At 66.3% G+C, this 55481-nt stretch carries 56 protein-coding genes (1 of these 56 cut by a window edge); 42 read left to right on the top strand and 14 right to left on the bottom strand.

Annotated elements, in window-relative coordinates; all coding sequences use genetic code 11:
- The first annotated feature begins 245 nt into the window (after positions 1–245).
- On the top strand, positions 246–1124 hold the full coding sequence (locus F1654_RS04355) for a hypothetical protein (RefSeq protein ID WP_150022252.1): 879 nt from the start codon (positions 246–248) through the stop codon (positions 1122–1124).
- Here F1654_RS04355 and uvrA read toward each other — a convergent pair.
- The 3 genes from uvrA to F1654_RS04340 form a co-directional block, all read right to left on the bottom strand.
- The gene (gene uvrA, locus F1654_RS04350) at positions 1121–4015 is read right to left on the bottom strand and encodes an excinuclease ABC subunit UvrA (RefSeq protein WP_150022251.1); all 2895 of its coding nucleotides are present in this window, start codon (positions 4013–4015) and stop codon (positions 1121–1123) included. The genes F1654_RS04355 and uvrA overlap by 4 nt on opposite strands.
- A gap of 93 nt (positions 4016–4108) precedes the next feature.
- A complete protein-coding gene (locus F1654_RS04345; protein WP_150022250.1) occupies positions 4109–4447 on the bottom strand; it encodes a hypothetical protein in 339 nt (112 codons plus the stop codon).
- Positions 4444–4845 (bottom strand): hypothetical protein, encoded by a 402-nt coding sequence (locus F1654_RS04340; RefSeq protein WP_150022249.1) that lies wholly within the window; start codon positions 4843–4845, stop codon positions 4444–4446. The genes F1654_RS04345 and F1654_RS04340 overlap by 4 nt, the downstream gene beginning before the upstream one ends.
- Before the next feature lie 195 nt (positions 4846–5040).
- On the opposite strand from F1654_RS04340, the gene ssb reads away from it, so the two are divergent.
- The 3 genes from ssb (at position 5041) to F1654_RS04325 (ending at position 7625) form a co-directional block, all read left to right on the top strand.
- Entirely contained in the window at positions 5041–5523 is a 483-nt protein-coding gene (gene ssb / locus F1654_RS04335; protein ID WP_150022248.1) for a single-stranded DNA-binding protein, read from the top strand.
- 54 nt (positions 5524–5577) lie between these two features.
- Positions 5578–6372 carry a class D beta-lactamase gene (locus F1654_RS04330; protein WP_150022247.1) on the top strand — a complete coding sequence of 265 codons (795 nt, stop codon included), beginning with the start codon at positions 5578–5580 and terminating at the stop codon, positions 6370–6372.
- A gap of 80 nt (positions 6373–6452) precedes the next feature.
- Positions 6453–7625 (top strand): acyl-CoA thioester hydrolase/BAAT C-terminal domain-containing protein, encoded by a 1173-nt coding sequence (locus tag F1654_RS04325; RefSeq protein ID WP_150022246.1) that lies wholly within the window; start codon positions 6453–6455, stop codon positions 7623–7625.
- Positions 7626–7638: 13 nt separating this feature from the next.
- Here the strand turns inward: F1654_RS04325 and F1654_RS04320 are convergent, their stop codons facing one another.
- Positions 7639–9378 (bottom strand): patatin-like phospholipase family protein, encoded by a 1740-nt coding sequence (locus F1654_RS04320; protein ID WP_233205122.1) that lies wholly within the window; start codon positions 9376–9378, stop codon positions 7639–7641.
- A 160-nt stretch (positions 9379–9538) separates the two neighbouring features.
- Between F1654_RS04320 and F1654_RS04315 the strand changes: the two genes are divergently transcribed.
- Positions 9539–11455: a calcineurin-like phosphoesterase C-terminal domain-containing protein gene (locus F1654_RS04315; protein WP_199200447.1), complete on the top strand. Its 1917-nt coding sequence runs from the start codon at positions 9539–9541 to the stop codon at positions 11453–11455.
- Between the two features lie 77 nt (positions 11456–11532).
- On the opposite strand, the gene F1654_RS04310 is transcribed toward F1654_RS04315, so the two are convergent.
- The 3 genes from F1654_RS04310 to ald all read right to left on the bottom strand — a co-directional run bounded on the left by F1654_RS04310 (position 11533) and on the right by ald (position 14822).
- Positions 11533–12498 carry an NAD(P)H-dependent flavin oxidoreductase gene (locus F1654_RS04310; RefSeq protein WP_150022243.1) on the bottom strand — a complete coding sequence of 322 codons (966 nt, stop codon included), beginning with the start codon at positions 12496–12498 and terminating at the stop codon, positions 11533–11535.
- A gap of 91 nt (positions 12499–12589) precedes the next feature.
- Complete coding sequence (locus tag F1654_RS04305; protein ID WP_150022242.1) at positions 12590–13420, bottom strand: sulfurtransferase; 831 nt, start codon at positions 13418–13420, stop codon at positions 12590–12592.
- Between the two features lie 283 nt (positions 13421–13703).
- Positions 13704–14822: an alanine dehydrogenase gene (gene ald, locus F1654_RS04300; RefSeq protein WP_150022241.1), complete on the bottom strand. Its 1119-nt coding sequence runs from the start codon at positions 14820–14822 to the stop codon at positions 13704–13706.
- Between the two features lie 200 nt (positions 14823–15022).
- Here ald and F1654_RS04295 point away from each other — a divergent pair, with 200 nt between their 5' ends.
- The 3 genes from F1654_RS04295 (at position 15023) to F1654_RS04285 (ending at position 17561) form a co-directional block, all read left to right on the top strand.
- Positions 15023–15484 (top strand): Lrp/AsnC family transcriptional regulator, encoded by a 462-nt coding sequence (locus F1654_RS04295; RefSeq protein WP_150022240.1) that lies wholly within the window; start codon positions 15023–15025, stop codon positions 15482–15484.
- A gap of 143 nt (positions 15485–15627) precedes the next feature.
- A complete protein-coding gene (locus tag F1654_RS04290; protein ID WP_150022239.1) occupies positions 15628–16995 on the top strand; it encodes a class II 3-deoxy-7-phosphoheptulonate synthase in 1368 nt (455 codons plus the stop codon).
- A gap of 74 nt (positions 16996–17069) precedes the next feature.
- A complete protein-coding gene (locus F1654_RS04285; RefSeq protein ID WP_199200446.1) occupies positions 17070–17561 on the top strand; it encodes a DUF2059 domain-containing protein in 492 nt (163 codons plus the stop codon).
- A 134-nt stretch (positions 17562–17695) separates the two neighbouring features.
- On the opposite strand, the gene F1654_RS04280 is transcribed toward F1654_RS04285, so the two are convergent.
- Positions 17696–17962: an HU family DNA-binding protein gene (locus F1654_RS04280; RefSeq protein ID WP_150022237.1), complete on the bottom strand. Its 267-nt coding sequence runs from the start codon at positions 17960–17962 to the stop codon at positions 17696–17698.
- 211 nt (positions 17963–18173) lie between these two features.
- Here F1654_RS04280 and F1654_RS04275 point away from each other — a divergent pair, with 211 nt between their 5' ends.
- A complete protein-coding gene (locus F1654_RS04275) occupies positions 18174–18365 on the top strand; it encodes a hypothetical protein (RefSeq protein ID WP_150022236.1) in 192 nt (63 codons plus the stop codon).
- Here the strand turns inward: F1654_RS04275 and F1654_RS04270 are convergent.
- Both F1654_RS04270 and F1654_RS04265 read right to left on the bottom strand, forming a co-directional pair.
- Entirely contained in the window at positions 18353–18775 is a 423-nt protein-coding gene (locus F1654_RS04270) for a PaaI family thioesterase (protein WP_150022235.1), read from the bottom strand. The two genes, F1654_RS04275 and F1654_RS04270, sit on opposite strands and share 13 nt — an antisense overlap.
- On the bottom strand, positions 18772–19773 hold the full coding sequence (locus F1654_RS04265) for an NADP-dependent oxidoreductase (RefSeq protein ID WP_150022234.1): 1002 nt from the start codon (positions 19771–19773) through the stop codon (positions 18772–18774). The genes F1654_RS04270 and F1654_RS04265 overlap by 4 nt, the downstream gene beginning before the upstream one ends.
- Before the next feature lie 116 nt (positions 19774–19889).
- Between F1654_RS04265 and F1654_RS04260 the strand changes: the two genes are divergently transcribed.
- The 3 genes from F1654_RS04260 (at position 19890) to F1654_RS04250 (ending at position 22630) form a co-directional block, all read left to right on the top strand.
- Entirely contained in the window at positions 19890–20834 is a 945-nt protein-coding gene (locus F1654_RS04260) for a Gfo/Idh/MocA family protein (RefSeq protein ID WP_150022233.1), read from the top strand.
- 82 nt (positions 20835–20916) lie between these two features.
- Positions 20917–21129, top strand: a complete 213-nt coding sequence (locus F1654_RS04255) for an AMP nucleosidase (protein ID WP_150022232.1) — start codon at positions 20917–20919, stop codon at positions 21127–21129.
- Positions 21130–21139: 10 nt separating this feature from the next.
- Positions 21140–22630, top strand: a complete 1491-nt coding sequence (locus tag F1654_RS04250) for an AMP nucleosidase (RefSeq protein ID WP_150022558.1) — start codon at positions 21140–21142, stop codon at positions 22628–22630.
- On the opposite strand, the gene F1654_RS04245 is transcribed toward F1654_RS04250, so the two are convergent.
- The gene (locus F1654_RS04245) at positions 22627–24693 is read right to left on the bottom strand and encodes a putative bifunctional diguanylate cyclase/phosphodiesterase (protein ID WP_199200445.1); all 2067 of its coding nucleotides are present in this window, start codon (positions 24691–24693) and stop codon (positions 22627–22629) included. The two genes, F1654_RS04250 and F1654_RS04245, sit on opposite strands and share 4 nt — an antisense overlap.
- 234 nt (positions 24694–24927) lie before the next feature.
- On the opposite strand from F1654_RS04245, the gene F1654_RS04240 reads away from it, so the two are divergent.
- On the top strand, positions 24928–26100 hold the full coding sequence (locus tag F1654_RS04240; RefSeq protein ID WP_233205121.1) for a mechanosensitive ion channel family protein: 1173 nt from the start codon (positions 24928–24930) through the stop codon (positions 26098–26100).
- 83 nt (positions 26101–26183) lie between these two features.
- A complete protein-coding gene (locus tag F1654_RS04230; protein ID WP_150022229.1) occupies positions 26184–26501 on the top strand; it encodes a DUF6460 domain-containing protein in 318 nt (105 codons plus the stop codon).
- A 9-nt stretch (positions 26502–26510) separates the two neighbouring features.
- Here the strand turns inward: F1654_RS04230 and F1654_RS04225 are convergent, their stop codons facing one another.
- Genes F1654_RS04225 through F1654_RS04215 form a run of 3 tightly spaced genes read right to left on the bottom strand, consistent with a single transcriptional unit; the run spans position 26511 to position 29952 of the window.
- A complete protein-coding gene (locus F1654_RS04225; protein WP_150022228.1) occupies positions 26511–27764 on the bottom strand; it encodes an ABC transporter permease in 1254 nt (417 codons plus the stop codon).
- The gene (locus F1654_RS04220; protein ID WP_150022227.1) at positions 27761–28444 is read right to left on the bottom strand and encodes an ABC transporter ATP-binding protein; all 684 of its coding nucleotides are present in this window, start codon (positions 28442–28444) and stop codon (positions 27761–27763) included. Before F1654_RS04220 ends, F1654_RS04225 begins: the two co-directional genes overlap by 4 nt.
- Positions 28444–29952, bottom strand: a complete 1509-nt coding sequence (locus F1654_RS04215) for an efflux RND transporter periplasmic adaptor subunit (protein ID WP_233205120.1) — start codon at positions 29950–29952, stop codon at positions 28444–28446. Before F1654_RS04215 ends, F1654_RS04220 begins: the two co-directional genes overlap by 1 nt.
- Before the next feature lie 303 nt (positions 29953–30255).
- Here F1654_RS04215 and F1654_RS04210 point away from each other — a divergent pair, with 303 nt between their 5' ends.
- The 28 genes from F1654_RS04210 to F1654_RS04075 form a co-directional block, all read left to right on the top strand.
- The gene (locus F1654_RS04210; RefSeq protein ID WP_150022225.1) at positions 30256–30621 is read left to right on the top strand and encodes an NADH-quinone oxidoreductase subunit A; all 366 of its coding nucleotides are present in this window, start codon (positions 30256–30258) and stop codon (positions 30619–30621) included.
- A complete protein-coding gene (locus tag F1654_RS04205; RefSeq protein ID WP_150022224.1) occupies positions 30591–31190 on the top strand; it encodes a NuoB/complex I 20 kDa subunit family protein in 600 nt (199 codons plus the stop codon). The genes F1654_RS04210 and F1654_RS04205 overlap by 31 nt, the downstream gene beginning before the upstream one ends.
- A 42-nt stretch (positions 31191–31232) precedes the next feature.
- Complete coding sequence (locus tag F1654_RS04200; protein WP_150022223.1) at positions 31233–31847, top strand: NADH-quinone oxidoreductase subunit C; 615 nt, start codon at positions 31233–31235, stop codon at positions 31845–31847.
- 5 nt (positions 31848–31852) lie between these two features.
- Positions 31853–33043, top strand: coding sequence for an NADH-quinone oxidoreductase subunit D (locus F1654_RS04195; RefSeq protein ID WP_150022222.1), 1191 nt, complete (start codon positions 31853–31855; stop codon positions 33041–33043).
- Entirely contained in the window at positions 33043–33426 is a 384-nt protein-coding gene (locus F1654_RS04190; protein ID WP_150022221.1) for a nuclear transport factor 2 family protein, read from the top strand. The genes F1654_RS04195 and F1654_RS04190 overlap by 1 nt, the downstream gene beginning before the upstream one ends.
- Complete coding sequence (gene nuoE / locus F1654_RS04185; RefSeq protein WP_150022220.1) at positions 33423–34235, top strand: NADH-quinone oxidoreductase subunit NuoE; 813 nt, start codon at positions 33423–33425, stop codon at positions 34233–34235. Before F1654_RS04190 ends, nuoE begins: the two co-directional genes overlap by 4 nt.
- A gap of 3 nt (positions 34236–34238) precedes the next feature.
- Positions 34239–35540, top strand: coding sequence for an NADH-quinone oxidoreductase subunit NuoF (gene nuoF, locus F1654_RS04180; protein ID WP_150022219.1), 1302 nt, complete (start codon positions 34239–34241; stop codon positions 35538–35540).
- Positions 35541–35543: 3 nt separating this feature from the next.
- Positions 35544–35801: a DUF4258 domain-containing protein gene (locus F1654_RS14165; RefSeq protein WP_150022218.1), complete on the top strand. Its 258-nt coding sequence runs from the start codon at positions 35544–35546 to the stop codon at positions 35799–35801.
- On the top strand, positions 35801–35995 hold the full coding sequence (locus F1654_RS04170) for a DUF2283 domain-containing protein (protein ID WP_150022217.1): 195 nt from the start codon (positions 35801–35803) through the stop codon (positions 35993–35995). Before F1654_RS14165 ends, F1654_RS04170 begins: the two co-directional genes overlap by 1 nt.
- Before the next feature lie 5 nt (positions 35996–36000).
- Positions 36001–38121 carry an NADH-quinone oxidoreductase subunit NuoG gene (nuoG, locus tag F1654_RS04165; protein ID WP_150022216.1) on the top strand — a complete coding sequence of 707 codons (2121 nt, stop codon included), beginning with the start codon at positions 36001–36003 and terminating at the stop codon, positions 38119–38121.
- A 6-nt stretch (positions 38122–38127) separates the two neighbouring features.
- Positions 38128–39180, top strand: a complete 1053-nt coding sequence (gene nuoH / locus F1654_RS04160; protein ID WP_150022215.1) for an NADH-quinone oxidoreductase subunit NuoH — start codon at positions 38128–38130, stop codon at positions 39178–39180.
- Positions 39181–39187: 7 nt separating this feature from the next.
- The gene (nuoI, locus tag F1654_RS04155; RefSeq protein ID WP_150022214.1) at positions 39188–39676 is read left to right on the top strand and encodes an NADH-quinone oxidoreductase subunit NuoI; all 489 of its coding nucleotides are present in this window, start codon (positions 39188–39190) and stop codon (positions 39674–39676) included.
- A 108-nt stretch (positions 39677–39784) separates the two neighbouring features.
- Positions 39785–40393 carry an NADH-quinone oxidoreductase subunit J gene (locus tag F1654_RS04150; RefSeq protein ID WP_150022213.1) on the top strand — a complete coding sequence of 203 codons (609 nt, stop codon included), beginning with the start codon at positions 39785–39787 and terminating at the stop codon, positions 40391–40393.
- A complete protein-coding gene (nuoK, locus tag F1654_RS04145; RefSeq protein ID WP_150022212.1) occupies positions 40393–40704 on the top strand; it encodes an NADH-quinone oxidoreductase subunit NuoK in 312 nt (103 codons plus the stop codon). Before F1654_RS04150 ends, nuoK begins: the two co-directional genes overlap by 1 nt.
- Positions 40705–40712: 8 nt before the next feature.
- Positions 40713–42683 (top strand): NADH-quinone oxidoreductase subunit L, encoded by a 1971-nt coding sequence (nuoL, locus tag F1654_RS04140; protein WP_150022211.1) that lies wholly within the window; start codon positions 40713–40715, stop codon positions 42681–42683.
- A gap of 4 nt (positions 42684–42687) precedes the next feature.
- Entirely contained in the window at positions 42688–44220 is a 1533-nt protein-coding gene (locus F1654_RS04135; RefSeq protein ID WP_150022210.1) for an NADH-quinone oxidoreductase subunit M, read from the top strand.
- A gap of 2 nt (positions 44221–44222) precedes the next feature.
- Complete coding sequence (gene nuoN / locus F1654_RS04130; RefSeq protein ID WP_150022209.1) at positions 44223–45665, top strand: NADH-quinone oxidoreductase subunit NuoN; 1443 nt, start codon at positions 44223–44225, stop codon at positions 45663–45665.
- 4 nt (positions 45666–45669) lie between these two features.
- Complete coding sequence (locus F1654_RS04125; RefSeq protein WP_150022208.1) at positions 45670–46401, top strand: biotin--[acetyl-CoA-carboxylase] ligase; 732 nt, start codon at positions 45670–45672, stop codon at positions 46399–46401.
- Positions 46402–46412: 11 nt separating this feature from the next.
- A complete protein-coding gene (locus tag F1654_RS04120; protein ID WP_150022207.1) occupies positions 46413–47183 on the top strand; it encodes a type III pantothenate kinase in 771 nt (256 codons plus the stop codon).
- A gap of 97 nt (positions 47184–47280) precedes the next feature.
- The gene (locus tag F1654_RS04115) at positions 47281–48891 is read left to right on the top strand and encodes a ribonuclease J (RefSeq protein WP_150022557.1); all 1611 of its coding nucleotides are present in this window, start codon (positions 47281–47283) and stop codon (positions 48889–48891) included.
- A gap of 11 nt (positions 48892–48902) precedes the next feature.
- Positions 48903–49346, top strand: a complete 444-nt coding sequence (mce, locus tag F1654_RS04110; protein WP_150022206.1) for a methylmalonyl-CoA epimerase — start codon at positions 48903–48905, stop codon at positions 49344–49346.
- Positions 49343–49699, top strand: a complete 357-nt coding sequence (locus tag F1654_RS04105; RefSeq protein WP_150022205.1) for a DUF1467 family protein — start codon at positions 49343–49345, stop codon at positions 49697–49699. Before mce ends, F1654_RS04105 begins: the two co-directional genes overlap by 4 nt.
- A gap of 234 nt (positions 49700–49933) precedes the next feature.
- Positions 49934–51439 carry an Asp-tRNA(Asn)/Glu-tRNA(Gln) amidotransferase subunit GatB gene (gene gatB / locus F1654_RS04100; RefSeq protein ID WP_150022204.1) on the top strand — a complete coding sequence of 502 codons (1506 nt, stop codon included), beginning with the start codon at positions 49934–49936 and terminating at the stop codon, positions 51437–51439.
- A gap of 71 nt (positions 51440–51510) precedes the next feature.
- Complete coding sequence (locus F1654_RS04095; RefSeq protein WP_233205116.1) at positions 51511–52407, top strand: DnaJ C-terminal domain-containing protein; 897 nt, start codon at positions 51511–51513, stop codon at positions 52405–52407.
- A 100-nt stretch (positions 52408–52507) separates the two neighbouring features.
- A complete protein-coding gene (locus F1654_RS04090; RefSeq protein WP_199200444.1) occupies positions 52508–52819 on the top strand; it encodes a PepSY domain-containing protein in 312 nt (103 codons plus the stop codon).
- Between the two features lie 23 nt (positions 52820–52842).
- Positions 52843–53532, top strand: a complete 690-nt coding sequence (locus F1654_RS04085) for a response regulator transcription factor (RefSeq protein ID WP_150022201.1) — start codon at positions 52843–52845, stop codon at positions 53530–53532.
- Entirely contained in the window at positions 53529–54941 is a 1413-nt protein-coding gene (locus F1654_RS04080; protein ID WP_233205115.1) for an ATP-binding protein, read from the top strand. The genes F1654_RS04085 and F1654_RS04080 overlap by 4 nt, the downstream gene beginning before the upstream one ends.
- A 63-nt stretch (positions 54942–55004) precedes the next feature.
- Positions 55005–55481, top strand: the beginning of a protein-coding gene (locus F1654_RS04075) for a hypothetical protein (RefSeq protein WP_150022200.1). Its footprint extends 855 nt past the window's final position; only the first 477 of its 1332 coding nucleotides appear in the window; it begins with the start codon at positions 55005–55007; its stop codon lies off the right edge, out of view.

Raw genomic sequence — 55481 nt, 5'->3', positions numbered from 1 at the left:
GATCAGCGGATTGTCATAGGCGTAATCCACACTTTTTATTATTCTATATTGTATACACGCATGGCGGGGCGGACTGAAAATATGTCCGGACCACCGGTCTATAGCGCTCCGTTTCCGGCTTGCGCATTGCGCCGCGCGGCGGCCGGGAGCCCCCTCCATGAAGGCAATTATAGGTGGTATATGAGATTAAATCATCTAAAATGCGCTATTGCTGCAATCGGCGCCTAGCGTAAGGAGGCGTGATCATGACGGGCAAAACCGCAGGGGCTTATATCACCGGGCTGTTCAAAAACGGCGCTTATACCGGAGCGCCGGCCGAGGCGGCGATGATCAGCTCGGCCATGACCGACTATATATTCTGGTCGATCCATGTGCACGACAATGGCGATCTCTATTACAATAATGACGCGATTTGCGCCGGAGGTTCGGCGGTTGCCGCCATCGCCGGTCCGATTGGCGATTTCATAGCCAAGGCGAAGGCCAATCACGCGGCCAGCTCGGTCTGGTTCTCCATCGGCGCGGGCGGCGTCCATGATTTCCAGGCGATCGAGACCATTCTGAACAACCCCTCAGGGCCGGCTTACAAGAACCTGTTCGCCAATTTCGCCGCGCTCTACGCGCTGGGCGGTGACGGGTTCGATTTCGATTATGAGGAAAGCATCGCCGATCCCGTGAGCACGATCTCGACGCTGGGCGCGGATTTGTACAAACAGCTGGGCGCGCGCATCACCTACTGCCCGTATTACGGGGAGAGTGTCTGGATCCAGTGCCTGCAGCAGACCCTGATCAAGGCGGGGGTTCAGCCGGTGGAGGCGTTCCGTCTGCAATGCTATTCGGGCGGCTACAGCAATGATCCCAGGGACTGGGTGACGGCGCTGGAGCAGGCTGGTGCGGCCAAAACGGGAGTCAGCGACCCGGCCGCGTTCGTGCGCCCGGGCATGGCGATCGCCGGAGGGTCTTCCACGCCACAGCTTTCACCCAGCCAAATGGCCGCGAGAATCAAGAGCTGGGGCAGCCCGGGCGGCTGGATCTGGAACACCGAAGAGGTGCTCAAGGTTCAACCCTCTACCGGCCATTCCATCGCCGATTACGCCATCGCCATTCTGGGCGCGGCGAAGGATTAACCCGCCAGCTTCTTCTGCCGCGCCCGGTCGCGTTCCAGGATCGGCTTGAGATAGCGCCCCGTCCAGCTGGCCTCCACGGCGGCCACATCCTCGGGCGTGCCGGCGGCGACAAGTTCGCCGCCGCCATCGCCGCCCTCGGGGCCCAGATCAATCACCCAGTCGGCGGTCTTGATGACATCGAGATTATGCTCGATCACCACCACGCTATTGCCCTGCTCGACCAGCTCATGGAGCACTTCGAGCAGCTTGCGCACGTCCTCGAAATGCAGGCCGGTGGTGGGTTCGTCGAGGATATAGAGCGTCTTGCCGGTGGAGCGTTTGGCCAGCTCCTTGGAGAGCTTCACCCGCTGCGCCTCGCCGCCGGACAGGGTGGTGGCGGGCTGGCCGACCTTCACATAGCCCAGCCCCACGCGCTGGAGCGTCTCCATCTTGTCGCGCACCGAGGGCACCGCCTTGAAGAACTCGGCGGCCTCGTCGACGGTCATGTCCAGCACGTCGGCGATGGACTTGCCCTTGAAGGTGACCTCCAGCGTCTCGCGGTTGAAGCGCTTGCCGTGGCACACATCGCACTCGACATAGACGTCGGGCAGGAAGTGCATCTCGATCTTCACCACCCCGTCGCCCTGGCACGCCTCGCAGCGCCCGCCCTTCACGTTGAACGAGAAGCGCCCCGGCTTGTAGCCGCGCGCCTGGGATTCGGGCAGGCCGGCGAACCAGTCGCGGATCGGCGTGAAGGCGCCGGTATAGGTGGCCGGGTTGGAGCGCGGCGTGCGCCCGATGGGGGACTGGTCGATATCGATGATCTTGTCGAGCTGGTCGAGCCCGTCCACGCTGTCATGATCGGCAGGCACGTCCGAGGCGTTGTTGAGACGGCGCGCGGCGGCCTTGTACAGCGTCTCGATGGTAAGCGTTGATTTGCCGCCGCCCGACACCCCGGTGACGCAGGTGAACACGCCCAGCGGGAACACCGCGTCCACGCCCTTGAGATTATTGCCCCGCGCCCCGCGCACAATGATCTGGCGCTTGGGATCGGCCTTCCGGCGGCGCTCGGGCACCGGGACGAGGCGCGCGCCGGACATGTATTGCCCGGTCAGGCTCGCCGGATTGGCCGCGATCTCGGCCGGCTTGCCCTCGGCTACGATGCGCCCGCCATGCACGCCGGCGGCGGGGCCCAGATCGACCACATAGTCCGCCGTCTCGATGGCTTCCTCGTCATGCTCCACCACGATCACGGTATTGCCCAGATCGCGCAGGCCCCGCAGGCTTTCGAGCAGGCGGGAATTGTCGCGCTGGTGCAGGCCGATGGACGGCTCGTCGAGCACATAGAGCACGCCGGTGAGCCCTGAGCCGATCTGGGAGGCCAGGCGGATGCGCTGGCTTTCTCCGCCCGACAGCGTGCCCGAGGCGCGGCTGAGGGACAGGTAATCGAGGCCCACATCCACCAGGAAGCGCAGCCGGTCGCGGATCTCCTTGAGGATACGCCGGGCGATCTCCTGATCCTTGGCGGACAGGGTGGATTCCACCGTGGTGAACCAGTCCAGCGCCTGGCGGATGGAGACATCCACGGCTTCGGAAATGTCGCGCCCGCCCACACGGACGGCCAGGGCTTCCGGCTTCAGGCGCTTGCCGCCGCAGGTTCCGCAGGGCTGGGCGGACTGGAAGCGGGCAAGATCGTCGCGCACCCAACTGGAATCGGTCTCGCGCCAGCGCCGCTCCAGATTGGGGATCACACCTTCAAAGGACTTGGTGGTGGAGAACTGGCGCAGCCCGTCCTCATAGGTGAATTTCACCTTTTCCGACGTGCCGTGCAGCACCACCTGGCGGAAATCCTCGGGCAGGTCGCGCCAGGGCGCGAACATGGACGCGCCATAATGGTCGGCCAGCGCCTGCAGGGTCTGCTGGTAGAGCTTGGAGGTGGCCCGGCTCCAGGGCGCCACCGCGCCGTCATAGAGCGACTTGTCCCGGTCGGGGACCACCATGTGTTCGTCGAATTTCAGGCTCTGGCCCAGACCGTCACAGGCCGGGCAGGCGCCGAACGGATTGTTGAACGAGAACAGTCGCGGCTCGATCTCGGGGATGGTGAAGCCGGAGACCGGGCAGGCGAATTTCTGCGAGAAGATCATCCGCTCGCCGGTGTCGTAGGTCTTCTCCCCCGTTGAGGCCGCGCCTGCGAATTCCGCCATGGCGATGCCGTCGGCCAGGCGCAGGGCGGTTTCCAGCGAGTCCGCCAGGCGCTGTTCCAGGCCCGGCTTGATGACGATGCGGTCCACCACGACATCGATGTCGTGCTTGTATTTCTTGTCGAGCTCGGGGACGTCCTCGAGCGTATGGAAGGCGCCGTCCACCTTCACCCGCTGGAAGCCCTGCTTCATCAGCTCGGCGAATTCCTTGCGGTATTCGCCCTTTCGCCCGCGCACGATGGGGGCCAGCAGGTAGAGCCGCGCGCCCTCTTCCAGCGTCATCAGCCGGTCGACCATCTGGGACACGGTCATGGCCGAGATCGGCTCGCCGGTGGCGGGCGAGTAGGGCACGCCCACCCGCGCCCAGAGCAGGCGCATATAGTCGTAGATCTCCGTCACCGTGCCCACGGTGGAGCGCGGGTTTTTCGAGGTGGTCTTCTGCTCGATGGAGATGGCCGGCGACAGCCCCTCGATGGAATCCACGTCCGGCTTGCTCATCAGCTCCAGGAACTGGCGCGCATAGGCCGACAGGCTCTCCACATAGCGGCGCTGGCCCTCGGCATAGATGGTGTCGAACGCCAGCGAGGACTTGCCCGATCCCGACAGCCCCGTGAACACGATCAGCTGGTCGCGCGGCAGGTCCACCGACACGTCCTTGAGATTATGCTCGCGCGCGCCGCGCACGGAGATGGTTTTCAAGGGATCGGTCATGGGGAGAGCTTTCGTGGAATCGCAGTGTGCCGATATAAGCTGACAATAGGCGCAAACATCAAGAACAAATACTGAACAACTGTGTGTGCCGGATCAGGGAAGCGTATAGCCGCGATGGCGCGCTTCGATCTCCAGGTCGATGATGTCGGCGCCGATCTCCGCCAGCTCCCGGCGCAGGGCGCGCTCATCATTGTAAGTGCGTGCAGACACGCGCAATTGCTCAAGAGCGCCCAGCACGCCAATGAGGCCGAAGAGGTATGATACAGGACCCGACGCCAGAACAACGCCTGCGCCGCCAAGAAGTGCGATGAGGCCCGGCGTGCGATGATCTTTCAGGCCTTCAAGCCTGCCATTGATTTGAGAAAGCCGCAGGGACAGAAGGTGGAACTCCTGCCGGATGCGCGCGTCAGGCCAGTTCTGGAACCGTCTCACGTCTCCCGGCTTTCCCCGGAAGGCTCCATGGCGTGCGCCGCCAGCATGGCGCGGCGCTGCAAGCGCAGGGCCTCAAGCTGAAGAATGCGCCGGCGCGAGGCCTGCACGGTCGCGACCCCGTAAAAGCCGAAGGCGGCGGCAATGATCATCACGCCCAGCAACAGGCTGGGGGCATTCATCCCGGACAGGAGCGGGGATGAAGTCAACAGGCTCCACGCCACGGCGATCACGATCACCGCGAGCAGGGCGGCATTGGGCGCCATGAGCTTGAGCGGGTCGAGCCGCTGCTGTTCGTGCAGCGATTTTTCCAGCTCCAGCAGGCGGTCCAGAATGCCCGCCATGCGCGCATCCTGATCAGAGGCCGCAGCGGGCTCGTATGGCGCGTGGGTGTCACTCATGCCCCTCAATATAAGACAGGGCTGTGATCATAGCCATATCCCCCAATCTGGCCTCACTGCTGCGCGGCACGCGGCCCAGACGGGTAGACTTCCGCACGCGCCTCGTGTTCGCTGTCGGGCGACTCGCGCGCCGGGATTGACGTGCGGAACAGAGTGTGAACAAAATGCCTGAAAAGGCAAGCGGGAGCGGATGTGATGGCGGGCAGTGTCAACAAGGTCATTCTGGTGGGCAATCTGGGCGCGGACCCGGAAGTGCGACGGCTCAATTCCGGCGATCCGGTGGTCAATCTGCGCATCGCCACGTCCGAGCAGTGGCGCGACAAGTCCACCGGCGAGCGCCGCGAGAAGACCGAGTGGCACAATGTGGTGATCTTCAACGACAACCTGGCCAAGATCGCCGAGAACTATCTGCGCAAGGGCTCCAAGGTGTATCTGGAAGGCCAGCTCCAGACCCGCAAATGGCAGGACCGCGACGGTAATGACCGCTACACCACCGAAGTGGTGCTGCAAAGATACCGCGGCGAGCTGACCATGCTGGACGGCAAGGGCGGCGGCGGTGACCGCGGCGGCTATGACCAGGGCGATGACCGCTCCTCCGGCGGCGGCGGCCAGCGCTCAAACGACCGCCCGCGCGAGGACTTCTCCTCCGACACGCTGGATGACGACATTCCGTTCTAGGAAATATCCGCCGGAAGCTGGCGGCGGGTCCGGGACCGGGGTGTGGAGGATGATATGAGACGTCTGCGCACCGCCGTTCTGACCGGCGTCCTGATGGCCGTCCTGCTGGCGTGGCCGGCAAAGGCCCAGGAGCTGGACAGCTTGCTGGACGAGGCGGGCGTGACGGGCGCCATTGTGGTCATCCGGGCCTCGGACGGGCGGGCGTGGACGGGCGGCGGCGAGCGGGTTGACGCGCGGTTCATTCCGGCCTCGACATTCAAGATTCCCAACAGCCTGATCCTGTTGCAGTCCGGCGTGGTCAGCGGCCCGGACGCCGCGCTGGCCTGGGACGGGACCGAGCGCCCCTTCGCCAGCTGGAATCAGGACCAGACCTTCGCGCAAGCCTTTCAGCGCTCCACGGTCTGGGCCTACCAGGCCTGGACGCTTGAGCTGGACCGCGGCGCGATGCAGGCGGCCCTTGAGGCGCTGGATTACGGCAATGGCGATGCGGGCGGGGCGCCGGACCGGTTCTGGCTGGACGGACCGCTTGAGATAAGCGCGCGCGAGCAGGCCGGTTTCCTGTCGCGTCTTCACGCCCGTGCGCTGCCCTTCGAGGCCGGCGTCATGGAGACGGTTATCGATCTGATGGCGTTGAGGCGCGGCGAGGGCTGGGTCCTGCGCGGCAAGACAGGCTGGCGTTTTGGGGGCGAGCCGGACACAGGCTGGTTCGCCGGATGGCTGGAGCTTGAAGGCGAGGCCTGGCTGTTCGCGCTCAATATCGACATGCCCGACCCGCCGGCCCAGCTCGCCCTGCGCGCGCGTCTGGCCGAGGCTGCGCTGCAAGAGGTGAGCGGCTGGACGCCGGACTGAACATGGCGGCTGACGCCAGCCTTTGCTTCCAATCCGCACTGGTGCAAACTTCACGCCTGAGGCGTTTGTGAGGGGGAGCCATGCTGCGCATCACGGGCATGATCGGTCTGGGCGCCGTTTTGTCATTGGCGCTGGTTGTCCTGCTCATTCTGGCCGCGGGCGCGAGCCAGCCCATGTCCCAGGGGCCGGAGGCGGCTGAGGCCCGCAGGGCCGCTTTCGCAGAGACGTTCGAGCAGCTCTGGCCGGACTATGCCGGGCGGCTGCCCGATCCGGCCGGGCGCTTCACCATGCGCCATCAGCACCACGGCTTCATCGACGGGGTCGCAGTGGTGGATTTCGAGCTGCAGGACGATGAACTGCCGCTGCCGCCGCTGATCATCGCGGCCGGAGGATCCAATGGCGGGTTCTGGCTGGGCGGTCCGGGCTGGTTTCCCAGCCGGCAATATCTGGGCGCCATGCTGATGAGAAGCGGGTTTTCCATCCGCTCCATCGCCCATTTCGGCGGGCGCCCCTTGCCGGACTGGTTCGGAGAGGGAAGCCTGCCGCCCCGGCTCATGGAAGGATCGCTGGACGCCATCGCCCATGTGGTGCGCGACGCGCGCGGCACGCGCGGGGCGCAGCGCCGCTGCATCGGGTTTATCGGCGTATCCAAGGGCGGCGAGCTGACGCTTTTGCTGGCGGGGTATGGCGAAGAACTGTCAGGCGGTGACGGCCCGCTGATGGATGCGGCGGTGGCTGTGGTCCCCAGCCATGTGGTCAATCAGTCGCCAGCGCGCACGCTGCTGATCCGGTCCAGCTGGTCCATGGGCGGCGAGCCGCTGGAGTTTGTGCGCTATCCCTGGCTGTCGCCGCACATACCCGGCGCGCTGATGCGCGATTATCCTTCCGTACTGGCGCTGTCTCACCAGCTATTGAGCCAGGAGGCGGCGGTGGCGCGCGCCGAAATCCCGGCGGAGCGGGCGGCCATGCCGGTGCTGCTGCAGGGGGCGGTCCGCGACCATATGTGGCCATCGGCTGAAATGTCCCGGGCCGCCATGGCGCGCGCCGGCCGGCTGAACCCCGGTCACGCGCTTGAATACCTGGAATATGATCTGGACCATTTCCTGACGAGCCATCCCGAGCCCATTCTGGACGCCGCCGCCTTTCTCTATGAACGGCTCAGGCAGGCGGCCGAAGACGGGCGTTGCGAGGCCGATTTCCGGCCTCCGGGCGGGGTGGATGCTGAGCCCTCGAGGGATTTGGCGTCAGGCTAGGGCCGCGCCGCTCTCAGGCCACACCAGCGCGATAGCGGGCGAGATCTTCAGGCTCCAGCGCCTTGATCAGGGCGGTGGCGGCGTTATAGCCCGCATCCACCGCGTCATCGAACCGTCGCCACTCGCGCAAATCCATGTCCAGCTCGGGCAGGACCAGAAGATCGGCCGCGTCGCGTGTGGCGGCATGCCGGTCCAGCGTGCCTGCAGTGGCCGCGCGCAGAAGCAGCGAGGCGATGGGCGGCGGGTCGGACAGGCCATGGCGCATCGCCCAGCCGAAAAAGCCCGGCGGGTCGATGAAATCCGCGGCGCTGATGGTGTTGGTGCGCGTCACGTCCGAGCCGATATTCACGCCGCGGTGAAAGCCCTTCATCTCCTTGACCGGGAAATTGTTGAACACCGCCCCGTCCACCAGCACGGACTGCCCATCCACCACCGGCGGCAGCAGGCCGGGAATGGCCAGCGACGCGCGCAGGGCGTGGCGCAGCCTGCCCCGGCGGTGCACGCGCACGCTTCCAGAGGTGAGGTCCGACGAGACGCAGAAGAAGGGCCGGGGCATGTCGGTGATGTCCACATCGCCGAAATGCTCCATCAGGCGCTTGTCCACCCGCTTGCCCCGGATCAGGCTGACCACGGGCAGGGTCCAGTCATTGAGCGGGTTGGAGGTGACGAAGGCCGCGCGCATGCGCTCTTCCAGCTCGGCGTTCTCCCAGCCCTGGGCGGCGCCGGCGGCGATGATGGCGCCCATGGAGGCGCCGCCGAAGAAATCAAACCTTATCTTGGCGTCCTGGAAGGCGCGCACCGCGCCCACATGGGCGTAGGCGCGCGAGCCGCCGCCCGACAGCACCAGTCCCACCGAGCGCCCGTAGAGCGTGCGCGCCAGCGCGTAGACATCCTCGCTGCGCCCCTGACGCCAGTGGAAGCAGCGCGCCGCGTCGGCGGCCTCCACCCATTCAGCCGGACGCGCTGCAGCCCTGTCTCCGCCATGGTGGACCATCACCACATCAATCAGTTTCAGCCGCGCCGCCGGGGAGGGGCTGTCGGGCAGAAGCGGCGTGGAGGGCCGCGCGTCAGCCCGGGCCAGGATCACGATCCGGTCGGCCCGCGCCATGGCGCGCTGGGCCCAGTCGATATCACCCAGACGCGCGGCCAGCACCACCACGTCATGGCGCGCTTCGATCACGTCAATGCGCTGGGGCGACAGGCCTGCGGCCTCCTCGCCCAGCACCTCCACTTTCGCGCCCATGGATTCCAGCGCGCGGCGCAATTCGCGGGCGCGGTAATCGAGATCAATGGTCGGGGAGGTGGTGATGAGGGCGAAGATTTTCGGATCCGAGCCCTGACGCAGCGATCCGCCGCGCAGGCGGAACATCATCATGCGCGCCAGCTCGCGCATCAGCGAGGGGTGGCGCCGGGTGAGCGCCTCGAAGGCGCGTTTGGGCAGGCGCACCAGCTCGCTGTCGCGCAGGGCGTAGACGCTGGCCGAATGGGGCCGGTCCTCCACCAGCGCCATCTCGCCAATGGGCTCGCCCTGGCGGATATGGCCGATCAGCTCGGCGCGCCCGTCCGGGCTGGTGCGAAAGGCGGCCAGCGCGCCCGAGCGCACCATGTAGAAGGCGTCCGCCGTCTCGCCCTCATGGAACAAGGTGGCGCCGGCCGGCAGGCAGAACCACTCCACCTCGGCTTCCACAGCCTTCAGCGCCGCGCCCTCGACGCGGTCCAGAAAGGGCAGGCGGGAGAGGTTGAACTTGACCAAGGCGGGCGATCCGATTCGCGAACGATCCCCATCATCGGTCATTCCCCCCGCCCGCGCCAAGGCCGCTTGCGGGCGGGTAGTGGTCCCGGGACGGTCCTTGTCATGGAGATGTCAATCTGCCCTGCTAGCCCACACTTCAGTTTCATACGGGAGGATGATGATGCGTCTGGTTCTGGTTCTGGCCCTGGGGGCCGCCCTGACGGGGGCTGCGCAGGCTGACCGCTGGGAGGCGGCGCCGCAAGTGATCAATCCGGGCGCGGGCGGCGAGACTATTCGCGGGGTTGTGTTCGAGGACGCCAACCGCAATGGCGTGCGCGATGCGGGCGAGGCGGGGGTGGCCGGGGTTCTGGTCTCCAACGGTCTCGACTGGGTGCGCACCGATGAAAACGGCGCCTATGAAATCGCCGTGCGTGACGACATGGACCTGACCATCGTGCAGCCTTCGGGCTGGCGCGTGCCAACCGATCACCGCCTGGTCCCTCAGTTCTTCTACACCCACAAGCCCGGCGGCACGGGCAATGAGCTGCGCTTTGGCGGGCTGGAAGACACCGGCCCGGCGCCTGAAGCGGTCAATTTCCCGCTGATCCGCGAGGGCGCGGCGGGGCAGGCCTTCACTTGCGCCGTGCTGGCCGACCCCCAGACCTATTCCAATGACGAGATCGGCTATCTGCGCGACGGTGTGACGGCGGACCTGATCGAGGCGGGCTTTTCATCCAGCGATTGCCTGATCCTGGCGGGCGATGTGGTGGGCGATGATCTGGGCCTGCTTGACCGCCTCCTGGAAGTCACCGCCACGGCCAATGCGCCGCAATGGCTGGTGGTGGGCAATCACGACATCGATTTCGACGCCCGCACCAATGCCGACAAGGCCGATAGCTGGCGCCGCATCGTCGGCCCGAACTATTACGCCTTCGAGATGGGGCAGGTGCTCTTCGTGGTGCTCGACAATGTCGATTATCCTTGCCAGGCGGGCCGCGACTGGTGCGGCGGAGAACGCCCCTTCTATAACGGCATCGTCTCCGAGACCCAGATGAGCTGGCTCTCCGGTCTGCTGGAGCATACGCCGGAGGACCGGCTCGTGGTGCTCGCCCACCACATTCCGTTCGTCTCCTTCGTGGACGCGACCAGCGACCGCCACCAGACCGACAATGCGGCGGAGATCCACGCCCTCTTGGAAGGCCGCGAGGCGCTGTCGATCTCGGGCCACACCCACACCACCGAGAACCACGCGCCGGGCCAGATTTTCGAAGGCTGGGCCGAACAGACCGGAATCGGGCCCTTGCCCTTCCGCCACATCATCGCCGGGGCGGCTTCGGGCGCCTGGTATCAGGGCGATTTCAACGTCGATGGCGTGCCCATGGCGCTGCAGCGCATGGGCGCTCCGATGGGCCATCTGCGTCTCGACTTCGAGGGTGCGGACTATGTGGAGCGTTATATCGGCGCGCGCATCGATCCGCGCCGCGGCCAGTGGGTGGGGCTCAACACGCCCGCCTTCCGCGACTGGTTCGAGACGATCGCCGAATGGGTGGGCGAGGACTGGCGCGAGCGCGATTCCGTCCCGCCGGCCTCGATCAATGACCTGCCCGATACGCGGCTCCTGACGGCGGACGATTTCGCCGGCGGGGTGTGGCTGACCGCCAATGTCTGGGCCGGATCGGCTGAAACCCGCGTCAGCGCGCGCCTACCCGGCGGCGAGACCCTGATTCTGGAGCGCACCCAGGAAGGCGCAGGCGAAGCGGCTCGCATCGGCGCTGAATGGGCCGATCCCTTCGCCGTGCAGCGCCAGGCTTCGGTGGGCCGCTATGCGCTGGAGAGCCGCTCGGGCGATGAGCGCGCGCAAGGCCACGAGCTGTTCCGCGGCTCGCGCTTTGGCCCGTCGGCGCCCCAGCCCCAGCGCGCCGTGGCCGAGCGCAACATGCATTTGTGGCGCGCGCGCCTGCCTGAACTGCCTGAAGGCGTGCACCGCATCGCGGTGACCAGCACCGACCGCAATGGCCTGGTGTTCACCGACACGCTGGTGGTGGAAGTGCGCAGCCAGCGCCCGCCCCGCCGCTGGCGCGCGGAGCTGTGGGACTAGGCAGGGACGCCTGCCGCGCATGAAAAAGCCCCGGCGCTGATGCGCCGGGGCTTTGTCTTGTCAGGTGTCGGCCAGCCTTAGAGGCTCATCAGCCGGGCCTTGGCCGCCTCGTATTCGGCCTGAAGCTGGCTCACATACCCGCCGGCGCTCTGGATCGCCTTGACCGCGCCAATGCCCTGGCCCGAGCCCCAGATATCCTTCCACGCCTTGGCCGCGCTATTGCCGCCCGAGCCGAAATTCATCGCCGACGGATCGCTTTCGGGCAGCTTGTCGGGGTCCAGTCCGGCCTGTTCGATGGAGCGGCGCAGATAATTGCCGTGAATGCCGGTGAAGAGGTTTGTGTAGACGATGTCGTCGGCCGTCCCGTCCACAATGCCCTGCTTGTAGTCCTCGCCGCAGCGCGCTTCTTCCGTGGCGATGAAGGCCGAGCCGATATAGGCGTAGTCGGCGCCCATGGCCTGGGCCGCCAGCACGCCGGCGCCTGTGGCGATGGAGCCTGACAGGGCGACGGGTCCGTCAAAGAACTCGCGGATCTCGCTCACCAGGGCGAAGGGCGACATCACGCCCGCATGCCCGCCCGCGCCGGTGCACACCGGGATCAGCCCGTCCGCGCCCTTTTCCAGCGCCTTGTGGGCGAATTTGATATTGATGATGTCGTGCAGCGTCTTGCCGCCCCAGCTGTGGACGGCCTGATTGAGCTCCTCGCGCGCGCCCAGCGAGGTGATCACCAGCGGCACCTTGTACTTGGCGCAGGTTGCGAGATCGGCCTCCAGCCGGTCATTGGACCGGTGCACGATCTGGTTCACCGCGAACGGCGCCGCAGGCTTGTCGGGATTGGCCTTGTTATAGCTGTCGAGCTCGGACGTGATCTCGTCCAGCCACTCGTCGAGCTGGCTTTGCGGGCGGGCGTTGAGGGCGGGGAAAGATCCCACCACCCCCGCCTTGCACTGGGCGATGACCAGCTTGGGGTTGGAGATGATGAAGAGCGGCGCGCCGATCACCGGCACGCTGAGCTTTCCTTTGAGAATGTCCAGTCCCGCCATGCAGGGCCTCCCCGGAAAATGAGTGAACAGTGTTTGCCGCCAAGCTAGCGCGGTTTGAGAGCAGGGAAAGCCCTTGGACGCACTCCGGCCCTCAGCCCCTCTCCACCGGCAGATCGGCGCGCGCGCCCCAGTCGGCCCAGCTGCCGTCATACAGGCGCACATCGCGAAAGCCCCCGGTGATGAAGGCGGCGTAGAGGGTGGCGGCCGTCACGCCTGAGCCGCAGCTGGTGATGATCCGCCGCTCGCGGCTCACATCGGGCAGGACGCGTTTAAGCGCATCCTCCTTCAGGAGCTTGCCGTCCGCGCCGATCACGCTCTGGAAGGGCAGATTGACCGATCCGGGAATGCGCCCGGAAGCCAGGCCCGCGCGCGGTTCCGGCTCGGTTCCGGCGAACCGCCCCGGCGAGCGCGCGTCCACGATCAGGGCGTCCCTGGCGTTCACATGATGGAGCACGTCCGCCCAGCTCACCGCGTCATCGCGGATCAGGCGCGGCATGCGCTCCAGCGCCTTCGCGCGCGGCGGGACATGGCCGGTCTCCAGCGAACCGCCCGATTTACGCCAGGCTTCCAGCCCGCCATCCAGGATGCGCACATCGCATCCGAACCGGCGCAGCGTCCACCAGACGCGCGCCGACGCCGCATAGCCGTTCTGGTCATAAACGATGAACCGGCCATCACCATTGAGGCCGTTAGCGGCCAGCCAGCGCGCAAACACCGCCGAACCCGGCGCCATATGGGGCAGGGGGCTGGTGGGATCGCACACCTGATCAATGTCGAAGAAGATCGCCCCAGGCAGGCGCCGCGCGGCATAGGCCTCGGCGCCCGTGCGCCCGGCGCCGGGCATGAACCAGGTGGCGTCCACAAACACCGGATCGGTCTCGGCCAGCGCCTGCACCGCACTGATGGACACCGGCTCGATCATCCGCGATTCCCCTCTTGTATTGAGGGATAGCCTATCAGGACCGGCGTGCGCGGCTAGCGGGATTTGTGGGGCTTCTCATGGAGGGGGAGAGATTTCTTCCAACCCTGCCTTCCCGGACGGCGCAGCCGATCCGGGACCCATCCACCAAACATCTGCAGCCGCTAAGGCAGTTGGAGATTTCCGGGGATGGGTCCCGGACATTTGCTGCGCAAATTCCGGGAAAGCAGGTGGAGTGCAGCGTTAGACCCTCCCCACCGAGGGGAGGGGAAACTGACGAAGCCCCCTAAATCACTGTCAGCCAGTCCGGCTTCACGAAACGCGCGCCCAGATCCTTGGCCACCGGCTCATAGGCGATTTCGCCGCCGGCGACGTTGAGGCCGCGGGCCAGGTGGATGTCGTCATTGAGCGCCTTGACCGCGCCCTTGTCGGCCAGCGCCAGGGTGAAGGGCAAGGTGGCGTTGGTCAGGGCCAGGGTGGAGGTGCGCGCCACGGCGCCAGGCATGTTGGCGACGCAATAATGCACGATGCCGTCCACGATATAGGTGGGGTCCTGGTGGGTGGTGGCGCGCGAGGTCTCGAAACACCCGCCCTGGTCAATGGCGATATCGACCAGCACCGCGCCTTCCTTCATGGTCTTGAGCATGGCGCGGGTGACCAGCTTGGGCGCGGCGGCGCCGGGCACCAGCACCGCGCCGATCACCAGATCGGCGCCGGCGATTTCCTCGGCCACGGCGCCTTGCGTGGAAAAGCGCGTCTTCACCGCGCCGCGGAAGAACTGGTCGGTCTCGGCCAGCTTGGGGATGGAGCGGTCGAGGATCGTTACGTCGGCGCGCAGGCCCAGCGCCATCTCGGCGGCATGGCTGCCCGACACGCCCGCGCCCAGGATCACCACCTTGGCCGGGGTGACGCCCGGCACGCCGCCCAGCAGCACGCCGCGCCCGCCATTGGATTTCTGCAACGCCAGCGCGCCCACCTGCACGCTCATGCGCCCGGCGACTTCCGACATGGGCTGCAAGAGGGGCAGGCGCCCCCGGGCGTCGGTCACGGTCTCGTAGGCGATGGCGATGCAGCCCGATTTGCGAAGCCCTTCGGCCTGCACCGGGTCCGGCGCCAGGTGCAGATAGGTGAACAGCACATGGTCTTTCGTCAGCATGGCGGTTTCGGAGGGCTGGGGCTCCTTGACCTTGACGATCAGCTCGGCGGTCTCGAACACGGATTTGGCGTCGGGCAGCATCTGCGCGCCGGCCGCCTGGTATTCCGCATCCGTGAAGCCCGCGCCCAGGCCTGCGCCGGATTGGACGAACACCTCATGGCCGTGAGCGGCCAGCTCGCGCGCCCCGTTGGGCGTGAGGCCGACGCGGTATTCGTGAACCTTGATCTCGGACGGAACGCCAATGCGCATGTGGAAGCCTCCCGGGTGCGCGCACCTGATGGCGCGCCTTGGTGTGAAATTGCGCGGAAAATACATCCGGCGCGCTGTTTCCCGCAAGTCAAAGCATGATCATCGAATAATCTTGCGCAATGGTACGAAAGTGCGATGATTGCGCCAGAGTTGACGCGTCCGGATCGCTCGGCGCGGCGGAAGATTGCAAGGGTGACTTCATGCGGCTGGATGCGATTGATGCGGTGATCCTGGACGCCCTGCAGCGCGAGGGGCGTATCTCCAATGCCGAGCTGGCCGAACGGGCCGGCCTGTCGGCCTCGGCCTGTCACCGGCGGGTCAGGGCGCTGGAGGCGGGCGGGATCATCACCGGCTATGCCGCGCTGCTCGACGCCGAGGCGGTGGGCCGGGGACTGACGGTGATCGTGCTGGTCACGCTGGAGAACCAGAAGCGCGAGACGCTGGAGCGCTTCGAGCGCGCCGTGGCCGGGGTGGACGAGGTCATGGAGTGCTATCTCACCACCGGGGCCGAGGATTATCTGTTGCGCCTGATGGTGCGCGATGCGCGCGATTATGAGCGCGTTCACCGCGAGCGCCTGTCAGGCTTGCCCGGCGTGGCGCGCCTGATCTCCAATATCGCCATGCGCCAGGTGTTCGTGCGCACCGCCCTGAAGCTGGGATAGCGCCCGGGCCATTGCGGCTGAGGCGCCACAGGCGCGCGCGTCCGGCTGCGGCGTAGCGGCGCGCGCCCTTGCCGCGCCGCAACATGAGCGCCATTGTGAATAATCCGCGTATTGACCGGACAACAGAACGAAAGCCTGAGACCATGACCGCCTGGACGCCTGACAGCTGGAGAGCCAAGCCCGTCAAGCAATTGCCCAATTATCCCGACGCGCTCGGGATCAAGCGGGTGGAGACCGAGCTCGCCCGGCGTCCGCCCCTGGTGTTCGCCGGCGAGGTCAAGCGCCTCAAGCGCCAGCTGGCCAATGTGGCGACCGGTCAGGCCTTCCTGCTGCAGGGCGGCGATTGCGCGGAAAGCTTCAAGGAGTTTTCCGCCGAGACCGTGCGCGACACCTTCCGCGTCCTGCTGCAGATGGCGGTGGTGATGACCTTCGCCAGCGCCAAGCCGGTGGTGAAAGTCGGACGCATCGCCGGACAATTCGCCAAGCCGCGCTCGGCCGACACTGAAGTCATCGACGGCGTGGAGCTGCCCAGCTATCGCGGCGATTCCATCAATGACATGGCCTTCACGTCCGAAGCGCGCGTGCCCAATCCGGAGCGGCTCTTGCGCGCCTATGACCAGGCGGCGGCGACGCTCAATCTGCTGCGGGCGCTGGCGTCCGGCGGTTATGCCGATTTGCACAATGTGCACCAGTGGACGCTGGATTTCCTGGACGGCAGCCCGGCGGGCGAGCGCTATGCGGCCTATGCCGCGCGCATCACCGAGGCGCTGGCCTTCATGCGCGCCTGCGGCGTGACGCCGGACGCGGCGCCCTCTCTGGAGGGCGTGGACTTCTTCACCAGCCATGAAGGCCTGCACCTGCCATTCGAGGAGGCGCTGACCCGGATGGAGCACACCACCGGGCGCTGGTATGCGACGTCCGCCCACCTCATGTGGATCGGCGACCGCACCCGCCAGCCGGACGGCGCCCATGTGGAATACATGCGCGGCATCGAGAACCCGGTGGGCCTCAAATGCGGCCCCACGCTGGACCCCGATGAGCTGATCCGTCTGATCGATATCCTCAATCCGCGTGACGAGGCGGGCCGCCTGGTGCTCTATGTGCGCATGGGCTCGGACAAGGTAGGCGAAGGCCTGCCGCCGCTGGTGCGCAAGGTGCGCGAGGAGGGCCGCAATGTGGTGTGGGCCTGCGATCCCATGCACGGCAACACCATCAAGGCGGCCAATGGCTACAAGACCCGCCCCTTCGAGCGTGTGCTGGGCGAGCTGCGCAGCTTTATCGAGATCGTGCGCGCCGAAGGCGCCGAGCCGGGCGGGGTGCATTTCGAGATGACCGGCCAGGACGTGACCGAGTGCGTGGGCGGCGCAGGACATCTGTCCGAGGCCGATCTCTCCAGCCGCTATCACACCCATTGTGATCCGCGCCTGAACGCCGACCAGGCCCTCGAAATGGCTTTCCAGATCGCCGAGGCGCTCAAGCCGACCGAAGGAATGCGCCGCGCGGCGGAGTAGGGAAGAATCCGGCTATCTGTCGATCCTCGCCGCCCTTATGATTGAACCTCAACAGGTTCATGAGGGGACTTCCCATGCTGAAATTCATGAGTATGGCCTGCGCGTGCGCTGTGATGCTGGCGCCGGGGTCGCTGGCGCATGAGGGCTTCGGTCATGAACCGGACGCGCATCTCGAACAGGCCCGCGAAGTAGTCATCCTGGCGGGCGTGGAGCAATTGTTTACAAGCAGCATCCGCCAGACCATCCCGATGATCCGTCCCAGTCTGGGGCAAGCCTGGCCCGCGGCCAGCCCCGAGGCGGCGGATCGGGCCATGGCCCTCATTGAAAGCGCCATGCTCGGTCTGGCCCCGGAACTCGTGGACGAGACGGCTGTGGTCTATAAGCGCCTTTTCACTCAGAGCGATCTGGCGGAGCTGGCCGATTTCATGCGCTCGCCGGTGGGACAGCGTTTCATCGAAAGTCAGAGCCGCCTCATGGAGGAGGGGCAGATGATCGGGGAGCGTCTTGGAGAAAGAGCGATGGCGGATGTAATGCCTCAGGTCACCGCGATCATGGAAGAGAGCTGAGCGCTAATAAATCCGCGCCGCACAACAAAAACGCCGCCGGAGTGATCCGGCGGCGCTTGTGTCTTAAGGGTCGTCAGCAGGCCTGGGCGATACGCGCCTGGCCCTGAACACGTCCCTTAGATGTCCTTCAGGCCTTAGATATCCTTCAGGGCCGAAGCCGGACGGAAGGCCAGAGAGGTCTTGGCTTTCGCCTTGATCTTTTCGCCGGTGCGCGGGTTGCGCACTTCGCGGGCTTCCCGGTGCTTGGCGTGGAAAGTGCCGAAGCCGGCCAGCTGGACGGTGTCCTTGCTCTTGGCGGCGCCCACGACGGCGTCGATGAAGGCGTCGATGGCGTCGCCGGCCTGGGCGCGGGTGATCCCGGCCTTGTCAGAGACGGCTTTGGCGAGTTCGGATTTGTTCATTGAGGGATCCCCCCTTCGGTTATGGGGCCGCCGAAGCGGGAATCGCAACGGCGCGCCGGTGTTGAACGCAAGGCATCAAGCGCGATTCTGGCGCGCCAATGCAAGGCAATACAGGCGATTCCGCTGATTTTGGCAGCGTGCAGGCGCAGCAATTGGTCCGTATGGTAAACAAAACATGGTCAATCGGCCCGCTCCTTGCTGGTTGGGAAACATGAAACGCACACATGTCTCATGGCTGAACAGGGTGGCGGCGGCGGGATTCGCGGTCGCGGCGGCGTGCCTGGCCTATGCCGGCTTCGTCCATATGTTCGACAATGCGCTGCTCGCCGCGCTGGTGGGCGCATGCGTGGGCGGGTTCGCACTGGGCCGGTTATTGCGCGCGGGCGCGCTTCAGCGCGGATAGAGGATCATCTGGGTGCAGCGGAACAGGGCGATGGGGCGTTGTTCCTGGCCCTGGCGCCAGACTGTCGCGTCCCAGAGCTGGGTGGTGCGCCCGCCATGGACCAGCACCGCCTCGCCCAGCACCACGCCCTCGCGCGCCGTGCCCAGGAAATTCGATTTCAGCTCCACTGTGGTGAAGGCGTAGGCGCCCTCGGGCAGGCTGGACATGGCGCCATAGCCCGCCAGCGTGTCGGCCAGCGCGATGACGCTGGCGGCATGGAGATACCCGTTGGGCGCCAGCAAGGCCTCGCGCACGGCCAGCCGTCCTGCGGCGCGGCCGTATTCAGACAGCGTCACATCCAGGCCGATCAGCTCGGGCAGCTTGCCCTTGCCGGCCTGGTTCAGGTCTGCAGCCGGGATGGCTCCGCTCACAGCTTGACCAGCATCTTGCCGGTATTGGCGCCGGTGAACAGGCCCATGAAGGCGTCGGGCGTGCGCTCTATTCCTTCATAGACCGTGTCATGCAGGCGCACCTGGCCGGCGCCTATCCAGCGCGACAGATCGGCGATGAACTCGCCTTGCATGTCAAAATGATCGGTGACGATGAAGCCGCGAATGGTCAGCTTCTTGGCCACGATCTGGGTCAGGTTGGACGGGCCGGGCGCCGGGGTATCGTCATTATAGCGCGCAATCATCCCGCATGCCGCGATACGCCCGAAGGGCTTGATCACGTCCAGCGCCGCCTGGAGATGGTCGCCGCCCACATTCTCATAATAGGCGTCGATCCCGCCAAAAGGCTTGGCCGCGGCGCGCAGCGCCCCGGCCAGATCGCTCTCGGCCTTGTAGTCGACGACAGCGTCAGCGCCGATGGAGCGGCAGAAGGCGGTCTTGTCCGGCCCGCCGGCGGTGGCGATGACATGGGCGCCCATGGCCTTGGCGAACTGGATGCCCGCCGTGCCGACCGCGCCCGCGCCTGCGCTCATCCACAGCGTCTCGCCCTCTTTGAGACCGATCATGCGCTTGAGGCCCGCATAGGCGGTCAGGCCGGGCATGCCGGCGATCCCCAGATAGGCCTGGGCGGGCAGGAGCGAGGCGTCGATTTTCATCAGCCCGGCGGCCGGGGCGGTGTAGCCCTCGCGCCAGCCATGCATGCTCATCACCCAGTCGCCGGGCGCAAAGCCGTCAGCCTTGGAGTCCACCACCTGCCCGACAGCGCCGCCGTCCATGGGCTGACCCGGCTGGAACGGATCGACATAGGTTTTCACCCCGATCATGCGCCCGCGCATATAGGGATCGACTGACAGGAAAGCGTTGCGCACCCGCACCTCGCCCGCGCCGGGTTCGGGCAGCTCCACTTCAGCCAGTTCGAAATAGTCCGGCTTCACCGGGCCGGTGAAATGGCGCACGAGGCGGATTTCGCGAGATTTCATGGGGTCAGTCTCCTGGCGGATCGGGGCGAATGTGAATCACGCGCGATCCTAGACGCCAGCACACGCCCTGCAAGCCTGTTGCAGGCGGGGCCGGGCTGGGCTAGGTGCGCTGGGCTATGAACCAGACATCTTCTCCCTTGCGCGCCGGGGTCGTGGGCGCGGGCGTGTTCGGCGGATATCACGCCGGCAAATACGCCTCTGCGCCGGGCGTCAGCTTCCAGGGCGTGTTCGATCCGGTCTCCGACCGGGCGGGCGCTGTCAGCGAGGCCCATGGCGGCAAAGCCTTTGACAGCCTGCAAGGGCTGATCGAGTCGTGCGACGTGATCACGGTCGCCAGCCCGGCCATCTTCCATCATGACGCGGTGCGCCGGGCGCTGCTGGCGGACCGGGCGGTGCTGGTGGAAAAACCGCTGGCCGCGACGCTGGAGGAGGCGCGCGCTCTGGCGGATCTGGCCCGCGCGCGCGGCCTGGTGCTGCGGGTCGGCCATCAGGAACGCTTTGTCTTCAACGCCATGGGTCTGTTCGGCGATCTGCCGCATGCGCAAACCCTTTCCGCCCGGCGCATGGGCGTGCCCAGCGCGCGCAATCTGGATGTGTCGGTGACGCTGGATCTGATGATCCACGATATCGACCTGGTGCTGGCGCTGGCCGGTTCGGCGCCGGACCGGGTGGACGCGCAGATGGACGCGGGCCGCGCCGGGCTCGCCGATCATATCCGCTGCCGCCTCAGCTTCCCTGGCGGCCTTGTGGCGGAGCTGGAATCCAGCCGGGTCGCCGAGGCGCGCGACCGGGTGATGGAGATCGGCTATCAGGGCGGCGCCCATGTGCGCGTGGACTTCATCGCCAAGACCTTCGACAGCCAGGGCGGGCTGGCCCTGAACCCTGATTTCGCCGATGCGCCCGAAGCGCGCGACAGCCTGGGCGCCAATGTGGCCGCCTTTCTGGATGCGGTGCGCGGGAGCGGTGCAGGCGGGCCTGCGGCGGACGGCGAAGCGGGCTGGCTGGCGCTGGAGACCGCCCTGCGCATCGATGAGGCCGCCGGGGCGCGCAGCCGCATCTGAACGCCGCACGCCAGGGCTTGGTAAGCGCCCGCGAAGCGGGTAGGACTGGCTTTAAACGCCCCTTCGCCTCAAGGAGACCGCCATGGCCGAACCCCACCGCATCACCTATCTCGCCAAGACCTTCTCGGCTGCGGCGCTGGAGTTCCACCGCGGTCACATGGCCGAGCGCGGCTACCGCATGGAAGGGCGCATCGAGCCCACCGTGTTCGAGATCATCGACGAGGACGGCAAGACCCGCCCGGCCTTCGACGGCGAACCGCTGTTCACCGTGACCTTCGTCAAGCGTGAGGACTGAGCCCTTGTCGCTGGCCAAGGCGGTCGCGCCGGACGCGGTTCTGGCGAGTTTTGAAGCGGCGCCGGACGCGGCTTGCGCCGTTGACCGCCTGTGCGCGCTGTATGACGCCTCGGTCAACCATCTGCGCGATGCGCTCCGCTCCTATCTCAAGGACGGAACCCCGCCCGCGGCGGCGGCCCGGGCCGGGGGCGCCTTCGCCTATCCCGAACTGCGCATCACCTATCAGCCCGAAGGGCCGGTCCCGCCGGTCAGCCGGGCCTTCGGCAAGTTCTCCGAAGCGGGCGTCTACGCCAACACCATCACCCATCCTGCGCTGTTCCGGCGCTATCTGACCGAACAGATCCAGCTTCTGGCCGACGAGTATCCGGTGGTGATCGAGACCGGGCTGTCCACCCAGGAGATTCCGTTCTCCTATGTGCTGGACGGCAGTGATCTCGATCTGGACGAGGTGAGCCCGGCCGAGCTGGTGCGTCATTTCCCCTATGCCGATCTGGCCAATATCGACGACGCCCTGCCCAATGGCGAGCGCCCCTCGAAGCCGGGCCGTCCGCGCCCGCTTCTGCTGTTTGATGCGGCGCGCACCGATTATTCGCTGCAGCGCCTGCGCCACTATACCGGCACGCCGTTCGAGGACGTGCAGGACTTCATCTTGTTCACCAACTATCACCGCTATGTGGACGCCTTCGTGGAATGGGCCGTGCGCCAGCTCCAGGAGGATAATGACTACACCGCCCTGTCGGCGGCGGGCCTGGTGCGCGTGGACGCCGATACCCCCGACGCGCTGGGCCAGGTCATGGGCGCGCACTGGCAGCGCTTCCAGATGCCGGCCTATCACCTGATGGCGCCGAACGGGCGGGGCATCACCCTGGTCAATATCGGGGTGGGGCCGTCGAACGCCAAGAACATCACCGATCACCTGGCGGTGCTGCGGCCCGAATGCTGGCTCATGGTCGGCCATTGCGGGGGGCTGCGTCATTCCCAGCGCCTGGGCGATTACGTGCTGGCCCACGCATACTTGCGCTATGACAGCGTGCTGGACCGCGATCTGCCGGTGGAGATTCCCATCCCGCCCATCGCCGAGATCCAGATGGCGCTGCACAAGGCGGTGGAGTCGGTCAGCGGCGACAAGGGCGAGGCGCTCAAGCGCCGCCTGCGCACCGGCACGGTGGTGACCTATGCCGACCGGAACTGGGAGCTGCGCTATTATCAGGAAGCGCGGCGCATCAACCAGTCGCGCTCCATCGCGGTGGACATGGAAAGCGCCACCATTGCGGCCAACGGCTTTCGCCTGCGCGTGCCCTACGGCACGCTTTTGTGCGTCTCCGACAAGCCGCTGCATGGCGAGCTGAAACTGCCCGGGGCGGCCAACCGCTTCTACCAGCGCTCGGTGTCAGAGCACCTGGCCGCAGGCATCGAGGCGATTGAGATTCTCAAGCGCGAGGGCTCGGCCGCCCTGCATTCGCGCAAGCTGAGAAGCTTCGACGAGCCGCCCTTCCGCTAGGCGCGTTTCGCCGGCGCCGGCGCTTGAGCCGGCTGCGGCGCGCCTCCGACCTCGATGCGCTGTCCCAGCTGGCTGACCACGTCTTTGGGCGCAGGCCGGCCCAGCAGATAGCCCTGGCCTTCATCGCAATGCTCGATGCGCAGCAGCTCGAGCTGTTCAACCGTCTCGATGCCTTCGGCCAGCACCGGAATGCCCAGGCTCCGGGCCAGCGTCAGCACGGCGCGCACCACCGCCAGCGAGCGCGGGTCGGTTTTCAGCTCGTCGGTGAAGGACTTGTCCAGCTTGATCTTGTCGAACGGGAAGGTGCGCAGCGTGTCCAGCGAGGAATAGCCCGTGCCGAAATCATCCAGCGCGATGGATACGCCCAGCGCCTTGATCTGGCGCATGATATGGAGCGACTGGGCCTTGTCCTTGATCAGCGCGGTCTCGGTCAGTTCGATCTCCAGGCGCGCAGGCGGCAGCCCGGTCTCGATGAGCACCTGATGGATCTGCTGGGGCAGGGCGATATGGGTCAGCTGGATGGCTGACAGATTGACCGCGACCTTCAGGTGGCTCGGCCAGGCGGCCGCATCCAGACAGGCGCGGCGCAGCACCCAGTCGCCCAGTTGCAGGATCAGGCCATTGGCCTCGGCCAGCGGGATGAACCGGGAGGGGGGGATATTGCCCCGTTCAGGATGGGTCCAGCGCAACAGCGCCTCATAGCCGCGTATCTCCCCGGACCCGATGGAGGTCTGCACCTGGTAGTGCAAGGTCAGCTGATCTGACTCGATGGCCTGACGCAGATCGCTGGCCAGCGCGCGGCTTTCGCGCACGGCTTCGCCCAGCGCCGGATCGTAGAAGCAGATATTGGTCAGCGGATCGGCCTTGGCCTTGTACATGGCCAGATCGGCGTTTCGCGCCAGCGCATCGCGGGTGTCGCCGTCGCGCGGGAAGATGGCCACGCCGATGCTGGCGCCCGCCGCCGCCTCCAGATCACCGCACTGGACAGGCCGGTTGAACTCGTTCTCCAGCGCCTGAACCAGAGTCTCGAGCTCTTGAACGTCGGCGGTCTTGAGGATCATGCAGAACTCGTCCCCGCCCAGCCGGGCGGCGAAATGGCGCGCGCCGTCGAACTTGCGCAGGCGCTCGGCCAGAACTGTCAGCACCTGGTCGCCCGCCGCATGGCCCCAGCTGTCATTGATTTCCTTGAAGCGGTTGAGATCGATGGCGATGATCGCCGTTTCATGGGCCAGCGGCCCGTCCAGGCGGGCGTCCAGGCGGGCATTGAAGCTGGTGCGGTTGGGCAGGCCGGTCAGGGGATCGTGCAGGGCCATGTGGCGCAGCTTGTCCTCGGACGCCTCGCGCATGCGCTGTTCGATGAAATAGGTGGCCACGCCCGTGCCCAGAATGAGAAAGCCCGCGATCGCCACGGCGATGGCCATGGCGGTGAAAGCCGGGCTGTCCGCCCCGGTCTCGACGCCCTCCAGCGGCGTCACAATGAAGGCGGCCATGCCGGTGAAGTGCAGCGAGACAATGCCCGCCACCATCAACAGCGACGGGATCATGCAGCGCCAGCCGCCCTTCCAGTTGGGCGCCACATAGAGCGCAGCGGCGCCAAAACCGGCGGACAGGGCGATGGCGGCGGCGATATAGGCCATGTCCCAGCTGACGATTCCGTCCACGCGGTAGGCGAACATGCCTGTGAAATGCATGGCGGCCACCGTCAGGCCGAACACCGCACCGCCCAGTGCGTGAAAGACACGGCCGGAGAAGCTGCCGGCGATCAGGAAGGCCAGGCCGCTGCCGAAGATGGCGATCAGGCCCGAGGCAATGGTCAGCCCGGGGTCGAGCTGCACCGGCACGCCGGGCTCATAGCCCAGCATGGCGATGAAATGGGTGGTCCATACCGCTGCGCCTGCGCACACCGCGGCCAGGAAGGCCCAGCCCAGCCGGGCCGCGCCCCGGGCGCCGCTGACCAGCCGGTAAAGCCTGATGGTGATCGTGGCGCCCAGCACGCACATGACGGCGGCCAGAAGCACAAACCACAGATTATGCTCTGTGAAGAGGCATGAAAAAACGCGCATGGATATCCACCCACCAGGCGCCCTGTTGCCGGGCTTTGGCGCTTGATAGCGCAAGCGGGTTAATTTTCCTTGTGCTGTATGAGTTTGGCATTGAGCGCACGGCGCGCCGGGCGCCCCGGCTTGCGGCCGGGTCCGGACAGCGTGCATCCGGAAGTCAAAACACGCTTCGCATCACCGGCCTTGCCTGTTACAAGCCGCGCCCTGAATGCAGCCTGCCGCGAAGAGGACGCACACATGGACGCCACGGGCATGAATATCGATATCGAACAGCTCACCGACATGATGGCCAGTATTGGCCTTGCGGTGCTTTCCAACGTGGCCCTGGCCGCTCTTATTCTCGTCGCCGGCCTTTATGTTGCGGGCTTCATTTCCAAGCGCGTGCGCACCTGGGCGATCGCGCATCCGCGCATCGACACCACGCTGGCGCTGTTCTTCGCCTCAGTGGTCAAATACGTCATCATCGCGGTGGTCATCATCGCCGTTCTGACGCGCTTCGGGGTCGAGACCACTTCGCTTGTGGCCGCACTGGGCGCCATGACGCTGGCGGTGGGCCTGGCCCTTCAGGGCACGCTGTCCAACGTGGCCTCGGGCGTGATGATCGTGTTCTTCCGCCCCTACAAGATCGGCGATTTCGTCGACATTTCCGGCACCATGGGCACGGTCAAGGACATCAATCTGTTCCTGACCGAGCTCAACACGCCCGATAACAAGCAGATCATCGTTCCCAATGGCCGGGCCTGGGGCAATGTGATCACCAATTTTTCCGGCTATCAGACCCGGCGCGTCGATTTCACCTTCTCGGTGGATTACGACACCGATCTGGAGCTGGCGCGCGAGGTGATCCGCCATGTGCTGGAAGCCGACGAGCGGGTACACAAGGATCCGGCGGTGTTCGTCGAAGTGGGCAAGTTCGGTGATTCCTCCATCGATTTCTTCGCGCGCGGCTGGGTGAATGCGCCCGATTTCTGGCCGGTGTTCTGGGACGTGAACCGGCGCATCAAGCTGGCGTTTGACGCGGCGGGCATCTCCATTCCCTTCCCGCACCGCGTCATGGTCCAGAAGGATGGCGGCGCGCCAGGCAAGCCGTCCGGCGCCCGCAGCCCCGCCATCATGAAAGCCGCCGCCAGCGCCGCCGAGCATGCAGCGAAGCTGACCTATGTGGCGCCCGCCGAGGCGCTGCCCGAGCCGGCGCCCGAGCCGGCCCCCGAGCCGTCTGCGCGCAAGACCACGCGCAAGCCGCGCGCGGCCTCTGCGGCCAAGACGGGCGCAGCCTCGAAGGCTGCGGCCAAGCCCGCCGCCAAGACATCGGCGAAACCGGCTGCGCGCAAGCCTGCCGCGAAAAAGGCTGCGGACAAGCCGGCGTCTGCGCCGTCCCGCCGGCCGCGCAAGCCGCGCTCGACATCCTGACGCCAGGCGAAACCCGGATGCGCCGCGATTGCGCCGCATTCGGGTTTCATGGCTTATAGGGCTCAAGGACAGGAGAGCCGATCATGAGCCAGACCCCGGACACGCTTCCCCCGCCCGCCCGGCGCACTTTTTTGCAGCGCCTGGTGGCCTTCAAGCCCAGCGATATCGTGCTGCTGGTCGTGCTGTGCGTGGTGGTCGGCCTGGTGCTGGCGGCGTTCCGGATCGACCCGGCCGAGCTGTGGGTGGACTTCTTCGGCGCCGTGGCGCGGGCCTGGAGCGCCTTCTTCGAGTCCATTGGCAGCACGCTGCGCTGGGCGGTGCAGTATCTTCTGCTGGGCGCTGTGATCGTGGTGCCGATCTGGATTGTGGTGCGGGTCATCACGGCGGCCTCGCGCCGCTGATCAGCCGGGCTATTCGTGACGCAGCGCCTCGATCGGGTCGAGGCGGCTGGCGCGCATCGCCGGATAGAAGCCGAACAGCACGCCCACTGTCGCCGCCGCGCCAATAGCCACCAGCGCCACTGACGGGTCCACCGACACCGCAAGCCCGGTCAGGCCCATGGCCGGGCCGAAGGCTTCAATCCCGCGCGCAACCGCCACGCCAGCGCCCAGCCCGATCACGCCGCCGGCTGAACACAGCACCACCGATTCGATCAGGAACTGGTTGCGGATATCGCGCCGGCGCGCGCCCACGGCCAGGCGCAAGCCGATCTCGCGCGTGCGCTCGGTGACCGAGACCAGCATCACGTTCATGATCCCGATCCCGCCCACCAGGAGCGTGATCAGGCCCGCCGAGGCCAGCAGCAGACCCAGCACGCGCTGAGTCTCGTTGAAGGCGCGGATCAGGTCGGCGAAATTGCGGATGGCGAAATTGTCCTGCCCGCCCGGCGGCACATTGCGGCGCACGCGCAGATAATCCTCCAGCTCGATCGTGGCCAGCTCCATATTGAAGCCGGGCGCGATCTTCACCCAGACCTGCTGGACCGGGTCGCGCACGCCGGCGCGCGAGAAGCCGGTGACGCGCGAGCGCACGGTGGTCACAGGCGCGAGCAGGACGTCATTCTGGTCCTGGCCGAACGCGCCCGCGCCCAGATCGCCCAGCACGCCGATGATCTCGAAGGGCTGGGAATTGACGCGCACGCTGGCGCCTACCGCGCCGCCGCCGGGGAACAGCTCGCGCGCGGTGGTCTGGCCGATGACGGCCACGCGCGCGCTGCGCTGGGTTTCAGCCTCGGTGAACATGCGCCCGTCGGCCAGGGTCCAGTCGCGCACATCCATGTATTCAGCGTTGGAGCCGATGATCTGGGTGGGCCAGTTGGCGCCGTCCACAACCGCCGTCACATTGCTCTGCACCAGGCCTGACGCCGCCGCGATGAAATCCAGCTCGGTGCGAAGCGCCGTCACATCGGCGTCCGAAAAGGGCGTGCCGCTGCCCGCTCCGCCCTGGCGCCCGCCGCGCGCGCGAGATCCGGCGGTGATGTTGAGCGTGCTGGCGCCCAGCGAAGCAATGCGCGATTCCACGGCATCACGCGCGCCCTGGGCCAGGGACACGGTGGTGATCACGGCGGCGACGCCAAAGATCACGCCCAGAATGGCCAGGAAGGAGCGCAGGGCGTTGACCCGCAGCGCGGTCAGCGCCACGGCGATGGCGGCCATCAGGTTCATGACGCGTCCTCCACGATCAGCCCGTCGCGGAAGGTGATGCGCCGGCGCGCGCGCGCGCCCACATCCGCCTCATGGGTGACGATGATCAGCGTGATCCCGTCCGAATTCAGCCGGTCGAAAATATCCATCACGTCTTCAGAGGTCTGGCTGTCGAGCGCGCCGGTGGGCTCGTCGGCGAGCAGGATGGACGGCTCGCCTGACAGGGCGCGGGCGATCGCCACGCGCTGCTGCTGACCGCCGGACAGCTGGGAAGGGTGGTGATCCATGCGCTCGCCCAGCCCGACCATGCGCAGGCACGCCTCGGCGCGTTCGCGGCGCTTCTTCAGGCTCCAGCCGCGATAGAGCAGGGGCAGGGCGACATTATCGAGCGCGGTGGTGCGCGGCAGAAGATTGAATTGCTGGAACACGAACCCGACCGAGCGGTTGCGGAAGCGCGCCAGCTCGTCCGGACGCTTGCCCTGCAAGACCTCGCCATCAATCACCAGCTCGCCGGAGGTGGGCCGGTCCAGCGCGCCCAGAAGGTTCATGAAGGTGGATTTGCCCGATCCCGACGCGCCCATGATGGCGCAATACTCGCCCCGGCCGATATCGAGATCGACCCCGCGCAGGGCGTGCACATCGCCGCCGCCCAGCCTGTAGACGCGGCTGACGCCGCGCGCGCGGATCAGGGGCGCATCCATCAGCCCGCCTCACGCACGCGCACAACGACCCGCTCGCCCTCATTGAGGCCGGGGCCCAGGATCTGGGTGAACTGACCGTCCGACAGGCCGAGGCCGACCTGGCGGGCCTCGATGCGGCCGTCTGCGGTCTGGACCCAAATCGTGCCGCGGCGCACGTCCTGGCGCTGGCTGGCGCGTTCGGCCATCAGCGCGTCATAGCGCGCCATCTGCTCGCTGGAGAGCACCTGGGCCAGCGCCGAGCGCATCTGCGCCTGGAAGGCGGCCGGTCCGCCACCGCCACCGCCGCCGCCCCCGCCCCCGCCGGCCTGGGCCTGGGCGCGCAGGCGCGAGAACACCTCCTGCATGGCGCGCTCCACATCGCGGCGCTGGGCGCTGGTCAGGTCCAGGTCTTCGGCCAGCTGGTCCATCATCTGTCCGCCGCCAGGGCCTGCACCCCGCCCGCCGCGGCCGCCGCCGCGCTGGGACGGCTGGGCGCCGGTATCGGCCACCAGCGCCTCGGCGGCGCCGCGCGGGGTGAAACGCAAGGCCAGATTGGGCGCCGACAGCGCACCGTCCACCGAGCCGGTGACTACGGTGACGTTCGCCGTCATGCCTGGCAGCAGGCGCTGGCGCGGATTATCGGCCTGGATCACCACGGTATAGGTGACCACGTTCTGCTCTGTGATGGCGGCCAGGCGCACCTGGGTCACCACGCCTTCGAAGCTCACGCCGGGAAAGGCGTCCACGTCAAACGTCACCGTCTGGCCGGTGGAGATGTCGCCGATATCGGCCTCGTCCACCTGGGCCTCGATCTGAATCCGCGACAGGTCCTGGGCGATGAGAAACAGGATGGGGGCGTTGAGGCTGGCGGCCACCGTCTGGCCCACATCAATGCGGCGGTCGATCACCACCCCTTCAATGGGCGAGCGGATGAAGGTGCGCTCCAGATCCACCCGCGCGCTTTCCAGGCTCGCCTCGCGCTGGGCCAGGGTGGCGCGCGCATTGCGCAGATTGGCCTGCGAAACCGACAGGCCCGCGCGCGCGCCTTCAAAGGCGGTCTCGGCGCTGTCGAACTGGGCTTCGGAGAACGTGCCGCGTTCGCGCAGGGAGACCGCGCGCTCATAGGCGCGCTGGGCTGCGCTCAGCTCGGAACGGGCGCGCTGGACATTGGCTTCCGACACGCTGACCTGGGCCCGGGCGACTTCCAGGCTGGCCTCGGCTTCGCGCACGCGGGTCTCGAAGGTCTGGGGGTCCAGCCGGGCGAGGCGCTGGCCGGCGCTGACGCGGTCATTGAAATCCACGTCGAGATCGAGAATCTGGCCGGACAGCTGGGAGCCGACCTCCACGGTCACCAGCGGCGCGATTCGCCCGGACGAGGCGACCACGCGCGACAGATCACGGCGCTCCAGGGCGGCGGTGTCCACCGTCAGCCCGTCAGCGCCAGGACCTGCGTCGCGGAAGACAAAATACCACACTGCGCCTGTGGCCAGCGCCGCAATGATGACGGCTGCCAGAATCTTGCGTGTCACACGCCCTCTCCAGAACTGATCGGGCGTCAACCGGACCCCGTACCCGTTAGACGCGATAACATGGTGATTTCCGTCGCCGAAGTGAAATGACTGTGAGGAAAAATCCTGCTGTTGCGAGGCATTTGCAAATAAACCCGCCTCCAGCCGCATTGGAAGGGCCTGGGCGCGGCGCTTTCGTCTTGCGGCCCTTGTCGCAGCACACTAGCTTCCGCCGCGACCGAGACCGGGCCGGGGATGCGCTTCGGCGCAGGGCCGCCGGGCCGGGCTCAGGGACAAAATTTCGCTGCGAAGGATGCGACGCGGATGGACGCGCTGCTCTTGGAATACCTGCCGATTGTGATCTTTCTGGGCATCGCCGCCGGGCTGGGCCTGGCGTTCGTGCTGGCGGCCTTTGTCCTGGCGCCGTCCGATCCCGACCCGGAGAAAGTGTCCACATACGAATGCGGCTTCAATGCGTTCGATGACGCGCGCATGAAGTTTGACGTGCGATTCTATCTGGTCGCGATCCTGTTCATCATCTTCGACTTGGAGGTCGCCTTCCTGTTCCCGTGGATCTTCCCGGTGTTCGAGGGCAATATCTTCGCCTTCTGGTCCATGATCGTGTTCCTGATCGTTCTGACGGTCGGGTTCCTCTATGAATGGCGCAAGGGCGCCCTGGACTGGGAGTAAGGGCGATGGCTGACCAACTCGTCCCGGCCGGAGCCGGCGCGCGCGCCGCCACTCCCGGCTATGACCCCAAGAAGCACGACCCGTTCTTTGACGGCGTCAGCGACCAGCTGGCCGACAAGGGCTTTATCGTGGCCGCCGCCGATGACCTCATCACCTGGGCGCGCACCGGTTCGCTGATGTGGATGACGTTCGGGCTGGCGTGCTGCGCGGTGGAGATGATGCAGGCGTCCATGCCGCGCTACGATATCGAGCGCCTGGGCGCGGCGCCGCGCGGGAGCCCGCGCCAGTCCGACGTGATGATCGTGGCGGGCACCCTGACCAACAAGATGGCCCCGGCCCTGCGCAAGGTCTACGACCAGATGCCCGAGCCGCGCTATGTCATCTCCATGGGCTCGTGCGCCAATGGCGGCGGGTATTACCATTATTCATATTCCGTGGTGCGCGGATGCGACCGGATCGTTCCGGTGGACATCTATGTACCCGGTTGCCCGCCGACCGCCGAAGCGCTGGTCTACGGCATCCTTCAGCTGCAGAAGAAAATCCGCCGCGAGGGCTCGATCGAGCGCTAGGCGCTGCGATCATCCCTGCGGCCCTGGTTCGACGAGGGTCCGGTGAGCAAGACCGACACGCTGAAAGAACTGGCCGGGCACATCGAGTCTGCGCTCGACGAGCATGTGCGCGGCTGGGAGATCGCCCATGGCGAGCTGACCGTGACCATCCACCGCGACCGGGTGGTCAAGGTGATGGGCTTCCTGCGCGATGATCCGGCCTGCCGCTTCACCACGCTGGTGGACATTTGCGGCGTGGACTGGCCCCAGCGCTCCGACCGGTTCGACGTGGTCTATCACCTTCTGTCCATGCACCATAACCACCGGGTGCGGGTGATCCTGGCCACTGACGAGGACACCCCGGTGGAGTCCATTGTCTCACTCTACCCCGCCGCCAACTGGTTCGAGCGCGAGGCGTTCGACATGTACGGCATATTGTTCGACAACCATCCCGATCTGCGCCGCATCCTGACCGATTACGGCTTCCACGGTCACCCGCTGCGCAAGGACTTCCCGCTCACCGGCTTCACCCAGATGGTCTATGACGAGGCGCAGAAGCGGGTGGTCTATGAACCGGTCTCGCTGGTTCAGGAATACCGCGATTTCGATTTCCTCTCTCCCTGGGAAGGCGCGAAATACGTGCTGCCCGGCGACGAGAAGGCGGAAGGCAAGGCGTAAGGATCATGGCCGAAACCGATATCCGCAATTTCACCATCAATTTCGGGCCCGTGCACCCGGCCGCCCACGGCGTGCTGCGCATGGTGCTGGAGCTGGACGGCGAGGTGGTCGAGCGCGTCGACCCGCATATCGGCCTGTTGCACCGGGGCACCGAGAAGCTGCTGGAGCACAAGACCTATCTGCAGGGCATCGGCTATTTCGACCGGCTCGACTATGTCGCCCCGATGAACCAGGAGCATGCCTTCTGTCTGGCCGCCGAGCGGCTGGCGGACATTCCGGTGCCCAAGCGCGGCTCCTATGTACGCGTTCTGTATTGCGAGATCGGGCGCATCCTCAATCACCTGCTGAACATCACCACACAGGCGCTGGACGTGGGCGCGCTGACCCCGCCGCTATGGGGTTTTGAAGAGCGCGAAAAGCTGATGGGCTTTTACGAGCGCGCGTCCGGCGCGCGCCTGCACGCCCATTATTTCCGCCCCGGCGGCGTCCATCAGGACCTGCCCCAGGAACTGATCGACGACATCTTCACCTGGTGCGAGGCCTTTCCCCAGGCGCTGGCCGATATCGAGACCCTGCTGACCGACAACCGCATCTTCAAGGCGCGCAATGTGGATATCGGCGTGGTCACGCGCGAGGACGCGCTGGCCTGGGGCTTTTCGGGCGTGATGGTGCGCGGGTCCGGCATGGCCTGGGACCTGCGCCGAGCCCAGCCCTACGAGGTCTATGACGAGCTCGACTTCAAAATTCCGGTGGGCAAGAACGGCGATAATTACGACCGCTATCTGTGCCGCGTGGAAGAGATGTATGAGTCGGTGAAAATCATGCGCCAGTGCTGCGAGTGGCTCTCGCGCGCGGAGAACCAGGGCGAGGTGCTGCCCACCGACACCAAGTTCGCGCCGCCCCGGCGCGCCGAGATGAAGCGCTCCATGGAAGCGCTGATCCACCACTTCAAGCTCTATACCGAGGGTGTGCACGTGCCTGCGGGCCAGGCCTACGCAGCCGTGGAGGCGCCCAAGGGCGAGTTCGGCGTCTATCTGATCGCCGACGGCACAAACAAGCCCTACCGCGTCAAGATCCGCGCCCCCGGCTTCCCGCACCTGGCCGCCATGGATCACCTCAACAAGGGCCATATGCTGGCCGACGTGTCGGCCATTCTGGGCTCGCTGGACATCGTGTTCGGGGAGATCGACCGCTAATGCTTGCCGCCCACGCCATCGCCGAGGCTGCGCAGAGCCCCGCCATGCTGGCCGAGCGTCAGCTGGCCGCCTACAACGCGCGCGATCTGGACGCGTTTGCGGCCTGCTTTGCGCCGGATGTGGAGGTCTATGACTTCCCCGGCGTGCTGGCGCTGACGGGCCGCGAGGCGTTCCGCGCCCGCTTTGTGGAGCGGTTCAAGAGTGAGGGCCTGCACGCCATCGCCGTGCACCGCGCGGTTGTCGGCGAGCGCGTCATAGACCATGAGCGCGTCTGGCTGGACGGGCCGGGCCGATGCGCGCCGATTGATCTTGTCGTCATCTACACCGTGCGCGATGGCCTGATCGCGCGCGTGGACTTCATCAAGGAAGGGTCGCCCCGATGAGCGTGCGCCGCCTGGCCAAAACCCAGCCCGACAGCTTCGCCTTTTCGAAGGACAGCGAAGCCAAAGTCGCGTTCTGGATGAACAAATACCCCGAAGAGCGCAAAGCCTCGGCGGTGATCCCGCTGTTGTGGATCGCCCAGAAGCAGGACGGCTGGGTGTCCGAACCCGCCATGCGCGAGATCGCGGCGCGCTGCGCCATGCCCTATATCCGCGTCTACGAGGTCGCGACCTTCTACACCATGTTCAATCTGGAGCCGGTGGGCGAGCACCTGATCCAGGTGTGCGGCACCACCCCGTGCTGGCTGCGCGGCGCGGACGGCCTCAAGGCTGTGTGTGAAAAGCGCATCGGCAAGAAGGGCCGGGGCAATATCTCCGCCGACGGCAAGTTCTCCTGGGAAGAGGTGGAGTGCCTGGGGGCGTGCTCCAACGCGCCCATGGTGCAGATCTCCAACCAGGACGGCGATTTCTACTACGAAGACCTGACGCCCGAGGCGCTCGAGGCCATGCTCGACGATCTGGCGGCGGGCAAAACGGTGGAGCATGGCCCGGTGACCCGGCGCCACGCCTCCGAGCCGGTGAAGGCGAAGGTTCCGGTGCTGGAGGACGCGGCCCTGTTTGACGGCTCGGCGGCCAAGGCGGCTCCGCTGCCGCACAGCGCCAGGCCCGCCAGCAAAGCCAAGCCGGCGAGCAAGGCGCGCCCGAAGGCTGCTGACGCCAAGCCGGCCGCCAAGGCCAAGCCGGCGGCGAAGACACCGGCCGCCAAAAAGCCCGCTGCGAAGAAGCCCGCTGTGAAGAAGAAGGACGACTAAATCATGCTTCTTCAGGACAAGGACCGCATCTTCACCAATCTCTATGGCCGCCATGACTGGCGCCTGGAGGGCGCGCGTCAGCGCGGCTGCTGGAACGGCACGAAGGAGATGCTCGAAGAGGGCCGCGACTGGATCATCGACCAGGTCAAGAAATCGGGCCTGCGCGGGCGTGGCGGGGCGGGCTTCCCCACGGGCCTGAAATGGTCGTTCATGCCCAAGGAAGTGGGCGTGCGCCCGCATTATCTGGTGGTCAATGCCGACGAGTCCGAGCCGGGCACGTGCAAGGACCGCGAGATGATGCGCCACGACCCCCATCATCTCATCGAGGGCTGTCTGATCGCGTCCTTCGCGATGCAGGCCCATGCCTGCTACATCTATATCCGCGGCGAATACGTGCTGGAGCGCGAGCGCCTGGAAGCCGCCATCGCCGAGGCCTACAAGGCCAAACTCATCGGCAAGGACAATATCCACGGCTGGGATTTCGACCTCTACGTCCATCACGGCGCGGGGGCCTATATCTGCGGCGAAGAGACCGCGCTGCTCGAAAGCCTGGAGGGCAAGAAGGGCCAGCCGCGCCTGAAGCCTCCCTTCCCGGCGGGCGCCGGCCTCTATGGCTGCCCGACCACGGTCAATAATGTGGAATCCATCGCGGTGGTTCCCACCATTCTGCGCCGGGGCGCGGACTGGTTTGCGGGCTTTGGCCGCGAGGGCAATACCGGCACCAAGGTCTACTCCATCTCCGGCCATGTGAATGCGCCGTGCAATGTGGAGGAGGCCATGTCCATCCCGCTGAAAACCCTCTTGGAGCAATATGCCGGCGGCGTGCGCGGGGGCTGGGACAATCTCAAGGCCGTGATCCCGGGCGGCTCGTCCGTGCCGCTGATCCCCAAGGAAATCTGCGACGACGTGCTGATGGATTTCGACGCCCTGCGCGATGTGAAATCAGGCCTGGGGACCGCGGCGGTGATCGTCATGGACAACTCCACCGACATCGTGAAGGCCATCGCGCGCATCAGCTATTTCTACAAGCACGAGAGCTGCGGCCAGTGCACGCCCTGCCGCGAAGGCACGGGCTGGATGTGGCGCGTGCTCGAGCGCATGGCGCGCGGCGAGGCGGAAACCAGCGAGATCGATGACCTGCTGGACGTGGCCGGTCAGGTGGAAGGCCACACCATCTGCGCGCTGGGCGATGCGGCGGCCTGGCCGGTTCAGGGCCTGATCCGCCACTTCCGCCACGAGATCGAGGACCGCATCAGCAATTACCGCGCCGGCAAGCCGGTGTTTGTTCCGGTGGCGGCGGAGTAGGGCGTGAAGCTTCGGTTGACAGCGCATGCCGCTGAGAGGATCGGGGCGAGAGGCATATCAACGGACCAGATCAAGGCTGCCTTGACTGATCCCGACTGGACGACGCCAGACCCGGAAGACCCGGTTCTGGTAAGATATTACAAGGCGATGCCCGTCCCTGACGGGCGGGTCCTGAGAGTGGTCGCCCGGCGCGAATCCGGGGAGCACGCAATCGTGACGGCGTTCTTCGATCGTGGAGCACGCCGAGGCAGGAGCGAGTGATGGACTGGCGCTATGACAAAGAGGCGGACGCCGCCTATCTGCGCCTGACGGACGCCAAGGTCGTGGAAAGCGACGAGGTGGCCGCGGACATCGTGATCGATCTGGATGCAGACAACCGGATTGTCGGCATCGAGGTGCTGCACGCCTCGCAGCGCCTGCCGGAGTCCGTCATTCATCCGCAGGCGGCGGAGTAGGGGCCATGACCGAGAATACGCGCACCATCATCATTGACGGCGACGAGGTCACCGTTCCGCAGGACTATAACCTGCTGCAGGCCGCCGAGGCGGCGGGGCGCGAGATTCCGCGCTTCTGCTATCACGAGCGCCTGTCGGTGGCGGGCAATTGCCGCATGTGCCTGGTCGAACTGGTGGGCGCGCCCAAGCCGGTGGCCTCGTGCGCCTTCCTGGTGCGCGACATGCGCGGCGGGCCCAATGGCGAGCCGCCGGCCATGCGCACGCTCTCTCCCTTGGTGAAGAAGGCGCGCGAGGGGGTGATGGAGTTCCTGCTCATCAATCACCCGCTGGACTGTCCGATCTGCGACCAGGGCGGCGAGTGCGACCTGCAGGACCAGTCGCTGATGTATGGCCGCGCGGGCTCGCGCTATGCCGAGAACAAGCGCGCGGTCGAAGAAAAATACATGGGCCCGCTGATCAAGACGATCATGACCCGCTGCATCCAGTGCACGCGCTGTGTGCGCTTCGCCACTGAAGTTGCCGGGGTGCCCGAGCTGGGCGCTATCGGGCGCGGCGAGGACATGGAGATCACCACTTATCTCGAACAGTCCATGACCTCGGAACTGTCGGGCAATGTCATCGATCTGTGCCCGGTGGGCGCGCTCACCTCGCGGCCCTACGCCTTCAATGCGCGGCCTTGGGAGCTGAACAAGACCGAGACCATCGACGTGATGGACGCCCAGGGCGCCAATATCCGCGTCGACAGCCGTTCGGGCGCGGTGCTGCGCATCATGCCGCGCATCCATGACGAGGTGAACGAGGAGTGGATCTCCGACAAGACCCGCTTTGTGTGGGACGGGCTGGGCCGCCAGCGCCTGGACCGCCCCTATGCGCGCAAGGACGGCCGCCTGACCCCCATCGGCTGGGACGAGGCGCTGGACATCGCCGCGAAGAAGCTCTCCGGCGAGGCCGCGCGCATCGGTGCGATTGCGGGCGACCTCAATGATGTTGAGGGCCTGAAAGCGGCCAAAGACCTGTTCGACGCGCTGGGCGTGGCCTCCATCGACGCCCGTCAGGACGGGGCCAGGATCGGCGCGCGCGACGGCTCTTCGCCGCGTCAGTCATACCTGTTCAACTCCACCATCGCCGGGATCGACCAGGCTGACGCCATCCTGATCGTGGGCGCCAACCCGCGCCTGGAAGCGCCGGTGCTCAATGCGCGCATCCGCCAGCGCTGGCTCAATTCCGACTGCCAGATCGGTGTGATCGGCGAGGCGGGCGATCTGACCTATCCTTACGAGCATCTGGGCGCCGGCGCGGACGTGCTGGCCGGTCTGCCCAAGAAGCGCTCGGGCTTCATCAAGACCCTGAAAGACGCCCAGCGTCCGATGATCATTGTGGGCATGGGCGCGCTGGCGCGTCCTGACGGGGCGCAGGTGCTGCGCGCGGCTGGCGAGCTGGCCAAGGTCGTGGGCGCGGTGAGCGCGAACTGGAACGGCTTCAACGTGCTGCACACGGCGGCCAGCCGCGTCGGCGCGCTCGATCTTGGTTTCCTCCCCGGCGAGGGCGGGCGCGATACGCACGCCATCCTGGACGGCGCCGGCAAGGGCGAGGTGGACACCGTCGTGCTGCTCGGCGCCGACGAGATCGACATGGAGCGCCTCGGCAAAGCCTTCGTCATCTATGTGGGCCATCACGGCGATGCGGGCGCCCAGCGGGCAGACCTGATCCTGCCGTCTGCGGCCTATACCGAGAAGAACGGGCTGTATGTGAACACCGAAGGGCGCGCCCAGCTGGCCTTGCGCGCAGTCTTCCCCAAGGGCGAGGCCAAAGAGGACTGGGCAATCTTTCGCGCCCTGTCGGCGCGCCTGAACAAGACGCTGCCCTATGACGATCTCAACGCGCTGCGCGCGGCCCTGATCGAAGAGAACCCGGTGTTCGGCCAGATCGACCATGCGCCGGGCGCTGAAGGTGTTGCGGACTTTGATCCGTCAACGCTGGGTGAGGCGGGCGAGGTGTCGGACGCGCCGCTGCGCTCGCCGGTGACCAATTTCTACATGACCAATGCGGTCGCGCGCGCATCGAAAACCATGGCCGAGTGCTCGGCCATGGCGCTAGCGGCCACCCGGATGCAGGCGGCGGAGTAGGGGCTGATGTACGATTTCGTCACGCAATACGGCCCGCTCTGGGGCACGCTCGCCGCGGTCGGCCAGATCCTGGCTTTCGTGATCGTGCTGCTCTTGTCGCTGGCCTTCCTGCTGCTGATGGACCGCAAGGTCTGGGCGGCGGTGCAGATGCGCAAGGGCCCCAACACGGTGGGCGCGTTCGGCCTGCTGCAGTCCTTCGCCGACTTCATCAAATTCGTGCTGAAAGAGATCATCGTGCCGGCCGGCGCGGACCGGCCGCTGTTTTTGCTGGCGCCGCTCCTGACCTTCATCTTCGCCTTCATCGCCTGGGCGGTGATCCCGGTGGCGCCGGGCTGGGTCATATCCGACATCAATGTGGGCATTCTCTACGTCTTCGCGATCTCGTCGCTGGGCGTATACGGCATCATCATCGGCGGCTGGGCGTCGAACTCGAAATACCCGTTCCTGGGCTCGCTGCGCTCGGCCGCACAGATGGTGTCCTACGAGGTCTCCATCGGTTTCGTGCTGGTCACGGTGCTCTTGATGGTGGGCTCGATGAATCTCACCGCCGTGGTGGACGCCCAGGCCGGGGGCTTCTGGAACTGGCACCTGCTCTCGGCGGGCATGCTGCCCTGGCCGGCCTTCCTGATCACCATTCCGATGTTCGTGATCTTCTTCATCTCGGCGCTGGCCGAGACCAACCGCCCGCCCTTCGACCTGCCCGAGGCCGAATCGGAACTGGTGGCGGGCTATCAGGTGGAATACTCCTCCACGCCGTATCTGCTGTTCATGATCGGGGAATATCTCAACATCGTGCTGATGTGCGCGCTGATGACGGTGTTGTTCTTCGGCGGCTGGCATCCCCCGTTCGACATCGCGCCCTTCACCTGGATCCCGCCGGTCGTCTGGTTCGCGATCAAGGTGGTGTTCTTCTTCTTCATGTTCGCCATGGTGAAGGCCCTCGTCCCGCGTTACCGCTACGACCAGCTGATGCGGCTGGGCTGGAAGATCTTCCTGCCCACCTCGCTCGCCGCCGTGGCCGTGATGGGCGGGTTCGTCGTCTACTCCAACGCAGGCTAGGAAACCCATGAGCCGGATTGCACAAACCCTGCGCGGCGCCGCCCTTCTGGACTTCTGGGGCGCGTTCGGGCTCGGCATGCGCTACTTCTTCCGCAAGAAGCCGACCATCAACTATCCCTTCGAGAAGGGACGCCTGAGCCCGCGCTTCCGCGGCCAGCACGCCCTGCGCCGCTATCCCAACGGGGAAGAGCGCTGCATCGCGTGCAAGCTGTGCGAGGCGGTGTGTCCGGCCCAGGCCATCACCATCGAGGCCGAACCGCGCGAGGACGGGTCGCGGCGCACCACGCGCTACGACATCGACATGGTCAAATGCATCTATTGCGGATTCTGCGCCGAGGCCTGCCCGGTGGACGCCATCGTGGAAGGACCAAACTTCGAATTCGCCACCGAGACCCGCGAGGAGCTCTATTACGACAAGGCCAAGCTTCTCGATAACGGTGACCGGTGGGAGCGTGAGATCGCACGGAACCTCGAACTCGACGCACGCTACCGCTAGCGCTATTACCCGGCGCAACTCCATTCCGGGGCCGGCGAATCCGCCCGGCGCCGCCTGACATACCCGGCAAGGCGTCCTGCCTTGCCGCCCGCCAAGGGGGGCGAACCCATGCTGCAAGCCGCAGCGTTCTACATTCTGGCCGCCAGCGCCGTGATCTCCGCCTTCATGGTGGTGGCCGCGCGCAACCCCGTGCGCGCCGTCTTGTTCCTGATCCTCACCTTCTTCTCGGCGGCGGGGCTGTTCGTGCTTCTGGGCGCGGAGTTCCTGGCGATGATCCTGGTCATCGTCTATGTGGGCGCGGTCGCGGTGCTGTTCCTGTTCGTGGTGATGATGCTCGACATCGATTTCGCCACGCTGAAAGCCGGGTCAGCGGGCTATCTGCCGCTGGGCGGGCTCATCGCGCTGGCCATCGCCGCCCAGCTCGCCCTGGTGGGCTTCGCCTGGGTCGGGGCCGATGGCGCGGCGGTTCATCTCCAGGCGCCCATGCCCGAAGACACGCACAATATCGCCGCCCTGGGCGCGCTGATCTATGACCGCTATGTGCTGTTCTTCCAGCTGGCCGGCCTCATTCTTCTGGTGGCCATGATCGGCGCTATCGTCCTGACCTTGCGTCACCGCGACGGGGTCAAGCGCCAGAACATGCACCGCCAGGTCAACCGCAGCCGCGGCGAGGCGGTGGAAGTCATCGACGTCAAACGCGGCGAGGGGATCGGGTGATGCTCGAGATTACGCTGGGTCATTATCTCGCGCTGGCCGCCATCCTGTTCACCATTGGGGTGTTCGGCATTTTCGCGAACCGCAAGAACGTGATCATCCTTTTGATGTCGATCGAGCTGATCCTGCTCGCGGTCAACGTCAATCTGGTGGCCTTCTCCTCCCATATGGGCGATCTGGCCGGCCAGGTCTTCGCCATGCTGATCCTGACCGTCGCCGCCGCCGAAGCGGCGGTGGGCCTGGCCATTCTCGTGGTCTTCTTCCGTAACCGCGGCGATATCGCGGTTGACGGCGCCAACATGATGAAGGGCTGACGCGCGCCATGGCCTATATCGTCGTCTTCGCCCCGCTGATCGCCGCCATCATCGCCGGCCTGTTCCAGAAACAGATCGGCGACCGCGCCGCCCAGACCGTCACCACCGGGGGCGCCATCGCCGCCGCGCTGGGCTCGGCCTGGCTGTTTGTGGATGTGGCCCTGGGCGGCAATGCGCGCACCTATGAGCTGGCCACCTGGATGGCGGTCGGCAGTTTCGAGATTTCCTGGGCGATCCGCCTCGACACGCTCTCGGCGGTCATGCTGGTGGTGATCACCTCGGTGTCCTCGCTGGTCCACGTCTATTCGTGGAGCTACATGTCCGACGACCCGCACCGGGCGCGCTTCTTCGCCTATCTGTCGCTATTCACCTTCGCCATGCTGGCGCTGGTGACGGCGGACAATTTCATCCAGCTCTTCTTCGGCTGGGAGGGCGTGGGCCTGGCCTCCTACCTGCTGATCGGCTTCTGGTACAAGAAGAAGTCGGCCAATGACGCGGCCATCAAGGCGTTCGTCACCAACCGGGTGGGCGATTTCGGCCTGGTGCTGGGCGTGGCCGCGATCTTTGCGGTGTTCGGCACGCTGAAATTCGACGAGGTGTTCGGCGCGGTCGGCGATCACGCCGACACGGTGCTGACGATCTTCGGCATGCAGTTCGCCGCGCTGGAGCTGATCGCCTTCCTGTTGTTCATCGGCGCCATGGGCAAGTCGGCCCAGTTCTTCCTGCATGTCTGGCTGCCCGACGCCATGGAAGGCCCGACGCCGGTCTCGGCCCTGATCCACGCCGCCACCATGGTGACCGCCGGCGTGTTCCTGGTCTGCCGCGCCTTCCCGATCTACGAGCTGGCCGAAGGCACGTCGGCCCTGATCACGGTGATCGGCGCGACCACCGCCATCTTCGCGGCCACGGTGGGCCTGGCGCAGAATGACATCAAGCGGGTGATCGCCTATTCGACCTGTTCGCAGCTGGGCTACATGTTCTTCGCCGCGGGCCTGGGGCTCTATTCGGCGGCCATGTTCCACCTGTTCACCCACGCCTTCTTCAAGGCGCTGCTGTTCCTGGGCGCCGGGTCGGTGATCCACGGCCTCCATCACGAGCAGGACATGCGCAAGATGGGCGGCATCTACAAGCTGATGCCGGCCACCTGGATCCTGATGATCATCGGCACGCTGGCGCTGACCGGCGTGGGCATTCCGTTTGTGGGGCTGGGCTTCGCCGGCTTCTTCTCCAAGGACATGATCCTGGAGGAAGCCTTCATGGCCGGCATGGCGGGCGTGCCCTTCGGCTTGCTGGCCTTCTGGATCGGGATTTTCGCCGCGGGCCTGACCTCCTTCTATTCCTGGCGCCTGATCTTCATGACCTTCCACGGCCAGCACCGGGGCGATCCCGAGCATCTCAAGCACGCCCATGAGAGCGGCTGGGTGATGCTGGTTCCGCTCATCCTTCTGGCCATTGGCGCAGTGTTCGCTGGCGGCGTGTTCGCATCGGAATTCGTCAAGCGCGAAGCGCTGGAGTTCTGGGCCGGCTCGCTGCCGCCCGGACCCTATGCCGAGGGCAATTACGGGCCGGACGCCACGGGCCATCATCCGCCCGCCTGGGTGATGATCGCGCCTGTCGGCATCACGCTGATCGGCTTCCTGACGGCGGTGTATTTCTACATGATGAAGCCCGACCTGCCGGGCAAGATCGCCGCCAACCGGGGTCCGCTGCACTCCTTCCTGTTGAACAAGTGGTATTTCGACGAGATCTACGACGTCCTGTTCGTGCGCTCCTCGCGCTGGCTGGGCGATCTGTTCTGGAAAGGCGGCGACCAGCGCATTATTGACGGCCTCGGCCCCAATGGCGTGGCCGCCACCGTGCTCGCCGGCGCCCGGCGCATCGCGCGCGCCCAGAGCGGATATCTCTACCATTACGCCTTCGTGATGCTGATCGGGGTGCTGGCGCTATGCCTGTGGCTGATCGCCGGGGCGGGGGTGTAAGGCCATGCTTGACCAGCTTCCCATTCTCTCTGCGATCACCTTCCTGCCGGCCCTGGGCGCGGTGGCGATCCTGATCGCGCGCGCCCTGATGCGTGGCGAGGACCAGGCCCTGCTTGAGCGCAATGCGCGCGGTGTGGCGCTGTTCGTCACCAGCTTTGTGTTCGTTCTGTCTATCCTGCTGGTGATCGATTTCGACACCAGCCAGCCCGGCTTCCAGTTTGTGGAGACCATTCCGTGGCTGGCGGAAATGGGCATCAACTACAAGATGGGCGTGGACGGATTGTCCGTGCTGTTCGTCCTGCTGACCGCCTTCCTGATGCCGATCTGCATCCTGGCCAGCTGGAAGATCGAGCGGCGCGTGGCCGACTACATGGCCGCCTTCCTGATCCTGCAGACGCTGATCACCGGGGTGTTCTGCGCGCTGGATCTGGTGCTGTTCTACATCTTCTTCGAAGGCTCGCTGATCCCGATGTTCCTGATCATCGGGGTGTGGGGCGGCGCCCAGCGCATCTACGCGGCGTTCAAATTCTTCCTCTACACCTTCCTGGGCTCGGTGCTGATGCTCGGCGCGATGATCATGATGTTCATCATGGCCGGGACCACCGATATCGAGACCCTGCTGGCCCATGAGTTTGCGCGCGATCTGCAGACCTGGCTGTGGCTGGCCTTCTTCGCCAGCTTCGCGGTGAAAATGCCCATGTGGCCGGTGCATACCTGGCTGCCGGATGCGCACGTGCAGGCGCCGACCGCAGGCTCGGTCATCCTGGCGGGCATCTTGCTGAAGCTCGGCGGCTACGGATTCTTGCGCTTTTCCATCCCGATGTTCCCGGACGCCAGCGCCTTCTTCGCGCCCATGGTGTTCGTGCTGTCCATCATCGCCATCGTCTACACCTCGCTGGTGGCGTTCCGGCAGACCGATATCAAGAAGCTGATCGCCTATTCGTCCGTGGCCCATATGGGCTTTGTGACGCTGGGCATCTTCTCCATGAACGAGGTCGGGGTGCAGGGCGCCATCTTCCAGATGATCTCCCACGGCCTCATCTCGGGCGCGCTCTTCCTCATCGTGGGCGTGATCTACGACCGCTTCCATACCCGCGAGATCGCCTTCTATGGCGGGCTGGTGCACAAGATGCCGGTGTTCGCCGCCTTCTTCGCCCTGTTCGCCATGGCCAATGTGGGCCTGCCGGGCACGTCAGGCTTTGTGGGCGAGCTGATGACCATGACCGGGGCCTTCCTGGTGGCGCCCATCTGGGCGGCCGGGGCGGCGCTGGGGGTGATCTTCTCGGCGGTCTACATGCTCTCGCTCTACAAGAAGGTCACGTTCGGCGAGCTGACCAATCCCAAGCTCGAATCCGCCCAGGACCTCAATCTGCGCGAATGGATCAATCTGGGCGTCCTGGGCGCCGGAGTGATCTGGCTCGGCTTCTTCACCACGCCGGTCACTGACGTCACACGCGCGTCGGTCGGCCAGCTCATCCAGCAATACCAGTCCGCGCTCACCATTGAAGCGCCGGAGCTGGCTCCGTCCGAAGGCTGATCATGACTGTCGAGACGCTGCTTACCGATCTGCGCCTGCTCACGCCGGAGCTGATCCTGGCCGTGGGCGCGATGGCGTTCCTGCTTCTGGGCGTCTACTGGAAGGGCGAAGAGGCCGCCGCGCGCCTGATCATGCGCCTGTCCACCGCGCTGCTGGTGATCTGCGCGGGCGTGACGATCTGGATGGCGGGCGGCGAGGGCGGCACGGCCTTCCATGGCGCGTTCAAGCTGGATGCTTTCAGCCTCTACGCCAAGACCGCCATCTATCTGGCGGCGGCGGGCGCGCTGGTGCTGGCGTCCCACTATCTCCAGAGCGAGCGGCTGGCGAAATTCGAATACCCGGTGCTGGCCCTGCTGGCGGTGACGGGCATGTCGGTCATGGTCTCGTCCAATGACCTGATCACGCTCTATCTGGGCATCGAGCTGCAATCGCTGGCGCTCTATATCCTGGCCGCCTTCAACCGCGATTCGCTGCGCGCCTCGGAAGCGGGTCTGAAATATTTCGTGCTGGGCGCGCTGTCCTCGGGCCTGCTTTTGTACGGCGCCTCGCTGATCTACGGCTTTGCCGGCTCCACCGGGTTTGACGCCATCGCGGCGGCGGCCTCCGAGGACGGCGCCAAGATCGGGCTGCTGTTCGGGCTGGTCTTCCTGCTGTCAGGCCTGGCCTTCAAGATTTCGGCTGTGCCCTTCCACATGTGGACGCCCGACGTGTACGAGGGCGCGCCGACCCCGGTGGCGGCCTTCTTCGCCACCGCGCCCAAGCTGGCGGCCATGGTGCTGATTGCGCGCGTGGTCTACGAGCCCTTTGCGCCGATGACCGAGGAATGGCGCCAGATCATTGTGGTGCTGGCGATTCTGTCCATGGGCGTGGGCGCGTTCGGGGCGCTGATGCAGTCCAATATCAAACGCCTGATGGGCTATTCCTCCATTGGCAATATGGGCTACGCGCTGGTGGGCCTGGCGGCGGGCACCGCGCTGGGCCTGTGGTCGGTGCTGTTCTACATGACGCTCTATATCGTGGGCGTGCTGGGCGCGTTTGCGGTGATCCTGTCCATGCGCCGCGCTGAGGGCATGGTGGAGCGCATTGACGATCTCAAGGGCCTGTCCAAGACCCATCCGGCGCTTGGCTGGTCCATGACCGCCCTGATGTTCTCCATCGGCGGCATGCCCTTCCTGGTCGGCTTCTTTGGCAAGCTGTTCGTGTTCTATGCCGCGGCCGAAGCCGGGCTGTGGTGGCTGATGGTGATCGGCCTGGTCTTCTCGGCGGTGTCCATCGCCTATTATCTGCGCGTGGTGAAGGTGATCTGGTTTGACGAGCCCGAAGGCCGGTTCGAGCCTGCGCCCGCCGGCGTGGCGCTGATCAGCCGGGCCGCCGCGCTCGCCACGGTGGGCCTGGTGCCGGTGGTCGGCGTGATGCTGGCGCTGGTCATCAACGCCGCGGCCTGACGCCTTGCGCTTCGAGGTCTTCAGCGAACTCGACTCCACCAATGAGGAAGCCCGCCGCCGCGCGCTGGCGGGCGAGGCCGGCCCGCTCTGGATCCGTGCGCGCGTCCAGAGCGCCGGGCGCGGACGGCGCGGGCGGGCCTGGACCAGCCCTGAGGGCAATCTCTATTGCACCGGCCTTTACCGGCTCGAGGCGGGCCCGGCGCGCGCCGCCCAGCTCTCTTTCGCCGCCGCCCTGGCCGTGGGCGATGTGGCCGCAGGCGCGGTGGACGCCAGCCTCGTGCGCCTCAAATGGCCCAATGATCTGCTGATCGCAGGGCGCAAGGCGGCGGGCATCCTGTTGGAAAGCGGCGCCCATCCGGCCGGCGGGCTGTGGTTGGCGGTGGGGATCGGGATCAATCTGGCCCACCACCCGGATGATGCCGAACGCCCGGCCACTGACCTGTCGCTCCATGGCGAGCGCCTTGACCCGGACGCGGCGCTGCGCACGCTGGCGCAGCGCTTCGAGCACTGGCGCGCGCGCTGGGCGGCGGACGGGTTTGCGCCCTTGCGTGAGGCCTGGCTGGCGCGCGCCCACGGGCTGGGGGAGCGCTGCACGGCGCGCCTGGAGGGCGAGACCGTCGAGGGCGTCTTCGCCGACCTTGCCGAGGACGGCGCGCTGCGGCTGGATTTGAAGGACGGCGCGAGACGGCTTATCTCCGCAGGGGACGTGTTCTTCCCCGGCGCGGGCGCGTCGTGAAGGAGGGCGCCATGCTGCTGGCCATTGATTGCGGCAACACCAACACCCTGTTCGCCGTCCATGACGGCGAGGGCTGGCGCGCCCAGTGGCGCACCGCCACCTATTCGGGCCGTACGGCGGACGAATACGCCGTCTGGCTGAACCAGCTCCTGCAGCTGCAGGAGCTGACGCTGAAGGATCTCACCGGCTGCGTGATCTCCTCGGTGGTGCCCCAGTCGCTGTTCAATCTGCGCAATCTCGCCCGGCGCTATATCGGCGCCGAGCCGGTTGTGGTGGGTGATGCGGGCGTGGATCTGGGCGTGGGGGTCAAGCTCACCCGTCCCCAGGAGGCGGGCGCAGACCGTCTGGTCAATGCGCTGGGCTGCAAGATCATCTATCCCGGCGCGCTGATCATCGTGGATTCAGGCACCGCCACCACGTTCGACGTGGTATCGGCCGAGGGTGATTTCGAGGGCGGGGTGATCGCGCCGGGCATCAATCTGTCCATGCAGGCGCTGCACCAGGCTGCTGCGCGCCTGCCGCGCATCGCCATCGAACGCCCCGAACGCGTGGTGGGCAAGGATACGGTCGGGGCCATGCAGTCAGGCGTGTTCTGGGGCTATATCGATCTGATCGACGGGCTGGTGCGCCGCATCAGGGCCGAGTACGCCCGGCCCATGACCGTGATCGCCACCGGCGGCGTCGCCTCCCTGTTCGAAGGCGCGGCTGAAACCATTGATCACTTCGACCCGGACGTGACCATTCGCGGCCTGCTCGAAGTCTGGCGGCGCAATGCGCCCTGACGAAACTGTTTGAGAAAGCTGACGTGTGACCAAAACCTCCAAGAAGACCGATGACGCCGTCTATTTCGTGCCGCTGGGCGGCTCGGGCGAGATCGGGATGAATCTCAATCTCTACGGCTACGGGCCGGAAGAGAACCGCGAATGGATCATCGTCGATTGCGGCGTGACCTTCGGCGATCTGTCCACCCCGGGCGTGGACATCATCACGCCTGACCCGCGCTTCATCGAGGAGCAGGGCCATCAGCTCAAGGCCATCATCCTCACCCACGCCCACGAGGACCATATGGGCGCGGTGGCCCATCTGTGGCGGCGTCTGCGCTGCCCGATCTACGCCACGCCCTTCACTGCCTGGCTGATGCGCGACCGGCTGGCCGAGCACGGCCTTCTGGGCGAAGCGCCGCTGCACGAAATCGGCATGAGCTCGCGCTTCCAGATCGGCCCGTTCGATCTGCAGCTGGTCACCCTCACCCACTCCATCCCCGAGCCCAACGGGCTGATCATCCGCACGCCCGCCGGGCTGATCCTGCATACCGGCGACTGGAAGATCGATCCCGATCCGCTGATCGGCGCCACCACCGACGCCAAGGCCATCGAGGCGGCGGGGCGCGAGGGCGTGATGGCCATGGTGTGCGACAGCACCAATGTCTTCACCGAAGGCGAATCCGGCTCCGAGGCCGGCGTGCGCGAGAACCTGACCCGGCTGGTGGGCGAGCAGTCCGGCAAGGTGGCTATCGCCGCCTTCGCCTCCAATGTGGCCCGGCTGGACACCGCGCTTCACGCCGCCGAGGCCAATGGCCGGCGGGTGTGCCTGGTGGGCCGGTCCATGCACCGCATCACCAGCGCGGCGAAAGCCGTGGGCCTGCTCAGCCAGTATCAGGATTTCATCGAGGAGGAGGAAGCGGGCTATTTCCCGCCGGAGAAAATCCTCTATCTGTGCACCGGATCCCAGGGAGAACCGCGCGCGGCCCTGTCGCGCATCGCCGAAGGGACCCACCGCCATGTAACGCTGGGCGAGGGCGATTGCGTGATCTTTTCCTCGCGCATCATTCCGGGCAATGAGCGCGGCATTTTCGATCTGATGAACCGGCTGGCCGGGCGCGGCGTTACCCTGATCACCGAGCGCGACCGCCATATCCACGTCTCCGGCCATCCCTGCCGCGACGAGCTGCGCCAGATGTACGCCTGGGCCAAACCCAATGTGGCGATCCCGGTCCATGGCGAGCTGCGTCACCTCAAGGAGCACGCCAAGCTGGCCAAATCCCTGCAGGTGCCCCACGCCATCGAGCCCTTCAACGGCGCGGTGATCCGCATCTCACGCGAGGGCGCCAGCATTGTCGACGAGGCGCCGGCCGGGCGGCTCTATGTGGATGGCAATTTCATCATCAGCGAGGGCCATGAGGCCATGCGTGAGCGGCGCAAGCTGGCCTCGGCGGGCCATATCACGGTCGCCGCCGTGCTGCGTGACGGGGATCTGCAGAGCGGGCTCGATCTGCGGGCCATGGGCGTGCCTGACCAGCCCGACTATGATCTTGATGAATTGCTGGATGACCTGGCCGAGGCCGCCGAGACCGCCTTCCACCGCATGGGCAAGCGCGAGCGCCGCGACGAGGCGGCGGTGGAGGAAGTGCTGCGCCGGGCCGTGCGCCGCGAGGCCGCGCGCATCTGGGGCAAGAAGCCGGCGGTGGCCGCCATCGTGCTGCCGGGCTGAAGGAGAGGGTTATGAAGCTGGGACGGCTCAATCATGTGGGCGTGGCCACACCCGATGTGGCAGAGGCCGCGCGCGTCTATGCCGAGCTCTATGGCGCTGCGGACGCCACCGCGCCGAAGGACTTTCCGCAGCTGGGCGTGCGGGTGGTGTTCGTCACCCTGCCCAATATGCAGATCGAGCTGATCGAGCCGCTGGGCGAGGCGAGCCCGATCCACAAATTCCTGGAAAAGAACCCCAAGGGCGGCCAGCACCATATGTGTTTTGAAGTGCCCGACATCCTGGCCGCCCGCGACGCCATGCGCGCGCGCGGCGCCACGGTGCTGGGCAGCGGCGAGCCCTATATCGGCGCCCATGGCGTGCCGGTGATTTTCGTCCACCCGAAGGACAGCGGCGGCGTGCTGATCGAGCTGATGCAGGACCCGGCTCTGTATGACGGCGCGGGAGGCCATGCATGACCCGCGAGCGGCTTTATCTGGCTATCGTCATCGCAGCGGGGCTGGTGTGGTTTTCCATGCTGTTCGTGCGCGTGCCCAATATCGGCTTCGTCTCTGGGCTGGTGGTCTATCTGTGCGCCTGGTGGATGGTGCTGTTCACCGTCCTGCCCCGGCGCATTCGCGGCCAGTTCGAGGACGGCGAGGTGGTCCCGGGCTCTGAGCCCGGCGCCCCGGTCGATCCGGGCATCAAGCCCAAGCTGTGGCTGACCACCGTTATTACCTCGGGCGTCTGGCTGGTCATCGTGGCGGTCATCGGCCTTGAGCTGATCGACCTTGAATGGTTCAGCTACGGCCCGCAAATCCGGACAGGGTGAGGCGGGCGCTGGAACATTTTCCGCGTCATTCCAGTCGGCGTTTTCCCGGCGAAAGACGGGATTCAGACGCTCCGGCGCACCTGGGCCCCGGCTTTCGCCGGGGAAACGCGGGTTGAGGCGCTGGAGTTCAGGTGATCTCCTACATCCATCACCCCCCTGACGCGCGGTGTGCTTGACGCAGGCGCGCGCGGGCGTGAAACAGGGGGCCGGTTCATTCGTCATCAGGAAGCCGCCATGCCGCTCGACGCCGCCGATCACCGCTATGTCCTGCCCGGAGCTACGGGCGAATGGGAGATTGTGGTGGGGCTTGAAGTCCACGCCCAGGTCAAGAGCCGCTCCAAGCTGTTCTCCGGCGCGGCCACCGGCTTTGGCGCCGAGCCCAATACCCAGGTCAGCCTGATCGATGCGGGCATGCCCGGCATGCTGCCCGTGCTCAACAAATTCTGCGTGGAGCAGGCGGTGCGCACCGGGCTGGGGCTGAACGCGCAGATCAACACGTTCTCGCGCTTTGACCGGAAGAATTATTTCTATCCCGACCTGCCCCAGGGCTATCAGATCAGCCAGTTCGCCTATCCCATCGTGGGCGCCGGCGAGATCGAGTGCGAGCGCGATGACGGCTCGGTGTTCAGCGTGGGCATCGAGCGCCTGCATCTCGAACAGGACGCGGGCAAGTCGATCCATGATCTTGATCCCAACGCCACCTATGTGGATCTGAACCGGTCCGGCGTGGCGCTGATGGAGATCGTCTCGCGCCCCCATGTGCGCTCGCCGGGTGATGCGGCGGCCTATGTGCGCACGCTGCGCACGATCCTGCGCTATCTCGACACCTGCGGCGGGGACATGGAGAAGGGCCAGATGCGCGCGGACGTGAACGTGTCCGTGTGCAAGCCCGGCCAGTACGAGAAATTCGCCGAGACCGGCGATTTCAAGCATCTGGGCACGCGCTGCGAGATCAAGAACGTCAATTCCCTGCGCTTCATCATGCAGGCGGTGGAGTATGAAGCGCGCCGCCAGATCGACATCCTCGAGGAGGGCGGCAAGGTCTTTCAGGAGACCCGCCTGTTCGACGCCAATGCCGGGGTCACCCGCTCCATGCGCTCCAAGGAAGAGGCGCATGACTACCGCTATTTCCCCGATCCCGACCTGACCCCGCTGGTGCTGGCGGACGGGTTTGTGGAGACGGTCAGGGCGAACCTGCCCGAGCTGCCGGCGCAAAAGCGCAAGCGCTTCGTCGAGGCGCTGGGGCTGTCGGAGTATGACGCCTCGGTGCTCACCGCCGACAAGGACCGGGCGGACTATTTCGAGGCCGTGATCGAGGGGCGCGACGCCAAGCTGGCGGCCAACTGGGTCAATAACGAGCTGTTCGGCCGGCTCAACAAGGAAGGTCTTGGCATTACCGAAAGCCCGGTGAGCCCGGACCAGCTGGGCGGCCTCGTCGATCTGATCAAGGACGGGACGATTTCGGGCAAGATCGCCAAGGACGTGTTTGAAATTCTGTGGGACGAGGGCGGCGATCCGGCTGGAATCGTCGAGGCGCGCGGCCTCAAACAGGTCACCGATACCGGCGCCATTGAAAAGGTCATCGACGATCTCATCGCCGCCAATCCCGATCAGGCCGCCCAGGTGCGCGAGAAGCCCAAGGCCATGGGCTGGTTCGTGGGCCAGGTGATGAAGGCCATGGGCGGCAAGGCCAATCCCCAGGCGGTCAACGAGATCCTGCAAAAGAAGCTGTTGGGCTGATGGCGCGGGTGCGCGGCGCTTGAGCTGCGCCACTCGCCCGCGCGGCGCTGGCCTGCTAGAGGCTGTCGGTGATGGCTGATCCGTATGCGATTCTCGGTGTGGGCAAGTCGGCGGGCGCCGACGAGATCCGGCGCGCCTACCGCAAGCTCGCCAAAGAGCTGCACCCGGACGCGCGCCCGGGCGACCGCGAGGCCGAGGAGCGCTTCAAGCAGGTCACCCAGGCCTTCAAGCTTTTGTCCAACGCCGAGACGCGCGCCAAATTCGACCGGGGCGAGATTGATGCGCAGGGCCGCGAGCGCGCGCCCTTCCACTACCGCTCGCGTCCCGACGCGCCGCCGGGCCAGCGCGGGCCCGCGGGCCGGTTCGAGGATATTTCCGACATTTTCTCCGACCTGTTCGCCGACCGTGCGCGCGGGCCAGGCGCCCAGCGGCGCACTGCGCGCGGCGCGGACCTGCGCGGCGAAATTACGGTGAGCTTTGAAGAGGCGCTTACCGGCGCCAAGAAGCGCGTCAGCCTGCAGGGCGCCCGGCCCATCGAGATTTCCGTGCCCGCAGGCGTGGAGGACGGCCAGGTCCTGCGCCTGCGCGGGCAGGGGGCTGGCGCCCCGGGGGGGCGTGCAGGCGATGCGCTGATCACGGTGCGCATCAGCGCTCATCCCTGGTTCCGCCGCGAGGGGCTGGACGTGCGCCTGGACCTGCCGGTCTCGCTGAAAGAGGCGGTGCTGGGCGGCGCGGTGCGTGCGCCCACGGTGGACGGGCCGGTGGAGGTGCGCGTGCCGGCGGGAACCAGCTCTGGCGCGCTCTTGCGCCTGCGCGGGCGCGGTGCGCCGGGACCGGACGGCAAGCGCGGCGACCAGATCATACGGCTGATGGTGGATTTGCCCCCGGGCGATCCGGCGCTGGAGGATTTTGCCGAGGGCTGGAGCCCGCCGTCAGGCTATGATCCGCGGCGGCGCCTGCGCTCCTGAGCGTTTTGGCCCGTGTGTCCTGCGCGCCGGGCTGTTCATGAATGGCCGCCATCGTGCATGTTCACAGGCCGTTCAGCCGATCCTTGCCAGAACGATACGCATGAAACCGATGCTCGCCTCTCTCCTTGCCCTCGCCGCGCTGGCCGCCGCCAGCGCGGGCTTTTGCGCGCCTGCGTTTGCGGACGAGGGGGCGTATGCCGGCGAGCAGGTGTTCGAGGCGTCGGTGCAGGCCGATGTGGTGCCCATGCGGGTGGCCATCGATGCGGCCCTGCGCGCCAATCCCGGCTCGCAATACGTCAATGGCCGCCTCATGGGCGGATCGCCGCCGGTCTACATCATCCGCATCGTGACCCGTGACGGTCACCGCCGGGACGTGCGCGTCAATGCACGCACCGGCCGGGTTATCGGATAGGCCAGAGGAAAGGAGCAACGCCCATGCGCGCGCTCATCGTGGAAGACGACGCCGACCTGAACCGCCAGCTGGCCGACACCCTGCAGCATGCAGGCTATGCGGTGGATTCCGCTGCGGACGGCGAGGACGGTCTGCATCTGGGCGAGACCGAGCCCTATGACGCCATCGTGCTCGATCTGGGCCTGCCCAAGCTGGACGGGGTGTCGGTACTGGAGCGCTGGCGCAAGGCGGGGGTGGCCACGCCCGTCCTGATCCTCACCGCGCGCGACCGGTGGAGCGAGAAGGTCTCCGGCTTTGATGCGGGCGCGGACGATTATCTCACCAAGCCCTTCCACCCGGAAGAATTGCTGGCCCGCCTGCGCGCCCTGACGCGCCGGGCCGCCGGTCACGCCAGCGCCATGCTGGAAAGCGGATCTCTGACGCTCGATACGCGCGGGGCGCGGGTGTTTCTGGGCGATCAGCTGGTCAAGCTGACCAGCCACGAATTCCGCCTCTTGAGCTATCTCATGCACCACAAGGAGCGCGTGATCTCGCGCACCGAGTTGGTGGAGCATATCTACGACCAGGATTTCGACCGCGATTCCAACACCATCGAGGTGTTTGTCGGGCGCCTGCGCAAGAAAATCGGCAATGAGCGGATCGAAACCGTGCGCGGTCTGGGCTATCGTCTGGTCGATCCAGATGCGGGACGAGTGGACGCCAGGACCGGGTGAACGAGACACGCGACCAGACCGGACGGCCGGACCTTATCGAACAGGGCTCCATGGTGCGCCGGCTGGTGCTGGCCGCCCTGGTCTGGGCGCTGGTGCTGCTCGTGGTGGGCGCAGCCGCGCTTACCTTCCTGTTCCAGTCCACCGTGCTGCGTGATCTCGATGACCGGCTGACCGGGGTTGTGGACTCCCTGATCGCTCATGTGGAGCTTGATGAGTCCGGGTTTCTGGAGCTCGATCAGCGCCCGGTGGACCCGGGCTATTTCCAGGCCCTGTCGGGACGCTACTGGCAAGTCTTCCACGCCGGCGCCGAGCCGGGCGAGCCGATCCTGCGCTCGGATTCCCTGGCCAATGAACGCCTGGACACGGCAGGGCCGATGGTGCGCATTGCGCTTGATCAACCCGGCCTGCAAGTGGTGGGCGAGACCCGCGGACCCAATCTGGAGCCCATGCGCGTGCATGTGCGCGCGGTGCTGATCGAGGGCGAGGGGCCGGTGGTTCTGGCCGCCGCCGAGGACCGGCGCCCGTCTGACCGGCGCGTGCGTGACTTCGCCCTGGCCGCCAGCGCGCTGCTGGCCGCCTTCGCCGCCGCGCTGGCGTTTGGCGTGGTGGTGCTGGTGCGTCTGGGCCTGGCGCCGGTGCTGCGCATCCGCGACGCCGTGGCCGAGGTGCGCGACGGCAAGGCCGAATGGGTCAGCGGCGCTTTTCCCCGCGAGATCCGCCCGCTGGCCGAGGAGCTCAACGCCCTGCTGGACCATTCGCGCGAAGTGGTGGACCGCGCGCGCACCCATGTGGGCAATCTGGCCCATGCGCTCAAAACCCCGCTGACCGTGCTGGGCAATGAAGCGCGCAGCCAGTCCGGCCCGCTGGCCGAGCTGGTGGAGCGTCAGACCCGCGCCATGACCGATCAGGTCGAGCATCATCTGCGCCGCGCGCGCGCGGCCGCCAATGCGCGGTCCATTGGTGCGCGCACGTCCGCCGACATCGTCATCTCCGATCTGGGCCGCACGCTGCGGCGCATCTATGCCCGGCGCGGGGTGGAGATTGACTGGGAGGCGCCTGCAGGCCTCACATTCCGCGGCGAACGCCAGGATCTCGAGGACCTGGCCGGCAATCTCATGGACAATGCCTGCAAATGGGCCAGGGGTCAGGTGCGCGTCACCGCCGCTCCCGGCGCGCCGGGGCGTCTTGAGATCGCGGTGGAGGATGACGGGCCCGGCCTGAGCGAGGCGCAGCGACAGCAGGCGCTGGCGCGCGGGGTCAGGCTTGATGAACAGGCGCCCGGCACGGGGCTGGGCCTGGCCATCGTCTCCGATCTGGCCCGCGCCTATGGCGGTGAGTTGACGCTGGATGCCTCTGAGCTGGGCGGGCTCAGGGCGCGCCTGGACCTGCCTGGCGGTACGCCTGCCTGAGCAAAACAGCGTTAACCCGTATGTGACACGGTGATTCGTCACCATGAGCGCGTGGAGTCCAGCATGGGTCCGGTTCCGCCGGAGAAACAAGACCAGTTGCGCGCCCTGCTCGCCAGCCTGCCCGGCGACATGGCGGCGCGTCTGTGCGCCCTGGCGGGAGAGGCCGATCCCGCGCTCGGGCGCCTGCTGTCCAGCTGTGTGGGCGATCCGGCCAAGGCCGCGCGCGAGCGCTTTTTCGCCCCGGTCGCTCCTCTCACCGGCACGCCGGGCGAGACCCGGCCGGCTGTCTGCGTGGCGCCGCAGGGCCTGCTGGAAGCAGTATGGGACTGGATGGGCGATGAGATCGCGCCGGACGCGGTGCGCCATGCGCTCGACGCGGTGAGCGATTTCGACGCGCCGGACAATCCCGGCCAGCTTGATCCGGACCGGACGTCTGTAGCTGAAGCCATCACCGCCCGGCTCAACGCCGTCAAAAACGATCCCAAGGCGCAGCAGCGCCTGCAGGCGCGCCTGGGCGTAGAGGATTTTGACGCGGTGCGC

The sequence above is a fragment of the Alkalicaulis satelles genome, assembly GCF_008630495.1.
GTDB lineage: Bacteria > Pseudomonadota > Alphaproteobacteria > Caulobacterales > Maricaulaceae > Oceanicaulis > Oceanicaulis satelles.
The sequence above is the reverse complement of the archived record's forward strand: the minus strand, read 5'-3'. Positions and strand labels throughout refer to the sequence as shown.

What these genes read in the sequence shown, in the direction of transcription:
- ald (WP_150022241.1), bottom strand. Translation starts at nt 14,822, where the DNA reads ATGCGCATTGGCGTTCCGTCCGAGATCAAGGTTCACGAATACCGCGTC.
- F1654_RS04120 (WP_150022207.1), top strand. Translation starts at nt 46,413, where the DNA reads ATGCTGCTGGCCATTGATTGCGGCAACACCAACACCCTGTTCGCCGTC.
- F1654_RS04265 (WP_150022234.1), bottom strand. Translation starts at nt 19,773, where the DNA reads ATGAAATCTCGCGAAATCCGCCTCGTGCGCCATTTCACCGGCCCGGTG.
- F1654_RS04255 (WP_150022232.1), top strand. Translation starts at nt 20,917, where the DNA reads ATGGCCGAACCCCACCGCATCACCTATCTCGCCAAGACCTTCTCGGCT.
- F1654_RS04170 (WP_150022217.1), top strand. Translation starts at nt 35,801, where the DNA reads ATGGACTGGCGCTATGACAAAGAGGCGGACGCCGCCTATCTGCGCCTG.
- F1654_RS04220 (WP_150022227.1), bottom strand. Translation starts at nt 28,444, where the DNA reads ATGGATGCGCCCCTGATCCGCGCGCGCGGCGTCAGCCGCGTCTACAGG.
- F1654_RS04280 (WP_150022237.1), bottom strand. Translation starts at nt 17,962, where the DNA reads ATGAACAAATCCGAACTCGCCAAAGCCGTCTCTGACAAGGCCGGGATC.
- F1654_RS04115 (WP_150022557.1), top strand. Translation starts at nt 47,281, where the DNA reads ATGAATCTCAATCTCTACGGCTACGGGCCGGAAGAGAACCGCGAATGG.
- F1654_RS04305 (WP_150022242.1), bottom strand. Translation starts at nt 13,420, where the DNA reads ATGATCGAGCCGGTGTCCATCAGTGCGGTGCAGGCGCTGGCCGAGACC.
- nuoG (WP_150022216.1), top strand. Translation starts at nt 36,001, where the DNA reads ATGACCGAGAATACGCGCACCATCATCATTGACGGCGACGAGGTCACC.
- F1654_RS04275 (WP_150022236.1), top strand. Translation starts at nt 18,174, where the DNA reads ATGAAACGCACACATGTCTCATGGCTGAACAGGGTGGCGGCGGCGGGA.
- F1654_RS04340 (WP_150022249.1), bottom strand. Translation starts at nt 4,845, where the DNA reads ATGAGTGACACCCACGCGCCATACGAGCCCGCTGCGGCCTCTGATCAG.
- F1654_RS04230 (WP_150022229.1), top strand. Translation starts at nt 26,184, where the DNA reads ATGAGCCAGACCCCGGACACGCTTCCCCCGCCCGCCCGGCGCACTTTT.
- F1654_RS04325 (WP_150022246.1), top strand. Translation starts at nt 6,453, where the DNA reads ATGCTGCGCATCACGGGCATGATCGGTCTGGGCGCCGTTTTGTCATTG.
- F1654_RS04245 (WP_199200445.1), bottom strand. Translation starts at nt 24,693, where the DNA reads ATGCGCGTTTTTTCATGCCTCTTCACAGAGCATAATCTGTGGTTTGTG.
- F1654_RS04090 (WP_199200444.1), top strand. Translation starts at nt 52,508, where the DNA reads ATGAAACCGATGCTCGCCTCTCTCCTTGCCCTCGCCGCGCTGGCCGCC.
- F1654_RS04135 (WP_150022210.1), top strand. Translation starts at nt 42,688, where the DNA reads ATGCTTGACCAGCTTCCCATTCTCTCTGCGATCACCTTCCTGCCGGCC.
- F1654_RS04085 (WP_150022201.1), top strand. Translation starts at nt 52,843, where the DNA reads ATGCGCGCGCTCATCGTGGAAGACGACGCCGACCTGAACCGCCAGCTG.
- F1654_RS04260 (WP_150022233.1), top strand. Translation starts at nt 19,890, where the DNA reads ATGAACCAGACATCTTCTCCCTTGCGCGCCGGGGTCGTGGGCGCGGGC.
- F1654_RS04210 (WP_150022225.1), top strand. Translation starts at nt 30,256, where the DNA reads ATGGACGCGCTGCTCTTGGAATACCTGCCGATTGTGATCTTTCTGGGC.
- nuoE (WP_150022220.1), top strand. Translation starts at nt 33,423, where the DNA reads ATGAGCGTGCGCCGCCTGGCCAAAACCCAGCCCGACAGCTTCGCCTTT.
- F1654_RS04195 (WP_150022222.1), top strand. Translation starts at nt 31,853, where the DNA reads ATGGCCGAAACCGATATCCGCAATTTCACCATCAATTTCGGGCCCGTG.
- nuoF (WP_150022219.1), top strand. Translation starts at nt 34,239, where the DNA reads ATGCTTCTTCAGGACAAGGACCGCATCTTCACCAATCTCTATGGCCGC.
- F1654_RS04225 (WP_150022228.1), bottom strand. Translation starts at nt 27,764, where the DNA reads ATGAACCTGATGGCCGCCATCGCCGTGGCGCTGACCGCGCTGCGGGTC.
- uvrA (WP_150022251.1), bottom strand. Translation starts at nt 4,015, where the DNA reads ATGACCGATCCCTTGAAAACCATCTCCGTGCGCGGCGCGCGCGAGCAT.
- nuoK (WP_150022212.1), top strand. Translation starts at nt 40,393, where the DNA reads ATGCTCGAGATTACGCTGGGTCATTATCTCGCGCTGGCCGCCATCCTG.
- nuoL (WP_150022211.1), top strand. Translation starts at nt 40,713, where the DNA reads ATGGCCTATATCGTCGTCTTCGCCCCGCTGATCGCCGCCATCATCGCC.
- F1654_RS04240 (WP_233205121.1), top strand. Translation starts at nt 24,928, where the DNA reads ATGGACGCCACGGGCATGAATATCGATATCGAACAGCTCACCGACATG.
- gatB (WP_150022204.1), top strand. Translation starts at nt 49,934, where the DNA reads ATGCCGCTCGACGCCGCCGATCACCGCTATGTCCTGCCCGGAGCTACG.
- F1654_RS04205 (WP_150022224.1), top strand. Translation starts at nt 30,591, where the DNA reads ATGGCGCAAGGGCGCCCTGGACTGGGAGTAAGGGCGATGGCTGACCAA.
- F1654_RS04330 (WP_150022247.1), top strand. Translation starts at nt 5,578, where the DNA reads ATGAGACGTCTGCGCACCGCCGTTCTGACCGGCGTCCTGATGGCCGTC.
- F1654_RS04150 (WP_150022213.1), top strand. Translation starts at nt 39,785, where the DNA reads ATGCTGCAAGCCGCAGCGTTCTACATTCTGGCCGCCAGCGCCGTGATC.
- F1654_RS04295 (WP_150022240.1), top strand. Translation starts at nt 15,023, where the DNA reads ATGCGGCTGGATGCGATTGATGCGGTGATCCTGGACGCCCTGCAGCGC.
- F1654_RS04095 (WP_233205116.1), top strand. Translation starts at nt 51,511, where the DNA reads ATGGCTGATCCGTATGCGATTCTCGGTGTGGGCAAGTCGGCGGGCGCC.
- nuoH (WP_150022215.1), top strand. Translation starts at nt 38,128, where the DNA reads ATGTACGATTTCGTCACGCAATACGGCCCGCTCTGGGGCACGCTCGCC.
- F1654_RS04290 (WP_150022239.1), top strand. Translation starts at nt 15,628, where the DNA reads ATGACCGCCTGGACGCCTGACAGCTGGAGAGCCAAGCCCGTCAAGCAA.
- F1654_RS04355 (WP_150022252.1), top strand. Translation starts at nt 246, where the DNA reads ATGACGGGCAAAACCGCAGGGGCTTATATCACCGGGCTGTTCAAAAAC.
- F1654_RS04285 (WP_199200446.1), top strand. Translation starts at nt 17,070, where the DNA reads ATGCTGAAATTCATGAGTATGGCCTGCGCGTGCGCTGTGATGCTGGCG.
- ssb (WP_150022248.1), top strand. Translation starts at nt 5,041, where the DNA reads ATGGCGGGCAGTGTCAACAAGGTCATTCTGGTGGGCAATCTGGGCGCG.
- nuoI (WP_150022214.1), top strand. Translation starts at nt 39,188, where the DNA reads ATGAGCCGGATTGCACAAACCCTGCGCGGCGCCGCCCTTCTGGACTTC.
- nuoN (WP_150022209.1), top strand. Translation starts at nt 44,223, where the DNA reads ATGACTGTCGAGACGCTGCTTACCGATCTGCGCCTGCTCACGCCGGAG.
- F1654_RS04105 (WP_150022205.1), top strand. Translation starts at nt 49,343, where the DNA reads ATGACCCGCGAGCGGCTTTATCTGGCTATCGTCATCGCAGCGGGGCTG.
- mce (WP_150022206.1), top strand. Translation starts at nt 48,903, where the DNA reads ATGAAGCTGGGACGGCTCAATCATGTGGGCGTGGCCACACCCGATGTG.
- F1654_RS04310 (WP_150022243.1), bottom strand. Translation starts at nt 12,498, where the DNA reads ATGGCGGGACTGGACATTCTCAAAGGAAAGCTCAGCGTGCCGGTGATC.
- F1654_RS04315 (WP_199200447.1), top strand. Translation starts at nt 9,539, where the DNA reads ATGCGTCTGGTTCTGGTTCTGGCCCTGGGGGCCGCCCTGACGGGGGCT.
- F1654_RS04190 (WP_150022221.1), top strand. Translation starts at nt 33,043, where the DNA reads ATGCTTGCCGCCCACGCCATCGCCGAGGCTGCGCAGAGCCCCGCCATG.